The 56,118-nt window shown below is 64.0% G+C and carries 55 protein-coding genes (1 of these 55 only partly in view); 43 read left to right on the top strand and 12 right to left on the bottom strand.

Annotation, left to right across the window (positions count from 1 at the left end; genetic code table 11):
- A protein-coding gene (locus NKH16_RS25980; protein WP_352902535.1) for a flavin-containing monooxygenase crosses the window boundary here: on the top strand, window positions 1-484 show its final stretch. Its footprint begins 776 nt before the window's first position; only the last 484 of its 1,260 coding nucleotides appear in the window; the start codon falls outside the window, past its left edge; it ends in the stop codon at window positions 482-484.
- On the opposite strand, the gene NKH16_RS25975 is transcribed toward NKH16_RS25980, so the two are convergent.
- The gene (locus tag NKH16_RS25975; RefSeq protein WP_352749571.1) at window positions 481-1,491 is read right to left on the bottom strand and encodes an MBL fold metallo-hydrolase; all 1,011 of its coding nucleotides are present in this window, start codon (window positions 1,489-1,491) and stop codon (window positions 481-483) included. The genes NKH16_RS25980 and NKH16_RS25975 overlap by 4 nt on opposite strands.
- A 303-nt stretch (window positions 1,492-1,794) precedes the next feature.
- Between NKH16_RS25975 and NKH16_RS25970 the strand changes: the two genes are divergently transcribed.
- Together NKH16_RS25970 and zapE are read left to right on the top strand one after the other, a co-directional pair.
- On the top strand, window positions 1,795-2,334 hold the full coding sequence (locus NKH16_RS25970; protein WP_352749573.1) for a protease inhibitor Inh/omp19 family protein: 540 nt from the start codon (window positions 1,795-1,797) through the stop codon (window positions 2,332-2,334).
- Window positions 2,335-2,418: 84 nt separating this feature from the next.
- Window positions 2,419-3,621, top strand: a complete 1,203-nt coding sequence (gene zapE / locus NKH16_RS25965) for a cell division protein ZapE (protein WP_352749576.1) — start codon at window positions 2,419-2,421, stop codon at window positions 3,619-3,621.
- A gap of 34 nt (window positions 3,622-3,655) precedes the next feature.
- Here zapE and NKH16_RS25960 read toward each other — a convergent pair whose 3' ends face one another.
- Window positions 3,656-4,084 (bottom strand): GNAT family N-acetyltransferase, encoded by a 429-nt coding sequence (locus NKH16_RS25960; RefSeq protein ID WP_352749579.1) that lies wholly within the window; start codon window positions 4,082-4,084, stop codon window positions 3,656-3,658.
- A gap of 232 nt (window positions 4,085-4,316) precedes the next feature.
- Between NKH16_RS25960 and mdh the strand changes: the two genes are divergently transcribed.
- The 10 genes from mdh to lpdA all read left to right on the top strand — a co-directional run bounded on the left by mdh (window position 4,317) and on the right by lpdA (window position 15,738).
- A complete protein-coding gene (gene mdh / locus NKH16_RS25955; RefSeq protein WP_352749582.1) occupies window positions 4,317-5,285 on the top strand; it encodes a malate dehydrogenase in 969 nt (322 codons plus the stop codon).
- A 41-nt stretch (window positions 5,286-5,326) separates the two neighbouring features.
- Window positions 5,327-6,520: an ADP-forming succinate--CoA ligase subunit beta gene (gene sucC, locus NKH16_RS25950; RefSeq protein WP_352749585.1), complete on the top strand. Its 1,194-nt coding sequence runs from the start codon at window positions 5,327-5,329 to the stop codon at window positions 6,518-6,520.
- 261 nt (window positions 6,521-6,781) lie between these two features.
- Window positions 6,782-7,153, top strand: coding sequence for a cupin domain-containing protein (locus NKH16_RS25945; protein WP_352749588.1), 372 nt, complete (start codon window positions 6,782-6,784; stop codon window positions 7,151-7,153).
- A gap of 2 nt (window positions 7,154-7,155) precedes the next feature.
- Window positions 7,156-7,653 carry a DUF1579 family protein gene (locus NKH16_RS25940; protein WP_352822575.1) on the top strand — a complete coding sequence of 166 codons (498 nt, stop codon included), beginning with the start codon at window positions 7,156-7,158 and terminating at the stop codon, window positions 7,651-7,653.
- A gap of 12 nt (window positions 7,654-7,665) precedes the next feature.
- Window positions 7,666-8,568, top strand: coding sequence for a succinate--CoA ligase subunit alpha (gene sucD / locus NKH16_RS25935; RefSeq protein ID WP_352749594.1), 903 nt, complete (start codon window positions 7,666-7,668; stop codon window positions 8,566-8,568).
- A gap of 126 nt (window positions 8,569-8,694) precedes the next feature.
- A complete protein-coding gene (locus tag NKH16_RS25930; RefSeq protein WP_352902528.1) occupies window positions 8,695-11,682 on the top strand; it encodes a 2-oxoglutarate dehydrogenase E1 component in 2,988 nt (995 codons plus the stop codon).
- Between the two features lie 29 nt (window positions 11,683-11,711).
- Window positions 11,712-13,010 carry a 2-oxoglutarate dehydrogenase complex dihydrolipoyllysine-residue succinyltransferase gene (gene odhB, locus NKH16_RS25925; RefSeq protein WP_352450170.1) on the top strand — a complete coding sequence of 433 codons (1,299 nt, stop codon included), beginning with the start codon at window positions 11,712-11,714 and terminating at the stop codon, window positions 13,008-13,010.
- 23 nt (window positions 13,011-13,033) lie between these two features.
- Window positions 13,034-13,561: a hypothetical protein gene (locus tag NKH16_RS25920; RefSeq protein WP_352450169.1), complete on the top strand. Its 528-nt coding sequence runs from the start codon at window positions 13,034-13,036 to the stop codon at window positions 13,559-13,561.
- On the top strand, window positions 13,558-14,313 hold the full coding sequence (locus NKH16_RS25915; protein ID WP_352450168.1) for an SDR family oxidoreductase: 756 nt from the start codon (window positions 13,558-13,560) through the stop codon (window positions 14,311-14,313). The genes NKH16_RS25920 and NKH16_RS25915 overlap by 4 nt, the downstream gene beginning before the upstream one ends.
- A gap of 18 nt (window positions 14,314-14,331) precedes the next feature.
- The gene (lpdA, locus tag NKH16_RS25910; RefSeq protein WP_352748411.1) at window positions 14,332-15,738 is read left to right on the top strand and encodes a dihydrolipoyl dehydrogenase; all 1,407 of its coding nucleotides are present in this window, start codon (window positions 14,332-14,334) and stop codon (window positions 15,736-15,738) included.
- 929 nt (window positions 15,739-16,667) lie between these two features.
- Here lpdA and NKH16_RS25905 read toward each other — a convergent pair.
- Both NKH16_RS25905 and NKH16_RS25900 read right to left on the bottom strand, forming a co-directional pair.
- Entirely contained in the window at window positions 16,668-17,735 is a 1,068-nt protein-coding gene (locus NKH16_RS25905) for a TraB/GumN family protein (protein WP_352748414.1), read from the bottom strand.
- A gap of 85 nt (window positions 17,736-17,820) precedes the next feature.
- Window positions 17,821-18,759: a tyrosine recombinase XerC gene (locus NKH16_RS25900; protein ID WP_352456326.1), complete on the bottom strand. Its 939-nt coding sequence runs from the start codon at window positions 18,757-18,759 to the stop codon at window positions 17,821-17,823.
- A 115-nt stretch (window positions 18,760-18,874) separates the two neighbouring features.
- Between NKH16_RS25900 and rimM the strand changes: the two genes are divergently transcribed.
- On the top strand, window positions 18,875-19,474 hold the full coding sequence (gene rimM, locus NKH16_RS25895) for a ribosome maturation factor RimM (RefSeq protein ID WP_352748417.1): 600 nt from the start codon (window positions 18,875-18,877) through the stop codon (window positions 19,472-19,474).
- On the top strand, window positions 19,471-20,169 hold the full coding sequence (gene trmD / locus NKH16_RS25890) for a tRNA (guanosine(37)-N1)-methyltransferase TrmD (RefSeq protein ID WP_352748420.1): 699 nt from the start codon (window positions 19,471-19,473) through the stop codon (window positions 20,167-20,169). Before rimM ends, trmD begins: the two co-directional genes overlap by 4 nt.
- Here the strand turns inward: trmD and NKH16_RS25885 are convergent.
- Window positions 20,151-20,903: a sulfite exporter TauE/SafE family protein gene (locus NKH16_RS25885; RefSeq protein ID WP_352456323.1), complete on the bottom strand. Its 753-nt coding sequence runs from the start codon at window positions 20,901-20,903 to the stop codon at window positions 20,151-20,153. The two genes, trmD and NKH16_RS25885, sit on opposite strands and share 19 nt — an antisense overlap.
- A gap of 382 nt (window positions 20,904-21,285) precedes the next feature.
- Here NKH16_RS25885 and rplS point away from each other — a divergent pair, with 382 nt between their 5' ends.
- The 5 genes from rplS (at window position 21,286) to leuC (ending at window position 26,465) form a co-directional block, all read left to right on the top strand.
- Window positions 21,286-21,825 (top strand): 50S ribosomal protein L19, encoded by a 540-nt coding sequence (gene rplS / locus NKH16_RS25880; protein ID WP_023679779.1) that lies wholly within the window; start codon window positions 21,286-21,288, stop codon window positions 21,823-21,825.
- Window positions 21,826-22,081: 256 nt separating this feature from the next.
- Window positions 22,082-22,879 (top strand): transporter substrate-binding domain-containing protein, encoded by a 798-nt coding sequence (locus tag NKH16_RS25875; protein ID WP_031212709.1) that lies wholly within the window; start codon window positions 22,082-22,084, stop codon window positions 22,877-22,879.
- A 266-nt stretch (window positions 22,880-23,145) separates the two neighbouring features.
- Window positions 23,146-23,961, top strand: coding sequence for an amino acid ABC transporter permease (locus tag NKH16_RS25870; protein WP_352748423.1), 816 nt, complete (start codon window positions 23,146-23,148; stop codon window positions 23,959-23,961).
- Window positions 23,962-24,013: 52 nt separating this feature from the next.
- Entirely contained in the window at window positions 24,014-24,649 is a 636-nt protein-coding gene (locus NKH16_RS25865; RefSeq protein ID WP_352680587.1) for a class I SAM-dependent DNA methyltransferase, read from the top strand.
- A gap of 406 nt (window positions 24,650-25,055) precedes the next feature.
- Window positions 25,056-26,465: a 3-isopropylmalate dehydratase large subunit gene (gene leuC / locus NKH16_RS25860; protein WP_023679774.1), complete on the top strand. Its 1,410-nt coding sequence runs from the start codon at window positions 25,056-25,058 to the stop codon at window positions 26,463-26,465.
- A 58-nt stretch (window positions 26,466-26,523) separates the two neighbouring features.
- Here leuC and NKH16_RS25855 read toward each other — a convergent pair whose 3' ends face one another.
- Window positions 26,524-26,835: a hypothetical protein gene (locus tag NKH16_RS25855; protein WP_352748426.1), complete on the bottom strand. Its 312-nt coding sequence runs from the start codon at window positions 26,833-26,835 to the stop codon at window positions 26,524-26,526.
- A 161-nt stretch (window positions 26,836-26,996) separates the two neighbouring features.
- Here NKH16_RS25855 and NKH16_RS25850 point away from each other — a divergent pair, with 161 nt between their 5' ends.
- On the top strand, window positions 26,997-28,193 hold the full coding sequence (locus NKH16_RS25850) for a GGDEF domain-containing protein (RefSeq protein WP_352748429.1): 1,197 nt from the start codon (window positions 26,997-26,999) through the stop codon (window positions 28,191-28,193).
- A 76-nt stretch (window positions 28,194-28,269) separates the two neighbouring features.
- Window positions 28,270-29,490 carry a GGDEF domain-containing protein gene (locus tag NKH16_RS25845; RefSeq protein ID WP_352470793.1) on the top strand — a complete coding sequence of 407 codons (1,221 nt, stop codon included), beginning with the start codon at window positions 28,270-28,272 and terminating at the stop codon, window positions 29,488-29,490.
- Here the strand turns inward: NKH16_RS25845 and NKH16_RS25840 are convergent.
- Window positions 29,474-29,833, bottom strand: a complete 360-nt coding sequence (locus NKH16_RS25840; protein ID WP_352450158.1) for a hypothetical protein — start codon at window positions 29,831-29,833, stop codon at window positions 29,474-29,476. The genes NKH16_RS25845 and NKH16_RS25840 overlap by 17 nt on opposite strands.
- Before the next feature lie 255 nt (window positions 29,834-30,088).
- On the opposite strand from NKH16_RS25840, the gene NKH16_RS25835 reads away from it, so the two are divergent.
- The 7 genes from NKH16_RS25835 (at window position 30,089) to NKH16_RS25805 (ending at window position 35,473) form a co-directional block, all read left to right on the top strand.
- The gene (locus NKH16_RS25835; protein WP_352470792.1) at window positions 30,089-30,469 is read left to right on the top strand and encodes a hypothetical protein; all 381 of its coding nucleotides are present in this window, start codon (window positions 30,089-30,091) and stop codon (window positions 30,467-30,469) included.
- Between the two features lie 242 nt (window positions 30,470-30,711).
- Entirely contained in the window at window positions 30,712-31,131 is a 420-nt protein-coding gene (sdhC, locus tag NKH16_RS25830; RefSeq protein ID WP_292663224.1) for a succinate dehydrogenase, cytochrome b556 subunit, read from the top strand.
- Between the two features lies 1 nt (window position 31,132).
- Window positions 31,133-31,528: a succinate dehydrogenase, hydrophobic membrane anchor protein gene (sdhD, locus tag NKH16_RS25825; RefSeq protein ID WP_292663226.1), complete on the top strand. Its 396-nt coding sequence runs from the start codon at window positions 31,133-31,135 to the stop codon at window positions 31,526-31,528.
- Window positions 31,529-31,532: 4 nt separating this feature from the next.
- Window positions 31,533-33,371, top strand: a complete 1,839-nt coding sequence (gene sdhA, locus NKH16_RS25820) for a succinate dehydrogenase flavoprotein subunit (protein WP_352748433.1) — start codon at window positions 31,533-31,535, stop codon at window positions 33,369-33,371.
- 1 nt (window position 33,372) lies between these two features.
- A complete protein-coding gene (locus NKH16_RS25815) occupies window positions 33,373-33,813 on the top strand; it encodes a DUF3052 family protein (RefSeq protein WP_352685320.1) in 441 nt (146 codons plus the stop codon).
- Window positions 33,813-34,592, top strand: coding sequence for a succinate dehydrogenase iron-sulfur subunit (locus NKH16_RS25810; protein ID WP_292663232.1), 780 nt, complete (start codon window positions 33,813-33,815; stop codon window positions 34,590-34,592). The genes NKH16_RS25815 and NKH16_RS25810 overlap by 1 nt, the downstream gene beginning before the upstream one ends.
- A 239-nt stretch (window positions 34,593-34,831) precedes the next feature.
- Window positions 34,832-35,473, top strand: coding sequence for a YceH family protein (locus NKH16_RS25805; RefSeq protein WP_352748436.1), 642 nt, complete (start codon window positions 34,832-34,834; stop codon window positions 35,471-35,473).
- A gap of 214 nt (window positions 35,474-35,687) precedes the next feature.
- Here NKH16_RS25805 and NKH16_RS25800 read toward each other — a convergent pair whose 3' ends face one another.
- The gene (locus NKH16_RS25800) at window positions 35,688-36,113 is read right to left on the bottom strand and encodes an OsmC family protein (RefSeq protein ID WP_352748439.1); all 426 of its coding nucleotides are present in this window, start codon (window positions 36,111-36,113) and stop codon (window positions 35,688-35,690) included.
- A gap of 222 nt (window positions 36,114-36,335) precedes the next feature.
- Between NKH16_RS25800 and NKH16_RS25795 the strand changes: the two genes are divergently transcribed.
- The 3 genes from NKH16_RS25795 (at window position 36,336) to NKH16_RS25785 (ending at window position 37,606) form a co-directional block, all read left to right on the top strand.
- Window positions 36,336-36,575, top strand: a complete 240-nt coding sequence (locus NKH16_RS25795; RefSeq protein ID WP_352450153.1) for a hypothetical protein — start codon at window positions 36,336-36,338, stop codon at window positions 36,573-36,575.
- 2 nt (window positions 36,576-36,577) lie between these two features.
- Window positions 36,578-36,934: a YciI family protein gene (locus NKH16_RS25790; protein ID WP_352748442.1), complete on the top strand. Its 357-nt coding sequence runs from the start codon at window positions 36,578-36,580 to the stop codon at window positions 36,932-36,934.
- A 144-nt stretch (window positions 36,935-37,078) separates the two neighbouring features.
- Window positions 37,079-37,606 carry a hypothetical protein gene (locus NKH16_RS25785; protein ID WP_352748445.1) on the top strand — a complete coding sequence of 176 codons (528 nt, stop codon included), beginning with the start codon at window positions 37,079-37,081 and terminating at the stop codon, window positions 37,604-37,606.
- A 138-nt stretch (window positions 37,607-37,744) separates the two neighbouring features.
- Here the strand turns inward: NKH16_RS25785 and NKH16_RS25780 are convergent, their stop codons facing one another.
- Entirely contained in the window at window positions 37,745-38,989 is a 1,245-nt protein-coding gene (locus NKH16_RS25780) for a ubiquinone biosynthesis hydroxylase (RefSeq protein ID WP_352748475.1), read from the bottom strand.
- Between the two features lie 100 nt (window positions 38,990-39,089).
- On the opposite strand from NKH16_RS25780, the gene tesB reads away from it, so the two are divergent.
- From tesB to NKH16_RS25750, 6 genes are all read left to right on the top strand, one after another.
- Window positions 39,090-39,965, top strand: a complete 876-nt coding sequence (tesB, locus tag NKH16_RS25775) for an acyl-CoA thioesterase II (protein WP_031212697.1) — start codon at window positions 39,090-39,092, stop codon at window positions 39,963-39,965.
- A 219-nt stretch (window positions 39,966-40,184) separates the two neighbouring features.
- Window positions 40,185-40,523 (top strand): P-II family nitrogen regulator, encoded by a 339-nt coding sequence (locus NKH16_RS25770; protein ID WP_023679755.1) that lies wholly within the window; start codon window positions 40,185-40,187, stop codon window positions 40,521-40,523.
- Between the two features lie 49 nt (window positions 40,524-40,572).
- Complete coding sequence (locus NKH16_RS25765; protein ID WP_352540949.1) at window positions 40,573-41,895, top strand: ammonium transporter; 1,323 nt, start codon at window positions 40,573-40,575, stop codon at window positions 41,893-41,895.
- 340 nt (window positions 41,896-42,235) lie between these two features.
- Window positions 42,236-44,893: an FtsK/SpoIIIE family DNA translocase gene (locus tag NKH16_RS25760; RefSeq protein ID WP_352748448.1), complete on the top strand. Its 2,658-nt coding sequence runs from the start codon at window positions 42,236-42,238 to the stop codon at window positions 44,891-44,893.
- Between the two features lie 134 nt (window positions 44,894-45,027).
- A complete protein-coding gene (locus tag NKH16_RS25755) occupies window positions 45,028-45,711 on the top strand; it encodes an outer membrane lipoprotein carrier protein LolA (RefSeq protein ID WP_352450147.1) in 684 nt (227 codons plus the stop codon).
- Window positions 45,712-46,032: 321 nt separating this feature from the next.
- Complete coding sequence (locus tag NKH16_RS25750) at window positions 46,033-46,839, top strand: exodeoxyribonuclease III (RefSeq protein ID WP_352748451.1); 807 nt, start codon at window positions 46,033-46,035, stop codon at window positions 46,837-46,839.
- Between the two features lie 20 nt (window positions 46,840-46,859).
- Here the strand turns inward: NKH16_RS25750 and NKH16_RS25745 are convergent, their stop codons facing one another.
- Genes NKH16_RS25745 through NKH16_RS25735 form a run of 3 tightly spaced genes read right to left on the bottom strand, consistent with a single transcriptional unit; the run spans window position 46,860 to window position 50,039 of the window.
- On the bottom strand, window positions 46,860-47,711 hold the full coding sequence (locus NKH16_RS25745) for a TIGR01459 family HAD-type hydrolase (RefSeq protein ID WP_352748454.1): 852 nt from the start codon (window positions 47,709-47,711) through the stop codon (window positions 46,860-46,862).
- Window positions 47,708-48,994 (bottom strand): FGGY-family carbohydrate kinase, encoded by a 1,287-nt coding sequence (locus NKH16_RS25740; RefSeq protein WP_352748457.1) that lies wholly within the window; start codon window positions 48,992-48,994, stop codon window positions 47,708-47,710. The genes NKH16_RS25745 and NKH16_RS25740 overlap by 4 nt, the downstream gene beginning before the upstream one ends.
- Before the next feature lies 1 nt (window position 48,995).
- Window positions 48,996-50,039, bottom strand: a complete 1,044-nt coding sequence (locus NKH16_RS25735) for a class II aldolase/adducin family protein (protein WP_352748461.1) — start codon at window positions 50,037-50,039, stop codon at window positions 48,996-48,998.
- Between the two features lie 228 nt (window positions 50,040-50,267).
- On the opposite strand from NKH16_RS25735, the gene NKH16_RS25730 reads away from it, so the two are divergent.
- From NKH16_RS25730 to NKH16_RS25710, 5 genes are all read left to right on the top strand, one after another.
- Window positions 50,268-51,050: a DeoR/GlpR family DNA-binding transcription regulator gene (locus tag NKH16_RS25730; protein ID WP_352748463.1), complete on the top strand. Its 783-nt coding sequence runs from the start codon at window positions 50,268-50,270 to the stop codon at window positions 51,048-51,050.
- Window positions 51,047-52,426 carry an FGGY-family carbohydrate kinase gene (locus NKH16_RS25725; RefSeq protein ID WP_352748466.1) on the top strand — a complete coding sequence of 460 codons (1,380 nt, stop codon included), beginning with the start codon at window positions 51,047-51,049 and terminating at the stop codon, window positions 52,424-52,426. Before NKH16_RS25730 ends, NKH16_RS25725 begins: the two co-directional genes overlap by 4 nt.
- Window positions 52,423-53,967, top strand: coding sequence for a sugar ABC transporter ATP-binding protein (locus NKH16_RS25720; RefSeq protein WP_352748469.1), 1,545 nt, complete (start codon window positions 52,423-52,425; stop codon window positions 53,965-53,967). The genes NKH16_RS25725 and NKH16_RS25720 overlap by 4 nt, the downstream gene beginning before the upstream one ends.
- A gap of 20 nt (window positions 53,968-53,987) precedes the next feature.
- Window positions 53,988-54,965: an ABC transporter permease subunit gene (locus tag NKH16_RS25715; protein WP_502894527.1), complete on the top strand. Its 978-nt coding sequence runs from the start codon at window positions 53,988-53,990 to the stop codon at window positions 54,963-54,965.
- Between the two features lie 86 nt (window positions 54,966-55,051).
- Complete coding sequence (locus NKH16_RS25710) at window positions 55,052-55,990, top strand: ABC transporter substrate-binding protein (protein ID WP_352748472.1); 939 nt, start codon at window positions 55,052-55,054, stop codon at window positions 55,988-55,990.
- The last annotated feature ends 128 nt before the right edge of the window (window positions 55,991-56,118 follow it).

Here is a 56,118-nt window from a genome sequence, read left to right as displayed (position 1 = left end):
GCTGGGACGTGTGCTCGGATGCGCCGATGGAAAACTGTTGGTGGCCGCTGATGCCTTCCAGATATTAGCTGAAGCCGACAAATCCTATGACGATTTTGTTTCCGCTGCGGAGGCGTTGGTAGAGAAACGTGAAGTCTCGGACCATATCAGCGATTGCAATGAACACTCAGTAACCCCAATCCTGGCGGAAGTCGGCGGTGCCCGGTCAATGGATATCAGCAGCGAGAACGTCAGCTCGGTTATCTGGGGGACGGGATACCTCTTCGACTACAACTGGATAAATTTGCCAATTTTCGATTCGCGCGGTGCACCCGTTCAACAGCGTGGCGTGACGGCTTTTCCTGGCCTATATTTTCTTGGCCTCCATTGGATGCATACCTTTGGCTCCGGCCTTCTCTCATATGTAGGCCGCGACGCCGCCCACATAGCCAGGTGTATGGAAGCCTTGGATTCGCCTGCGCCGTCAGGCCGGTCGCCGCGCTAGACCGCCGGCACGTCCCAGACTTCGCCCGGCCGCAAGGCGCGAAAACGTTGCCGCGGCAGGCCGGCAGCATCGAGCGCTTCGCCGAGCTTTCTGGGCGGCTCGTCGATCGGCTCGTTGGTGAGCCGGAACGTGCCCCAGTGACAGCCGGCGGCATAGGCGGCGTTGCACAAAAGCATGCCTTGCACCGCCTCCTCCGGATCCTGGTGATGTGGCGCCATGAACCAGCGCGGCTCGTAGGCGCCGATCGGCAGGATGGCGAGGCGGAACCCGCCGTGCTTTTGCGCCATCAGCCGGTAATTGATGCCACCGTGGAAGCCGGTATCACCGGCGAAATAGATCTTTGCGTAGGGTGTCTCGACGACGAAACCCGCCCACAGTGCCATGCGCCGGTCGCGAGTACCGCGGGCCGACCAGTGGTGCACCGGCTCGACATAGACGGCGACGCCATCGCCGATATCGACCCGGTCGCCCCAGTCATGCGCGGAAAGCCGCATACGGGGCACGGCAGCGCCGATGATCGTGTCGTTGCCGAGCGGCGTCAGCAGCAGCGGGTCGTGTCTTGTCTTCAGGCGCTTCAGCGTGGCGAGGTCGAGGTGGTCGTAATGGTTGTGGCTGACCAGCACGAGGTCGATCGGCGGCAAATGCGAAAAGGCGATGCCCGGCGGATTGACGCGTTTCGGACCGGCGAAGGAGAGCGGCGAGACGCGTCGCGACCAGACCGGGTCGGTCAGGATGTTCAGGCCGGCTGTCTGGACGAGCAGCGAGGAATGACCGACCATGGTGAGGCGCAGCGCAGAACCATCGATGCGCTCGACCGGTCTTGCCGGTGGAAACGGGCTCGGATCCGCCGCCGGCCATTTCGAGCGCTCGCGGCTCAATTGCCATTTCAACAGATCGGCAAAGCGACCCGGCGGCCGTCCGTTGGGATTGAAGAACAAGGTGCCGTCGAAATGATCGCTGGGCGGCCCGCTGTAATAGCGGTTGGCGGCTCTCTTTCTCGCGGCCAAGAAATCGGCTCCCTGCAGTTTGCTGATCCCAAGAGATAATGCCGGAGCCGGCCCGCACAAGCATTTGAGGTGAACGCCAAGGATTTGGCGCCAGCGCGCCGTCTCGAATCAACCGGAGGTGTCGGCCAAACGGCCAAGGCGTAACGCAATTCAGGTAATGTGCATTTTGCGACAAATTTGCAACATTACCGGTGCAAACCGTATTTTAACCATATCGGGTTGAAATTTCGCCACCTTCGCCATCTTGGTGAGGGGGACATTGCGCGGACGGCACCCCCAGCCCGATCCGACGGAGGTTGAAGAATGAAATTTTCGAAAACCGGCCTGCTGGCCGTATCGCTGGCCGTGCTCGTTGCGAGCGGCTGTTCAACCTCACGGTTCACATCAATGGACGAGCAGCAGCCGGCGCCCCTGGAACCTGCGCCCGCCGGCAAGGTGACCGCAAACCAGCTGCCGCCACCGGCGACACCCGGCCCGGCCGATCCGTCGAAATTTCCTACCGCGCCGCAGAACACCCAGGTCGCCTCGCTGCCGCCGGACGGGACGGCGCCGGCCGGTGCGGCCGACCTTACCGCGTCCAGCGTCGCCGGCGTGTGGAAGGCAAGCGTGTCCGGCCAGAGCTGTCAGGTGGCGACGCCGCAGACCAAATTCGGTTCGGGCTACCGCGCCGGACCGCTGCATTGCCCGGCGCCGCTCGACGGCATCAAATCCTGGAACGTCGCCGGCAAACAGCTGACGCTCTTTGACGAGAATGGCGGCACGCTGGCACGACTCTATTCTTCGGGCGGCGAGAAATTCGACGGCCAGACTTCCAACGGCCTGCCGATCTCGCTTACAAGGTAAGTGAACGGCCCCCCATTGTTACGCAATTCCGGACAGAAAACCGCTACACACTTTTCTTGGAATTGCTCTGGAACGACGTGACCAATGCATCTGCGTGACGGCCTCCAGACCCATGCGACCGTCAAGCAGCGCTATGACCATCTGGTCGAGACGGGCGCCATCGGGCGCGATCCGGCGCAGGAGCGGATCGCCGCTGCGCTCGACCGGCTGATCGAAGAGATATCGGCAAAGCGGCTGGCGCAGAAATCAAGCGCGCTGGGGTGGTTGTTCGCCCGCAAGCGCGAGGTGCACGAGGCGGTCAAGGGCCTTTATATCCATGGCGGCGTCGGCCGCGGCAAGACCATGCTGATGGACATGTTCTTCGAGCTGCTGCCGGTGCGGCGCAAGCGCCGGGTGCATTTCAACGACTTCATGGCCGACGTGCAGGACCGCATCCAGAAGCACCGGCAGGCTCGCAAGAACGGCACGGCCAAGGAGGACGACCCGATCCCGCCGGTGGCGCGCGCGCTGGCCGAGGAAGCCTGGGTGCTATGCTTCGACGAGTTCTCCGTCACCGACATCGCCGATGCGATGATCCTGTCAAGGTTGTTTTCGGCGTTGTTTGCCAATGGCGTGGTGCTGGTTGCCACTTCCAATGTCGCGCCGCAGGATCTCTACCGCGACGGCCTGAACCGTCAGTTGTTTTTGCCGTTTGTCGCTATCCTGGAGCGCCACGCGCAGGTGCTGGCGCTTGACGCCGACAAGGATTACCGCCTCGACAAGCTCAGCCGCATGCCGGTCTACGTCACCCCGGCCGATGCCGCCGCCGACCATGCGCTCGACGACGCGTGGGCGGTGATGACGCATGGCAGGCCGACGGCCGAGACGATGCTGACGGTGAAGGGCCGGCACGTCGTAGTGCCGCGTGCTGCCGGCGAGGCGGCGCGTTTTTCCTTCGCCGATCTCTGCGAGAGGCCGCTCGGCGCCCGCGACTATCTTGCCATTGCCAGCCGTTTCTTGACCATCTTCATCGACCATGTGCCGGTGCTCGGCGAAGGCAAGCGCAACGAAGCCAAGCGCTTCATCCTGCTGGTCGATACGCTCTACGATCATCATGTACGGCTGGTGATGAGCGCCGCGGCACCGCCGGCGCAGCTCTATACGGCCAAGCGCGGCAACGAAGTCTTCGAGTTCGAGCGCACCGCATCGCGGCTGATCGAGATGCAGAGCCACGACTGGCTGGAGGACTGGGCGGAGAGGCAGGGGGCGCAGGGATCATCGACCGAGGCACGGCAGGCTCAGGCGTGAGGGATAGTACAGAAGGGGCCGCTGCCGCCGGCGCCTATAACCGATAAACATACATGACGAACCCCTCCGCCGGCCCATGCGGCTCTTTTCGCGACTCGTAAAGTGCGCGAGCAGCAACATTGTCCGGCTCGGTGCCGACCCACGCCTCCTCACAGCCATGCTCGCGACCGAGTGCGAACATGGCGCCGAGCATCCTCGTCGCAATGCCCTGGCGTTGAAAGGCCGGCGCCACGCCGACCTCGTCTATGTAGAGTTCGCTCACCTTGTCCGGGTGGCGGTGGATGACGGCTGCGCATTGGCCAACGACGATGCCGTCGGCGAGGGCCACGACCATGAAATGACAGGGCTCCGCGAGATAGGCGGAGAGCCGATCCGGCCTGACCGGCTCGTCGAAGACTTCGCCGGCAACCCGCATCACAAGGGCGTCATCGTCAGGAAACAGCCTTCTGATTTCCAGTGCCATTGTGTAGAATTCCTCTAGCCGGCTTCAGAATTTTGACGTTTACGTAATTCCCATTGTTTCTAACCGATTGAAATTACTCACTCCAAAATAATCGTTTGAATTTTTGTGCGGCCGGGGCTATTGCGTGCGGCGAATTTCGCGGTTCCGCAGCATTCCGGCCTCTTCCTCCGACGCCGTCATCAAATCGTCAAGGATTTGGGCGCCGTCATAGTCAAAGGGAAAATATCCTGACATGGCACGCAACAAGATAGCGCTCATCGGCTCGGGCATGATCGGCGGCACCCTCGCCCACATGGTCGGCCTCAAGGATCTCGGCGACGTCGTGCTGTTCGATATCGCCGAAGGCATCCCGCAAGGCAAGGGGCTGGACATCGCGCAGTCGTCGCCGGTCGATGGGTTCGACTCCAGGCTGACCGGCGTCAACGACTATGCCGGCATCGAGGGCGCCGATGTCTGCATCGTCACCGCCGGCGTGCCGCGCAAGCCCGGCATGAGCCGCGACGATCTTCTAGGCATCAATCTGAAGGTGATGGAGCAGGTCGGCGCCGGCCTCAAGAAATACGCGCCGAAAGCCTTCGTCATCTGCATCACCAATCCGCTCGACGCCATGGTCTGGGCGCTGCAGAAGTTTTCCGGCCTGCCCAAGAGCCATGTCGTCGGCATGGCCGGTGTGCTCGACAGTTCGCGCTTCCGCTATTTCCTTGCCGAGGAATTCAAGGTGTCGGTCGAGGACGTCACCGCCTTCGTGCTCGGCGGCCACGGCGATTCCATGGTGCCGATGATCCGCTATTCGACGGTTGCGGGCATTCCGCTGCCCGATCTCATCAAGATGGGCTGGACCTCGAAGGAAAAGCTCGACCAGATCGTGCAGCGTACCCGCGATGGCGGCGCCGAGATCGTCGGCCTGCTCAAGACCGGCTCGGCCTATTATGCGCCGGCCGCCTCGGCGATCTCGATGGCGGAAGCCTATCTCAAGGACAAGAAGCGGGTGCTGCCTTGTGCTGCGCATCTCTCCGGCCAGTATGGCGTGAAGAACACGTATGTCGGCGTTCCCGTGGTGATCGGCGCCGGCGGCGTCGAGCGGATCATCGAGATCGAGCTCGCGAAGAGTGAGCAGAAGATGTTCGACAGTTCGGTCGCGGCGGTGCAGGGCCTGTGCGACGCCTGCGTCAAGATCGCTCCGCATCTCGCGGCCAAGTAAGCCGGTAACCAAGCCCGCCAAGCAAGCTGGAGACATAGCGCATGAACATCCATGAGTATCAGGGCAAGGCGCTGCTGAAAGGCTTTGGCGCACCCGTGGCCGAGGGCGTGCCGGTGTTCAAGGCGAGCGAGGCGGAAGCTGCCGCCAAGGCGCTGCCCGGCCCGCTCTATGTGGTCAAGAGCCAGATCCATGCCGGCGGCCGCGGCAAGGGCAAGTTCAAGGAGTTCGGGCCCGATGCCAAGGGCGGCGTCAGGCTGGCGAAGTCGGTGGCCGAGGTCGTCGCCAACGCCAAGGAGATGCTCGGCCATACGCTGGTCACCAAGCAGACCGGCCCGGCCGGCAAGCAGGTCAACCGGCTCTATATCGAGGACGGCGCCGACATCGAGCGCGAGCTCTATCTGTCGATCCTGGTCGACCGCTCGGTCGGGCGCGTCGCCTTCGTCGTCTCGACCGAGGGCGGCATGGACATCGAGGCGGTCGCCCACGACACGCCGGAAAAGATCATCACCGTAGCCATCGACCCGGAAAAGGGCGTGACGGCCGACGATATGAAGAAGCTCAACGCCGCACTGAGACTCGACGGTGACGCCGCCAAGGATGGCGCCACGCTGTTCCCTATCCTCTACAAGGCCTTTGTCGAGAAGGACATGAGCCTGCTCGAGGTCAACCCGCTGATCGTCATGAGGAGCGGCCGGCTGCGCGTTCTCGACGCCAAAGTGTCGTTCGACAACAATGCGCTGTTTCGCCACCCCGACGTGCTCGAATTGCGCGACACCACCGAAGAGGACGAGAAGGAGATCGAGGCGTCGAAATACGACCTCGCCTATGTCGCGCTCGACGGCAATATCGGCTGCATGGTCAACGGCGCCGGCCTCGCCATGGCAACGATGGACATCATCAAGCTTTACGGCGCCGAGCCGGCCAACTTCCTCGATGTCGGCGGCGGCGCGTCGAAAGAAAAGGTGACGGCGGCGTTCAAGATCATCACCAAGGATCCGGCGGTCAAAGGCATTCTGATCAACATCTTCGGCGGCATCATGAAATGCGACATCATCGCCGAGGGCGTGATCGCCGCGGTCAAGGAGGTCGGCCTGCAAGTGCCGCTGGTTGTGCGGCTGGAAGGCACCAACGCCGAACTCGGCAAGAAGATCATCAACGACAGCGGGCTAAACGTGGTGTCGGCCGATGACCTCGATGACGCAGCCAAGAAGATTGTCGCGGCCGTGAAGGGCTGAGCATTTGGAAAACGCTCCGTTTGCCCATCCAATATGGTCAATATTTATGATTGCCATGGGTATCGGCGGACTGTGGGCCTTTCTCGAGCGGAGAAAGATGTCGGAAAAGATGCGCCGCCACACCTCGTTCAGAATTGTTCTTCCAAGATCGCTTGACCTTGGGGTGCATCTTGGCGTGAGCGTCATGCTCTTCTTGGTGGGCCTCCTATTGCTGTTTCGGATTATCCAGTGAGAACAGAGCGAGTCAGAGGTCGATAGGCGATGCCTCCGCACAAGATAAACCTCGTCGAGGCGGCGGATCAGAAGATCAACAAGGTCTTCGATCCGCATATCGCCGGCGACGTGAACGACAGCCAGGTCAAGATCGCCAAGTTCGGCGACGTCTTCGACTGGCACGCGCATGACAATGAAGACGAAGCATTCCTGGTGCTGCGCGGGCGCATCGCCATCGATTTCCGCGACGGCACGGTGGAGCTTTCCAGCGGCGAGTTCATCGTTGTGCCGCGCGCCGTCGAGCACCGTCCGCGTTCGCTGAGCGAGGAACCTGTCGTGCTCATGTTCGAGCCAGCTACGACGCTCAACACCGGCAATGCCAAGAGCGACCTCACCGTTGCCGATCTAAAGCGGCTCTGACCATGAACGCTGCGCCCTTCTCCTCACTCTCGGCCGATCACCAGCGCCTGCAGGCGCTGGTCGGAGCGTGGCGCGGCGAGGAAGAGGTGTCGGCCACGAAATGGGCCGATGGCGGAACAGCGAGTTCGGAAATACTGGCAGAGGCACAGTTCGGCGGCCTGTTCGTAGTGCAGCGCTATCGCCAGCGCCGCGACGGCACGGTTTCGTTCGGCGCGTACAGCGTGTTCGGCTTCGACCAGCAAAACAAAATCGTCACCATGCACCAGTTCGATTCGATGGGTTTCGTGCCGACGTCGCCGGCCAAGGGCAGCTGGAACGGCACGGAGCTGGTTCTGGAGCGGTCGTCGCAGCGCGGCTCCGCGCGTGTGACTTATATTTTCGACAATGCCGATGCCTTCCGCATGCGACTGCATTTCAAACCTGCCGGCGGCGATGGCTGGCAAGACATGGTGAGCGGCGTCTACCGGCGCGTCTCGCCTTCCTCGATCAACGGTTTTTAGAAAAGGGCTCCGATGTCCATTCTCGTCGACAAGAACACCAAGGTGCTGGTGCAGGGCCTGACCGGCAAGACCGGCACGTTCCACACTGAACAGGCGCTGGCCTATCACGGCACAAAGATGGTCGGCGGCATCCACCCCAAGAAGGGCGGCGAAACCTGGACCGGCGCCAAGGGCGAGGCGCTGCCGATCTTCGCCACCGTAGCCGAGGGCAAGGCCAGGACCGGCGCCAACGCTTCGGTCGTCTACGTGCCGCCGGCGGGTGCTGCGGAAGCGATCCTGGAAGCGATCGAGGCCGAGATCCCGCTGATCGTCTGCATCACCGAGGGCATACCGGTGATGGACATGATCAAGGTCAAGGCGAGGCTCGACCGCTCGACATCGCGGCTTATCGGCCCCAACTGTCCAGGCGTCCTGACCCCGGACGAATGCAAGATCGGCATCATGCCCGGCAACATCTTCCGCAAGGGCTCGGTCGGCGTTGTTTCCCGCTCGGGAACGCTTACCTATGAGGCGGTGTTCCAGACCACCAATGTCGGCCTCGGCCAGACAACCGCCGTCGGCATCGGCGGCGATCCGGTCAAAGGCACCGAGTTCATCGACGTGCTGGAGATGTTCCTCGCCGACGACGAGACCAAGTCGATCATCATGATCGGCGAGATCGGCGGCTCGGCCGAGGAAGACGCCGCGCAGTTCCTCAAGGACGAGGCAAAGAGCGGCCGCAGCAAGCCGATGGCCGGCTTCATCGCCGGGCGCACCGCGCCGGCCGGCCGCACCATGGGCCATGCGGGCGCGGTCATCTCCGGCGGCAAGGGCGGCGCGGAAGACAAGATCGCGGCGATGGAATCGGCCGGCATCAAGGTTTCGCCATCGCCGGCCCGGCTCGGCACGACGCTGGTCGAGGCGATTAAGGGTTAGGGGAGTAAGGGAGTAGGGCAGTACGGCAGTAGGGACAAGATGAGGGCATTGCCCTACTCCCGTACTGCCCTATTGCCCTACTCCCCTCCAAAACAGGAGACGGGGCAGGCGCTCCGCGGAAAAAAAATGGCAAGACAAGATCAGGCCAACGACCAGTTTTCGCTTACCTCTTTCCTCTACGGCGGCAATGCCGATTATATCGACGCGCTCTATGCCGCCTATGAGGACGATCCCGCATCGGTCGATCCCGAATGGCAGGACTTCTTCGCGGCGCTGAAGGACGACGCCGGCGACGTGCGCAGGAACGCCAAGGGCGCCTCGTGGGCCAAGCCCTCCTGGCCGATGCAGGCCAATGGCGAACTGGTCTCGGCGCTCGACGGCAATTGGGGCCTGGTCGAAAAGCACATCGAAAAGAAGGTCAAGGACAGGGCCGTCGGCAACGGCGCAGCGCTTTCCGACGCCGACGTGCATCAGGCGACGCGCGATTCCGTCCGCGCCATCATGATGATCCGCGCCTTCCGCATGCGCGGCCACCTGCACGCCAATCTCGATCCGCTTGGCATTGCCAAGCCGCTCGAGGATTATAACGAGCTGTCGCCGGAGAATTACGGCTTCACCGAAGCCGACTACGACCGGCCGATCTTCCTCGACAATGTGCTCGGGCTGGAATTCGGCACCATCCGGCAGATGCTCGACATCCTGACCCGGACCTATTGCTCGACGCTCGGTGTCGAATTCATGCATATTTCCGATCCCGAGGAGAAGGCCTGGATCCAGGCCCGCATCGAGGGCACCGACAAGGAGATCTCCTTCACCGCCGCCGGCAAGAAGGCGATCCTGCAGAAGCTTGTCGAGGCGGAAGGCTTCGAGCAATTCATCGACGTCAAGTACAAGGGCACCAAGCGCTTCGGCCTTGATGGCGGCGAGTCGCTGATCCCGGCGCTGGAGCAGATCATCAAGCGCGGCGGCCAGCTCGGCATGAAGGAGATCGTGCTCGGCATGGCGCATCGCGGCCGGCTAAACGTTCTGTCGCAGGTGATGGCCAAGCCGCACCGCGCCATTTTCCATGAGTTCAAGGGCGGCTCCGCCGCGCCCGACGAGGTCGAGGGCTCGGGCGACGTGAAGTACCATCTCGGTGCCTCGTCGGATCGCGAGTTCGACGGCAACAAGGTGCATCTGTCGCTGACCGCCAACCCGTCGCATCTGGAAATCGTCGATCCGGTCGTGATGGGCAAGGCGCGTGCCAAGCAGGATTATCTGTTCGGCCGCAGCCGCGAGGAGATCGTGCCGCTGGAAGAGCGCGCCAAGGTGCTGCCGCTGCTGTTGCATGGCGATGCCGCTTTTGCCGGCCAGGGCGTGATTGCTGAAATCCTCGGCCTGTCGGGCCTGCGCGGTCACCGCGTCGCCGGCACGCTGCATTTCATCATCAACAACCAGATCGGCTTCACCACCAACCCGCGCTTCTCGCGCTCGTCGCCTTATCCGTCGGATGTGGCCAAGATGATCGAGGCGCCGATCTTCCACGTCAACGGCGACGATCCGGAAGCGGTGGTCCATGCCACCAAGGTGGCGATCGAATTCCGCATGAAGTTCCACAAGCCGGTGGTGGTGGACATGTTCTGCTATCGCCGCTTCGGCCACAATGAGGGCGACGAGCCGGCCTTCACCCAGCCGATCATGTATCGCAAGATCCGCAACCAGAAGACGACCATGCAGATCTATGCCGACCGGCTGATCGCGGAAGGCCACATCACCCAGGCCGAGCTCGAAAAGGTGAAGGCCGATTGGCGGGCGCATCTCGAGCAGGAATTCGAGGTCGGCCAGCACTATAAGCCCAACAAGGCCGATTGGCTGGACGGCGCCTGGTCCGGCCTGCGCTCGGCCGACAACCAGGACGAACAGCGGCGCGGCAAGACTGCGGTGCCGGTCAAGACGCTGAAGGAGATCGGCAAGAAACTGACCGAGGTGCCGAAGGATTTCGAGGCGCACAGGACGATCATCCGCTTCCTCGACAACCGCCGCCAGGCGATCGAGTCGGGCGAAGGCATCGACTGGTCCACGGCCGAGGCGCTGGCCTTCGGCGCCATCCTGCTCGACGGCAATCCGATCCGGCTGTCCGGCCAGGATTCGGAGCGCGGCACCTTCTCGCAGCGCCATTCCGTACTCTACGACCAGCGCGACGAGACACGCTACATCCCGCTCAACAATCTGTCGGCGGCGCAGGCCGGTTTCGAGGTCATCAACTCGATGCTGTCGGAAGAGGCCGTGCTCGGCTTCGAATATGGCTACTCGCTGGCCGAGCCGAAGGCACTGACGCTGTGGGAAGCGCAGTTCGGCGACTTCGCCAACGGCGCCCAGGTGGTCTTCGACCAGTTCATCTCGTCGGGCGAGCGCAAATGGCTCAGAATGTCGGGCCTCGTCTGCCTGCTGCCGCATGGCTACGAAGGCCAGGGCCCCGAGCATTCGTCGGCCCGGCTCGAGCGCTTCCTTCAGCTTTGCGCCGAAGACAATATGCAGGTCGCCAACGTCACGACGCCGGCCAACTATTTCCACATACTGCGCCGGCAGTTGAAGCGGGACTTCCGCAAGCCGCTGATCCTGATGACGCCGAAGTCGCTGCTGCGCCATAAGCGGGCGGTATCGACGCTGCCGGAGATGTCGGGCGAAAGCGCCTTTCACCGGCTGTTGTGGGACGATGCCCAGCTGCTGTCGGGCCAGGCCATCAAGCTCACCAAGGATTCGAAGATCCGCCGTGTCGTGCTCTGTTCGGGCAAGGTCTATTACGACCTCTACGAGGAGCGCGAGAAGCGCGGCATCAACGACATCTATTTGCTGCGCGTCGAGCAGCTCTATCCGTTCCCGGCCAAGGCGCTGATCACCGAACTGTCGCGCTTCCGCAATGCCGAGATGGTGTGGTGCCAGGAGGAGCCCAAGAACATGGGCGCCTGGTCGTTCATCGATCCGTATCTCGAATGGGTGCTGGCGCATATCGACGCCAAGCATCAGCAGGTGCGCTATACCGCCCGGCCGGCCGCCGCCTCGCCGGCGACCGGATTGATGTCGAAGCATCTCGCCCAGCTTGCCGCCTTGCTCGACGACGCGCTTGGTGAATAGAACAGAACCGAAAGAAACGGACAGGCACAATGGCAACCGAAATCCGCGTCCCGACACTTGGTGAATCCGTCACCGAGGCAACCATCGGCAAATGGTTCAAGAAGGTCGGCGACGCGATCGCCGCCGATGAGCCGTTGGTTGAGCTCGAAACCGACAAGGTGACGGTGGAAGTGCCGGCCGCCGCCGCGGGCACGCTCGCCGAGATCGCCGTCAAGGAAGGCGAGACGGTCGGCGTCGGCGCACTGCTCGGCACGATTTCGGCAGGCGCCGGCGCGGCAGCCAATGCCGCCGCTCCGGCAACGAAGCAGGAGGCGGTGTCGCAGGCCTCGGCTCCGACTGCGGCCTCGAGCGTCAAGCAGGCCGCTGCCGAGACGGCCAAGATCGCCGGCGACGCCGGCGCAATCGAGACGCGCACCATGCCGCCGGCGCCGTCGGCGGCAAAGCTGCTGGCCGAGCACAATCTCGCAGTCGACCAGGTGTCGGGCTCGGGCAAGCGCGGCCAGGTGCTGAAAGGCGACGTGCTCGACCTGATCGCCAGGGGCGCGCCGTCGCAGCCGGCCGAAATGCCGAAGGCAGCGCCTGTACCGGCACCCGTTGCCGCGCGCGCGCCGTCCCCGGCCGACGATGCGTCGCGCGAGGAGCGCGTGCGCATGACCAAGCTGCGCCAGACCATCGCGCGCCGCCTCAAGGAAGCGCAATCGACCGCCGCCATGCTGACCACCTTCAACGAGGTCGACATGAGCGCGGTGATGGCGCTGAGGGGCAAATACAAGGACGTGTTCGAGAAGAAGCACGGCGTGAAGCTCGGCTTCATGGGCTTCTTCACCAAGGCCGTCACCCATGCGCTGAAGGAGATCCCGTCGGTCAATGCCGAGATCGATGGCACCGACATCATCTTCAAGAACTACGCTCATATCGGCGTTGCCGTCGGTACAGAGAAAGGCCTTGTCGTGCCGGTTGTGCGCAATGCCGACCAGATGTCGATCGCCGAAATCGAGAAGGACATCGGCAGGCTGGGGCTTGCGGCGCGCGACGGCAAGCTGTCGGTTGCGGATATGCAAGGCGGCACGTTTACGATTTCCAACGGTGGCGTTTACGGGTCGCTGATGTCGACGCCGATTCTCAACGCGCCGCAGTCGGGCATTTTGGGTATGCACAAGATTCAGGAGCGGCCGATGGTGGTCGGCGGCCAGATCGTCATCCGGCCGATGATGTATCTGGCGCTGTCCTACGACCACCGCATCGTCGACGGCAAGGAAGCGGTGACCTTCCTGGTCCGCGTCAAGGAAAGCCTGGAGGATCCTGAGCGGCTGGTGCTCGACCTCTAGGGGCAGCCGACGTGAGCCGGAGCATGGATCTGCGCCGCCGGATGAGTTCGTCTCGTTTCCGGTCCGGTTTGTTTGTCACAATCTGCGCACTCGGCGTGCAGACGGTCTCCGCCGCCCATGCCGCCTGCCCGCTCGAGCTCGCCGTCTATGGCGATCCTGAAAACGCCGCCGAGATCGATTTCAGGCCGACCGGCGAGTCGGCCGCCGTCACCAACAGCTTCAAGATGGTGCTCGACAAGGGCGTCGTGCTCGACGGCATCGTCATGTGGACGGAGGGCGTGGCGCGGCCGCATGGCTCGCTGATGTACAAATGCCCGGCCGGCGACGTCACCGGCGACGAACTCGCCGCCTGCACTGTGTGGGAGGGCGTCATCTACACTGCCGACGACCAGGGCAATATCGCGTTGCTGCCGGGCGAAGGAAAGGATGCGCCGAAGAAGCTGATCCTGCCCGATCTGGGAGCGTCGCTGCAGATGTCGGCGGCCTATGGCGCCAACGGCTTTTCCAAGGTGCCCTGGGACGTCTTTGCCCTGAAGGGATGTCAGGAATGAGCGCGAGCGGAAAAATCCTGCTGGTGACCGGCGGCAGCCGCGGCATCGGCGCCGCTACATGCAGGCTTGCCGCCAAGGCCGGCTATCGCATTGCGGTCAATTACGCGTCGAATGCAAAAGCCGCCGAAGCGGTGGTCGCCGACGTCGATGCCGCTGGCGGAGAAGCCTTCGCCGTCAAGGCCGATGTCGGCAGCGAGACGGACGTATTGGCCATGTTCGAGGCTGTCGATGGCCGTTTCGGTCGACTCGACGCGCTCGTCAACAATGCCGGCGTGGTCGACCAGAGCGCGCGCGTCGACGAGCTTAGCGCTGCAAGGCTGGAGCGCATGATGCGCATCAATGTGATCGCGCCGATGCTTTGCGCCCGCGAGGCGGTGAAGCGGATGTCGACCAGGCATGGCGGCAAGGGTGGCGCCATCGTCAATGTTTCTTCGATCGCGGCAAGGCTTGGCGGGCCGGGTCAATATGTCGACTACGCCGCCTCGAAGGGCGCGGTCGATTCCTTCACCATCGGGCTTGCCCGCGAAGTGGCCGGTGAAGGCATTCGTGTCAACGCGGTCAGCCCGGGCATCATCGACACCGAAATTCATGCCTCCGGCGGGCAGCCGGATCGCGTCGAGAGAATGCGCAAGGTGGTGCCCATGCAGCGCGTCGGCACCGCCGAGGAGGTCGCAGCCGCAATTCTCTGGCTGCTGTCGGACGAGGCGTCCTACACAACAGGCGCCAATCTGGAAATCGGCGGCGGCCGCTAAAGCAAAAGGGACAGTATCATGGCCTATGACGTCGTTATCATCGGATCGGGACCAGGCGGCTACGTCTGCGCCATCAAGGCGGCGCAGCTCGGTCTGAAGACGGCGGTAGTCGAAAAGAACCCGACCTTCGGCGGTACCTGCCTCAACATCGGCTGCATCCCGTCAAAGGCGCTGCTGCATGCGTCCGAGATATTTGCCGAGGCCGGCCATTCCTTCGAGGCGCTCGGCGTCGAGATCGGCGCGCCCAAGCTCAATCTTGGGAAGATGATGGCACACAAAGATGCGACGGTGACGGCCAATGTCAATGGCGTCGCCTTCCTGTTCAAGAAGAACAAGATCGACAGTTTTCGTGGCACCGGCAAGGTGGTTGCGGCCGGCAAGGTGTCGGTGACCTCCGATGACGGCAAGGTCGAGGAGATCGAGACCAAGAACATCGTCATCGCCACAGGCTCCGACGTCGCCGGCATTCCCGGCGTCGAGGTCGATTTCGATGAGAAGGTGATCGTCTCGTCGACCGGCGCGCTGTCGCTGGACAAGGTGCCGGGCCATCTGGTGGTGGTCGGCGGTGGTGTCATCGGTCTGGAGCTCGGCTCGGTCTGGGCGCGGCTCGGCGCCAAAGTCACCGTGGTCGAGTTCCTCGACACCATCCTGGGCGGCATGGATGGCGAGGTCTCCAAGCAGTTCCAGCGCCTGCTGTCGAAGCAGGGCTTTGAGTTCAGGCTGGGCGCCAAGGTGACTGGCGTCGCCAAGGCCAAGAAGGGGGCGACGGTTACCTTCGAGCCGGTCAAGGGCGGAGCAGCCGAGACGATCGAGGCGGACGCGGTGCTGATTGCGACGGGACGACGGGCCTATTCGGACGCTCTCGGGCTGAAGGAGACCGGCGTCGACGTCGATGAGCGCGGCCGGGTCAAGACCGACGGCCATCTCAGGACCAACGTGCATGGCATCTATGCCATCGGCGATGTCATCGCCGGGCCGATGCTTGCACACAAGGCTGAGGACGAGGGCGTGGCGGTGGCCGAAACCATCGCCGGCCAGGCCGGTCATGTGAACTATGACGTGATTCCGAGCGTCGTCTACACCACGCCGGAAATCGCCTCGATCGGCAAGACCGAAGAAGAATTGAAAAAGGCCGGCGTCGACTACAAGGCCGGAAAATTCCCGTTCAGCGCCAATGGCCGCGCGCGCGCCATGCTGCACACCGACGGCTTTGTGAAAATCCTGGCCGACAAGGCCAGCGACCGTGTGCTCGGCGTCCACATCGTCGGCTTCGGCGCCGGCGAGATGATCCACGAGGCGGCCGTGCTGATGGAATTTGGCGGCTCGTCGGAAGACCTAGCCCGCACCTGTCACGCCCATCCGACGATGTCGGAAGCGGTAAAGGAGGCGGCATTGGCGACGTTCTTCAAGCCGATCCATATCTGAGCGGTTGAATCGCAGGCGACGGTGGCGATTGGCGAAAGCGGGCTGGTAGCCAATCTCCCCCCAAGTGGGGGAGATGTCCGGCAGGACAGAGAGGGGCGCGAAGGATCACCACAGACGGCTTCCATTCTGAACCGCAGATGGATTCCAGGGTCTCCGCGATGTCGCTTCGCTCCTGCTCCGCGCTGGATGACGAAGATGAAGTTAGCCCATGGCTAATCGCAGCTCAGACCATCGACTGCTGCTCCCCAAAAAAACGGCCCGCCTTTCAGCGGACCGTTCATATATTAAATCAGCAGTCTGATCACTGAGCCGGGGCCGGTGCTGGTGCGGGAGCCGGAGCCGGGGCTGGCGCAGGGGCCGGAGCGGGTGCAGGTTCTGCCGGAGCGGGAGCCGGAGCGGGTGTCGCCGGAGCTGGCGCAGGAGCCGGTTCGGCTGGCTTCATCGGCTCGGCAGGTGCTGGGGCCGGAGCCGGTGTGCTGGCTGCGGGCGGTTCGGCAGGCGCAGGTGCCTCGCTACGTCTTCCAAAAACATAATAGGCGACAATTGCCAGGATAACGACGACCAGTGCAATCAGCCAGCCGCTGCCGCCGCCGCGTGGCCGTGCGGTACCCGGTGAGGTGAATGGGTCGTTCGGATTGGGTGTGTTCGCCATAAAAGTGTCCTCCGTGGATGAAAAACATCAAGTAATAGCCATCAACGTACAATCGTTGAATCGGTTTCACATTAGGCGTTGAAAACGCCGAAAACAGGGCAATTCTGATCCAGAATCGCTTGCAGGCATGCATTTCCACCGCGAAATGGGTTTCGATCGAGCCAAACCGAACCTTTTTCAGTTCCTTGGCACGAAGCGCGGCTGGTCCGCCGTCGCGCCACGAGTAAGGGCTGATCCCGCCTCGGCAATGATTCGGTGTGCAACTCCGCCGTGTCGTTCAGTTGACGGCGGTCACCGTATAGCCGGTCTTGCGGAAACCCTCGACCAAGCCTTGCGCTCCGGGAAGGTGCATGGCGCCGACCGCCATGAAGACATTGCCGTGGGCGAGGATCGGCGCTGCACGATCGACCATCACCTTGTTGCGGCTGGTAATCATGGTCTGCTCGAATTCGGCGTAACCCGATTGATCGTCGACCTGTTCGGGGATGACGGCCCGAAACAGCGGTACATACATGCCAGTGTCGCCACGCCGGTAAAGCACGATCATGGTTTCGTTGACATCGTTCACCTTGTCGCCAAGCCTCAGCGTATCGACCAGCCCCTTCAGGTGAAAGGCGATCGGCAGCGAAGCCATGGCGCGCAGCTGGTCGGCGATTGTCTCCAGCCCCTCGACCGATTTGCCCGAAGCCTCGGCGTCCTTGGCAAGCTTGACGTCGAGCACCGGCGCACCGCCAGCCTGGCGGGCGACTTCGCATACAGGTAGCGCCACCATCGCCGACAGCAACCAGGGTTTCATCTTGGCGACGGTCGCTGGCGGGATGCCACGCGCATCGAGCGCCTTGTTGACCACCGCCGCATCCTCCGGCGACAGCAGCGACGAAAGCGTCGTCTTGTCGGTGAACATCATCAGATCCGGCTCTTTCAGCAGTGCGGCCATCATCTTCTGCTTGTCGAGCACTTCGGTGGTCTCGATGATGACGGTGCCAGCCGCATCGAATGCCTTCTGCGCGGCGGGTGGCAGCGTGGTGACGCGCGGGTCGGTAACGTGCATGGTGCCGAACAGGAAGGACGGTTTTTCACCCGATTTTTCGAGCTTCCACAGCAGGCCCTTGCCGTTCGGCGTTGCTGCCGCGTCTGCCTCGATCTTGCGGTAGGCCGCCGGGTCGTCCTTTTGCAGCGCGCTCAGCATATCGCTACCGGCGCAGGCCGAAGTCTCGGCGCGTGCCTTGCCCGCGGCGAGCAGCGCGACGATGAGGAAAGAGAGGAAAAACAGGGCGTTGAGCGCGACGAGCAGCTTCAGCGACATATGGGTCGCGCGGTCGGCGATGGCGATGAGGCGTTTCATGCTGCGGTTCTAGGCGCAAAAAGCGGCAAAACGGTTAACCGGCGCATCAAAATTGTTGCGAGATGGCCACCGACACATGCATCGATCACGCACGAGGATGAGCTGCTTCGTAAATCTCGAGCAGCCTGGCGGTGTCGACGCCGGTGTATATCTGGGTTGTCGACAGGCTGGCGTGGCCGAGCAACTCCTGGATGGTGCGCAGGTCGCCGCCGCGCCCTAGCAGATGCGTGGCGAAGGAATGGCGCAGCGCATGCGGCGTCGCCGTGTCGGGCAGGTTGAGCGCCGAGCGCAGCTTGGCCATGTCGCGCTGGACGATTGCCGGGTTGAGCGGGCCGCCGCGGGCACCGCGAAACAGCAGGCCCTTGGGATCGAGATGCCAAGGGCAGAGGCGGCGGTATTCGGCAATCGCCCGCAGCGCCACCGGCAGCACCGGCACCAGCCGGGTCTTGCCACCCTTGCCGGTGACGCGCAGCACGGTATCACCAGGTGAGGAAAGATCGGCGCCCGACAGGCCGAGCGCCTCGGAGATCCGCAAGCCGGACCCATAGAGCAGGGTCAGCACGGCGGCGTTGCGCGCGGCAATCCACGGCTCCTCCGCCAGTTGGCCTTCCACCGAGACGACGTGTTTTGCATCGCTTGCGGTCAGCGGCTTGGGCAGCGATTTCGGCTGCCGCGGCGCGCGCAAGGCTGTCGCACCTGCCGCATTGGCGAGGCCGCGCCGTTCCAGGAAACGCAGCAGCGAGCGGATGCCGGCCAGCCCGCGCCCGAGCGTGCGGGCGCCGGCGCCCTCGGCACGGCGGGCAGCGAGAAAGCCGCGCAAATCGGCGGGGCGCAGATCGGCGATGTCGGAAATGCCGGGCGAGCCGCCGCAATGGCCGGTCAGGAAATGCAGGAACTGGCGCGTGTCGCGCTCATAGGCCTCGACGGTTTCGGGCGATAGCCGGCGTTCGCGCGCCAGCATCTTCAGCCAGGCCTCGCGCGCCGCCTGCAGGTCGGGTTTTGCCGGTATGAGGAATTCCTGCATTGCACTCTTCCAGTTCCCCGCCATCTTCCGGCACGCGGGTTAGGAAGCGGTGAAGAGCGGCGTCATTGAAATGACCACGGGCTGGGGTTAGAGCAAGGCAAAGGATTTTCCGCAGATGATCAAGCCGCAAAACCCCGTCCAGATGGCCGTGATCGGTGCCGCGCATGGCATCAAGGGCGAATTGCGCGTCAAGAGCTTTACCGGCGACCCGCTGGCGCTGGCCGATTACGGTCCGCTCTACGCTAGGGATGGCCGCGCCTTCCAGATCGTCGACATCAGGCCCGCCAACACCGTGGTGGTGGTGCGGTTCAAAGGCGTCAACGACCGCAATGCCGCCGAGGCGCTGGCCGGCACCGAATTGTTCGTAGATCGTTCGGTGTTGCCCGACGAGGGCGAAGAGGATGAATTCTACCATGCCGACCTCGTCGGACTGGAGGTCAAGGACGACACCGGTGCGGTCGTCGGCAAGGTCGTCGCCGTGCACAATTTCGGCGGCGGCGACATTCTCGACGTGACGCTGGCGGGGCGCAAAGGCGTGCTCATCCCGTTCACGCAGGCCGCTGTTCCGGAAGTGTCGATCGCCGGCGGCTTTGTCCGCGTTGATCCACCCGCCGCAGGGTTGGTCGAGGACGAGGACGGAGAGTCTGCCGACCGCGACAGCTTCGACCCCAAGGGCAGGCCGCGCGGGCCGAGGGACGCCGGAGGCAACCGGTGAGTTTTTCGGCTTCGGTGCTGACGCTCTATCCCGAGATGTTTCCCGGCGCGCTTGCCCTGTCGCTGGCCGGCCGCGCGCTCGAGACCGGCATTTGGTCGCTCGAAACGATCCAGATCCGCGACTTTGCCAGCGATCGTCACCGTACCGTCGATGACACGCCGGCCGGCGGCGGCGCCGGCATGGTGATGCGGGCAGACGTGCTGGCCAGCGCCATTGACCATGCCTCGCCGGCAGCCGATCCACGTCCGCGCCTGCTGATGAGCCCGCGCGGCAAGCCGCTGAACCAGGCACGCGTGCGCGAACTCGCCGCTGGGCCGGGTGCGGTGATCGTCTGCGGCCGCTTCGAAGGCGTCGACCAGCGGGTCATCGAGGCGCGCGGCCTCGAAGAAGTTTCGATCGGCGACTTCATCCTGTCCGGCGGCGAGCCGGCGGCACTCGTGCTGCTCGACGCCGTGGTGCGCCTGCTGCCCGGCGTCATGGGCAATGCGGTATCGGGCGAGGAAGAGAGCTTTGAAAACGGCCTGCTCGAACATCCGCATTATACGCGGCCGCAGGAGTTCGAGGGCCGGCCGATTCCCGAAGTGCTGATTTCGGGCAATCACAGGAAGATCGCGGCGTGGCGGCGGGCCGAAGCGGAGAGGCTGACGAAGGAGCGACGGCCGGATCTTTCAGCCGCTCAGCCCTTGTCGAAATAGTAGAAAGCCAGGAACAGGCCGACGGCGATGACGAAGCCGCGCACCGCGTTCTGCGGCACGCGCCTGGCGATCCAGACGCCGGCATAGCCGCCCAGCGCGCCACCCGGGATCATGATGATCGCCTGCAGCCAGGCAATGACGCCGCCCGAGACGAAGACGAGGATGGCAACCGCAGCGATGACCACGGCCAGCATGTTCTTCAGTGCGTTCAGCCGGTGATAGTCGCCGGACTGGGTGAGACCGAGCGTCGCCAGCATCATGACGCCCATGCCGGCGCCGAAGAAGCCGCCATAGACGGCGGTGGCGAACTGCGCCAGCGACCCGACCAGCGAACCTACCGCGGCCTCATGCTCCGGCTTGGGCGCCGGCTTCAGCCATGGCCCGGCAGCGAACAATGCGGTTGCCGCCAGCAGCAGCCACGGCACCAAGGCGCGGAACGACGGGTTGTCGAGCCCTAGAAGGATGAGCGCGCCAGACAGCGCACCGAGAGCCGAAATGAGGCTGAGCAGCAGTGCGCCGCGCCAGAAATGCTTGATGTCGTGCCAATAGGCGAGCGTCGAGGTGATGTAGCCAGGAAATTGCGTCACCGACGATGTCGCATTGGCGACGATCGGCGGCAGGCCGGCCAGGGTCATGGCGCCAAAGGTTATGAACGTGCCGCCGCCGGCAACGGCGTTGACCGCGCCTGATACAAAGCCGGCGAGAAAGAGCAGGACCGCGTCCAAGATTGGCATGAGGGGTGTCGTCGCTGGAGGAAAATGCCTGTCTTCCGGCTTAGGAAGCTTGACGCGCGGGCGCAACCCCCTGGACCACAAGCGATCACGGGATTGCCACAGCGGGCGCCAGCCCAAGAAGCAGTGCAAAAAAGAAACGGCCCAAAAAAGAAACGGCGAAGACGTGACAAAGCGCCGAAATAGCTGTATGTGCGCGCCGAACCGGAAGAAAAATCTGCCAAGAGCGATCTTCTGGCCCGTCAACAATGACGGTGTAGTCGCCCCTGCCCGATGTTCTCGAACAGACGTTCTCGAACGAAGGGCATAGCCGAGCGGTCGATGCGACTGCAAGGCGAGTGTCGGGCGCTCTGACTGTCGGAAGAACAAGAAGTGGATTTTTGAGATGGACATCCTCCGTCAGCTCGAGGCCGAGCAGGCCGCCAAGATCGAAGCCAAGCGCAAGCTCCCCGAATTCCAGCCCGGCGATACCGTGCGCGTCCAGGTCCGTGTGACCGAAGGCACCCGCACCCGCGTCCAGGCCTATGAGGGCGTCGTCATCGCCCGCGCCGGCGCCGGCTTCCAGGAAAACTTCACCGTCCGCAAGATCTCCTACGGCGAAGGCGTGGAGCGGGTGTTCCCGGTCTATTCGCCGATGGTCGAGGGCGTCGAGATCGTGCGCCGCGGCAAGGTGCGTCGCGCCAAGCTGTACTATTTGCGAGACCGTCGCGGCAAATCGGCCCGCATTTCGGAAAACACCGGCGTGCGCGCCCGCAAGCTCAACGACGAAGAGCGCGATGCGCTGAACGCCGAGAAGGCGCGCATCGAGGCCGAGAAAGTGGCCGCCGCCCAGGCGCTGGCCGCCGAGAAGGCCGCGCAGGACGCCGCCGAGAAGAAGGCCGCCGACGAGGCCGCCAAGGCCGCGGAAGCAACTGCCGCCGAATAAGGCGTCTTCAAAACTCATGGTTTTGGAAAGGCGGCTTCGGCCGCCTTTTTATTTCACGAGGTGGATTCGATTTTGCCGGTCCGCAATCGATACGGATCGTTCTGTAATTGCCGCCGTTGAAAGCATTGGAATTCATTTTCGTGCCGAGCGGCGCATCAGAGCGGCTTGCAAGGCGCCTGCGGAAAGCTAAAGTCGGCGCCGGATTTCCTGCATGCCTCGGTCGATCGAGGCGGTTCAGTTCCTGGGGAGCATAGTCATGATCAATTCGAAACTGCTGCTGGCCGGCCTGCTGGCTTGCCTTCTCGTGCCGGTCGCGGCTCTGGCGCAGGCGCTGCCCGACCTCGGCGGCAAGAAGGTGGTGGTGGTGACCGAAAACGCCTATCCGCCGCTGCAGTTCATCGATGCCAAGACCGGCAAGCAGATCGGTTGGGAATATGACGCGATGAACGAGATCGCCAAACGGCTGAATTTCAAGGTCGAGTACCAGAATACCTCTTGGGACGCGATGATCCAGGCGGTTTCCGACAATCAGTACAACATCGGCATGACCGGCATCACCATCAAGGACGACCGCAAGCAGAAGGTCGATTTCTCCGATCCGTATATGCGCTCGGAACAGTTCATGCTGGTGCGCGGCGACGAGAAGCGCTTCACCGATGCCAAGACGTTCGCCGCCTTCAAGGACGGGCTGATCGGCGCGCAGGCCGGCACGACGCCCTTCTACACCGCCGTCTACAGCGTGCTCGACGGCAACGAGCAGAACCCGCGCATCAAGCTGTTCGAGACGTTCGGCGCGACGGTGCAGGCACTGAAGGCCGGCGACGTCGACGTCGTGCTCACCGACGGCACTGCCGGCAAGGGCTATGTCGATGCGTCCAATGGCGGCCTTAAGCTGATCGGCGGCCCACTCGGCACCGAGGATTTCGGCTTCATCTTCCCCAAGGGCTCCGACCTGGTGAAGCCGGTCAACGCGGCAATCGCCGCGCTCAAGGCCGACGGTACGCTCGACGCGCTCAACAAGAAGTGGTTCCTTGATTACAAGATGGGGCAGTAGGCCCGCTTGTTGCGCGCATTTCATGACGATTGTGCGCGGGAACTCGCGCTGACTCTGCGCTCGTACACCCCCCTCTGTCCTGCCGGACATCTCCCCCTCAAGGGGGGAGATCGGATTTCGCATCGGCTTTCGCCAATTTTCAGTGTTGCAGAACGGGCCGCGAGGTCAAAGCTGCCGATCTCCCCCCTGGAGGGGGAGATCGCCGGCAGGCCAGAGGGGGGTGTGACAGAACGCTGCCTTCGTGACTCTGTTATCGGTACCGCTTGATGCCGTCGGCGCCTCCCGCCTCAGCCAAATCCGACTTCCCGTGGTGGCTTGCCGTGGCCGTGGCGATCGCCTTGGCCGCCGCCATCTTCATCGCTGCCAGCGACCTCTATGCCCAGGTCTTCGCAACCGTCGCCAAGGGCATCGGCGTCACCATCTTCGTCACGGTGGTCGCCTTCGCGCTGGCTTGCGCGATCGGCCTCGGCGTCGCGCTGATGGGCCTGTCGGGCTCACGCTGGCTCAGCCAGATCGGCCGCTTCTACGTCGAGATCATCCGCGGCGTGCCGATGCTGGTGCTGTTGTTCTGGATCGCCTTTGCCGGGGCGCCGGCCTTCGTCGCGGCATGGAACGCGCTGACGGCGCCGCTGCAAAGCGCCGGCCTCTTCGGTGAGCTGCTGGTACGCGACGTGTCGTTGCTTTGGCGCGCCGTCATGGCGCTGACCATCGGCTATTCCGCCTTCATCTCGGAGGTGTTCCGCGCCGGTATCCAGGCGGTCGAGAAGGGGCAGATCGAGGCGGCCAAGGCGCTCGGGCTGACGCGCACCCAGCGCTTCCGGCTGGTCATCTTTCCGCAGGCGATCCGCACCATCCTGCCGCCGCTCGGCAATGATTTCCTCGCCATGGTCAAGGATTCCTCGCTGGTCTCGGTGCTCGGCGTCGCCGACATCACCCAGATGGGCAAGATCTACGCCGCCGGCTCGTTCCGCTTCTTCGAAACCTATTCGATCGTCGCCTATATCTATCTCATCCTGACCGTCGGCCTGTCGTTGGCCTTGCGGGCGCTGGAGAAGCGGCTCCGCCACCAGCATGGGGAATAGAAGGCAGGCGAAAACGGCGCTACCATCGAGCGGACGCGACCGGGGAGGACCCATGATCATCGACAAGGCCAATGCGGCGCTGGAAGCGGTCTATACGGCCGACACGCCTGAGACGCTCGCCAAGGCCTATGCGCAATGGGCCGCGACCTATGACGGCGAAACCGCGGCGCTCGGCTATCTCCTGCCGTTCCTGATCACCGCCTGGGTGGCGCGCCATGTGCCGGCGGGCGAAGGGCCGCTGCTCGACGCCGGTTGCGGCACCGGCCTGTCGGGGCCGTCCCTGAAGGCACTCGGCTACCACGATATTGCCGGGCTCGACCTGTCGCAGGACATGCTGAAAATCGCCGGCAGCCGGCAGGCCTACAGCGAGCTGAAACAGGCGATGCTCGGCGGGCCATTGCCTTGGGCGGACGGGTATTTCCGCGCCTTTTTCTCGACCGGCGTGTTCACCATCAGCCACGCACCGGCGTCGGGCCTGCATGAACTGGTACGCATCACCAGGACGGGCGGCCACGCCATCTTCACGGTTCGCGACCAGGTGTTTGAAAGCGGCGGGTTTCAAGCCGTGTTTGGCGAACTGGAGCAGGCGAAAAAATGGCAGCCGGTCGAGGAGAGCCCGTGGTTCCGCTGCTACGCAATCGCCGAGCCCGACGCGCTGGTGAAGACCTTCGTGTTCGAGGTGGTTTGAGTGGCGCCTTCTTCCTTCTCCCCTTGTGGGAGAAGGTGGATCGGCGCGCAGTGCCGAGACGGATGAGGGGTGTTGGACGGAATGAGGCGTTGGCGTTCCCTGGAGCACCCCTCATCCGTCGCCTTCGGCGACACCTTCTCCCACAAGGGGAGAAGGGGAAGCCGCGCCACAACCCGCCAATTGCCGAAAAGCCAAAACATTGATATGAGCAGCGCCATGGAAGAGCTTTTTGGCGATCCGGCCTATAAAGGTTTCGTGCTGCAGGACAGGAAACGCCTGCCGTCGCGATTTTCCGCGCGCGTCTGCGGGGCGCTGACCAGCCGACTTAGCTAGGGCAGACTCGCCAGGCTGTTTCGCCGGTCCGACCGGCGTCGTTTTCCCTTTTTAAATCGACGGATTTACGCAAATGAGCGCACCGCGCACCCTCTACGACAAGATTTTCGACGACCATGTTGTCGACCGCCAGGACGACGGCACCTGCCTGCTCTATATCGACCGCCATCTGGTCCACGAAGTCACCAGCCCGCAGGCTTTCGAAGGCCTGCGCATAACCGGCCGCAAGGTTCGGCATCCGGAAAAGACGCTGGCCGTGGTCGACCACAATGTGTCGACTTCGCCGGAGCGAAAGTTCGGCATCAAGAACGAGGAAAGCCGCATCCAGGTCGAAGCGCTGGCCAAAAACGCCAAGGATTTCGGCGTCGAATATTATTCCGAGAAGGATATCCGCCAGGGCATCGTCCACATCATCGGGCCGGAGCAAGGCTTTACGCTGCCCGGCATGACCATCGTCTGCGGCGACAGCCACACCTCGACGCATGGCGCGTTCGGGGCGCTGGCGCATGGCATCGGCACCTCTGAAGTCGAGCATGTGCTGGCGACGCAGACGCTGATCCAGCGCAAGGCCAAGAACATGCTGGTGCGCGTCGACGGCGCACTGCCGGAAGGCGTCACCGCCAAGGACATCATCCTCGCCATTATCGGCGAGATCGGCACGGCCGGCGGCACCGGCTATGTCATCGAATATGCCGGCGAGGCAATCCGTGCGCTGTCGATGGAAGGCCGCATGACGATCTGCAACATGTCGATCGAAGCCGGCGCCCGCGCCGGCCTGATCGCGCCCGACGAGACCACCTTCGCCTATGTCAAGGACAAGCCGCGCGCCCCCAAGGGCGAAGCCTGGGACGCCGCGCTCGCCTACTGGAAGACGCTGCAGTCCGACGAAGGCGCGCATTTCGACAAGGTGGTCGTGCTCGACGCGGCAAAGCTGCCGCCGATCGTCTCCTGGGGCTCCTCGCCCGAGGACGTGGTCTCGGTGCAAGGCATCGTGCCGAACCCGGACGACATCACTGATGAGAACAAGCGCACCTCCAAGCAGCGCGCACTCGACTATATGGGCCTGAAGCCGGGCACCAAGATCACCGATATCGAACTCGATCGCGTCTTCATCGGCTCCTGCACCAATGGCCGCATCGAGGATCTGCGCGCCGCAGCCAAGGTGATCGAGGGCAAGAAGGTCAATCCGCGGGTCAGTGCGATGATCGTGCCGGGCTCCGGCCTCGTCAAGGAACAGGCAGAGGCCGAAGGCCTCGACAAGATCTTTGTCGCCGCCGGCTTTGACTGGCGTGAGCCGGGCTGCTCGATGTGCCTTGCCATGAACGACGACCGGCTGAAGCCGCATGAGCGCTGCGCCTCGACCTCGAATCGCAATTTCGAGGGGCGCCAAGGCTTCAAGGGCCGGACGCATCTGGTGTCGCCGGCAATGGCCGCGGCGGCGGCGATCGCCGGCCATTTCGTCGACATCCGCGAGTGGAAATAGGGCAGGCGCGCGCAGTCGGATATGAGGAGCCCGAGCCGCAATGCGGTTCGGGCATTCTTCAGTCGGGCCGCCTGACGAATTCGTGGAATCCCTCACGGCGGCCGGGTTGGTCCTTTGCGACGAGCAGCGCCAGTTGGCGCTCGTCGAAGAGTTTGAACCATTCGTCCCATTCGACCAGTTCGTAGCCGCCGGCATTGACCGGGCGTTCGGCCTCATCCTGGTCCTGGTAGGCATGCTGGCCGAAGACCAGCCTCAGCATGGGCTGCGTTCCGGCTTCGGGCGACACGTCGACGATCGCCGGAAAGCCGGCGCGTGCCGCGGCCCATGAGCGAATTGCATCGTGATCGGTCAGCATGATCGTGTCGGCCATCGGAGCGTCTCCTGGTTGCCGTCGTGAAACGCCGCTCGCCGTTCGCGGTTCCGCCCAGCGGCTTTGTCGACGCACCTGTCGTATATTCGCTTTCGCTTAACCGCTTGTTTGGGCTTCCGCTCTAAGGTCCTCCAAGGGGAAGCGAGGGGAAATTACAGCGCTTGGACACCGGCCTGCTCATAGCGCTGCTCAATCCAGGCATCGCCCTCACACTCGGCGCGGCATTTCTCGTGCTGTGGTTCTATCAGCGCCACCGTCCCTATCTGGGCGTGCTGGCGGCGGGCTACTCGGCCTCGGCCGCAGGCTTCCTGCTCCAGTATTTCACGCTGCCGGTCGGCATGGCACCGACCAAGCTCATCTCGATCCTGTGCTTCACCTTCGCCACCTGCTGTCTCGCCGGCGCGGTCATTGCGCGCTATGGGCGGCGCGTGCCTTACCCGGCGGTCGGCATTCTGGCCTGCGGCGGCCTGGCCGCGTTTTCGTGGTTTCTTTTTGCCCGGCCGGATCTCACCTGGCGCATCCTTGCCATCAATTTCAGCTTCGGCGGCATCAGCCTGGTTGTCGCCGCCGAGTTGCGCGTGGTGCGCAACAACGGCCCGACAGAAATGATCCTGTTCGTGCTGTCGCTGCTTTCCGGCCTGAACTTCCTGGCGCGGACGCTTGCCGTCGTCATCGCGCATGGGCCGTTCACCAGCTATGAAGGGCTTTACTCCTCGTCCTACTGGACGACGGCTCTGCTGTCGCATGCATTGCTGTCGCTGCTTATTGCGCTTTGCCTGTTCGGCGCCGCCGCGCTCGATGTGATGAAGGCCCTGAAGACCGAAACTCTGACAGACCCGCTGTCGGGCCTGCTCAACCGCCGCGGCTTCGAGGAGCGCGCCATGCTTGTCCTGCAGCACTGTGCCACGGCGCAATTGCCGGTTGCGCTGGTGCTTGCCGATCTCGATCATTTCAAGGCGCTCAACGATCAGCATGGCCACGCGGCCGGCGATCGCGTTATCGCCGACTTCGCTGCCAAGCTTCTGTCGGCTGCAGGTACGCGCGGCGTTGCCGGCCGTATCGGCGGCGAAGAGTTCGCCGTGCTGTTGCCGCTCAGCGACCTTGGCGCGGCAAGACTGTTTGCCGAAGCCATTCGCACGGTCTATTCGGCGGACAGAATCGACGGACTTCCGTCCGACACAAGAGTGACCGCGAGCTTCGGCGTGGCCGCCCGCACCAGCGACGAAGGGCTGGACCCGCTGATGCGCCGCGCCGACGAAGCGCTCTACAAAGCCAAAAGGAGTGGCCGCGACAGCGTATGCCTGTCCTATCAGCGGCCTGAAACGGTCGTCCTTCCCAATCGGACCAGTGCTGGCTGAGCGTCAGCGGCGGCTTCGAATTAACGTCTTTTTCGCGCGTTGGTGATTTGCTGTTCGGGGGGAGTGCCAAAACGCCATGGGCAGCGCTAATTTCATCCTGCTGATCAACCTGTTCGTTGCCGGGCTGCTGGCGGCGGCCTTCATGACGATCGCGGTCTATGACGCCGGCCGGGTGTCGGCACGCTGGCTGGCGTTCGGCTATGTGCTCGGCACGGCTTATTTCGCGATCGAGTTCAGCATTCCTGCCTTCGACAATGCGCGCCCCGTGGTTGTCGCCGCCTTTGCCGCCTTCCTTGGCGCTACCGTCGCCTTCAATGGCGGGCTTGCCCATAAATACCGCGTTTCGCCGCCTTGGCCGCCGATGCTGTTCTTCCTGGTCTTCGCCACCCTCGCGGTCTACTTCGTGCAGGACCTGCCACGCCAATCGTTCGTGCGAATGGCGGCCTACCAGCTTCCCTATGCGGCCATGCAGTTCACCGGGCTGGCGATCGTCTTGTCGTCCAGGCAAAGACGCGAGCGGCTCGACTATATGCTGATGGCTGTCCTTGCGGCCAGCACCTTGCAGTTCGCCAGCAAACCCTTCATCGCCCATGCGCTTGGTGGCTGGGGCGCCAACCCGCAATCTTATGCGCAGACCAGCTATGCGTTGGTGTCGCAGTCGGTCGGCACCGTGTTCGGCCTGGCGCTTGCGCTGGTGACATTGGCTATCCTGGTCCGCGACGTGCTCGCCGAGGCGACGTCGAAATCGGAAACCGACACGCTTTCGCGGCTGCTCAACCGTGGGGGCTTCGAGCGCCATGCCGAGATCGCACTGCGTGACGCCATGCGGCGCGCCGTTCCAGCGGCACTGGTCATTGCCGATCTCGACCATTTCAAGCGCATCAACGATACTTACGGCCACGCGTCGGGCGATCGGGTCATCGAGACCTTTGCCGGTTTTCTCCGCGATGCCGCGGCCGACCATCATGTCGCCGGCCGCATCGGCGGCGAGGAATTCGCGATTTTCCTGCCGGGGACCAATCTAGCCGCCGCCCGGCTCTTTGCCGAGGGCACGCGGAGCGCCTTCGGTGCCACGCCGATCGACTGCCTGCCCGCGGATCACCGCTGCAGCGCCAGCTTCGGCGTTGCCGAGCTTGGTCCGGGCGAAAGCTTTTCCGACCTGTTGCGGCGCGCCGACAAAGCGCTCTATCAGGCGAAGGGCAGCGGTCGCGATTGCGTGCGTGTCTCGGTGGGGCCGGCTGTTGCCCTGCCGGCGCCGTCAACCAAGGGCGGCGTGGCCGTCAGCGGCAGGGGCTGAGCTCCGGCATTTCGCCGTCGGAGAGGCCGTACATATAGCTGCGGCCCTTGACGAAAACCGGCGGCCTATAGCAGTCGCCGCCGCGGACATCGTCCGATTCGTTTTCGTAGATCACGTCGGGCTGGCCGGCGCTGGTGTAGTCGGACAATTCCTTGGCCAGCTTGCCCTCGCCAACGAGGATACGCTTGTAGCCGGCGGCGCTGTCGATGACGAGATTGCCGAAGGAATCGGCATAGACGCGGTCATGATGGCGCGTCCCGGCGAATGCCGGTGCGACGACGCCGACGGCGAGCGCCGCCAATAGGAACCAGGGAAGGCGCGATCCTGCTGAATTCGAATGCATGGCGTGCTACTCCATTGCTGAGAGGCAAGCCTCCTCGAATCAGAAATTAACCTTTTATTAACCTTTGTTAAGAGGGCAACCGCAGCAGGGGCGAGGTCTCGGAAAATATGGTTAATACCCGATCGCCCACCGGCCATCATTCGGCCATGCCTTGTTTCCACCATCCCCAGCATCGGGCGCGACTCAAAAAGCATGAAATCCGGTGCCTTGCCGGAGCATCGCGGCGGGCTCGATACGCGGTGGGGAAAGCAGCAAATGAGATTACGCCGCACGTTTCGGATGGCGCTAGCCATTCCGCCGCTACTGGCTGCAGCCGCCTGCGCGCCGCAGACCAGCGCGCCCAAGCTCGGCAACACGGCCGCCGCTTCCGTGTCGCTTGCTCCCGCCGCTAGTGAACCGACGGCACCGCAGCCGCGCACAGCTACTTACAACTGCGCCGACGGTAGCGTGATGACCATCGAGAATCTCGGCACGTCGGTGCGCGTCCTCGGCCAGAACGGCGCCAGCGCCGAGCTGCCGGCCTCACCGGCCAATCAGACCAGCCGTTACGGCGAGGCGCATGACGCAATCGTGATCGATGGGCGTGAGGCGCTGGTGATGAAGGGCGGTGCACCACCGCTGGCCTGCAAGCGCTGATCCGCCCCTTGCGCCAGCCATATTTTGCAGTGCGGCGACATTGTGCCGGCGCAAGGCGACAGCCCTAATCGATTGAAGCTGAAAGCCTGGCTTTCATCAGACTAAATTACGTTTTCGAAACGGTTTTCCGGCTTTGACGCGGTGCAAAAAGAGCATTAGAAACCGGCTGTCCGAAGTCGCAACCGGAAGCGGTAATGCCGCATTCCCACCTGAGGCTCCAGAGACGCCGAACTGGGGGAGCCATGAGCAAATCACCAGCCACCCGCGAATTTGCCAGGCGTGAACGGCCGCTTTCGCCGCATCTGACCGTCTATCGGCCGCCGATCACCATGACGATGTCGATCGTCCACCGCATCACCGGCGGGGCGCTCTATTTCGGCACGCTGCTGGTCGCGCTGTGGCTGATGGCGGCGGCGAGCTCGGAGGCGACCTTCAACGCCGTAAACTGGGCCTTCGGCTCGTGGCTGGGACGGCTGGTGCTGTTCGGCTACAGCTGGGCGCTGATGCACCACATGCTGGGCGGTGTGCGCCATCTTATCTGGGACACTGGGGCAGGGCTGGAAAAGCATACGGCATCGAGGATCGCCTGGGCGACGCTTGCCGGCTCGGTCACGCTGACGCTGCTGATCTGGATCGCCGGCTACATGGCGCGGGGAGCCTGACATGAACGGCAAGAACACCGACATGCGCACGCCGCTGGCCAAGGTCCGCGGCCTCGGTTCCGCCCGCGAGGGCACCGGCCATTTCTGGCGCCAGCGGCTGACGGCGATCTCCAACATCCCGCTGGTCCTGTTCTTCGTCGGCTTCCTGATCGCACTCAACGGCGCCAGCTATCTCGAGGTGCGCGCCGCACTTGCCAATCCGTTCGTTGCACTGGTGCTGGCGCTGGTGCTGTTGTCAGTGCTCTACCACATGCGGCTCGGCATGCAGGCGATCATCGAAGACTATGTGCATGGCGAAGGCACCAGGCTGGCGCTGCTCGCCCTCAACACATTCTTTCCCGTAGTCGTCGGCGTCGCTTCGGTCTTCGCCCTGCTTAAACTGGCATTTGGAGGCTGATTTTTTGGCCAAGGACGCGAAGAACGCCAACACGGCTTCCGCCTATAGCTATGTCGATCACAAATTCGACGTCGTGGTCGTCGGCGCCGGCGGCGCCGGCCTGCGCGCCGCGCTCGGCATGGCCGAACAGGGCCTGCGCACCGCCTGCATCACCAAAGTGTTCCCGACGCGCTCGCATACGGTTGCGGCGCAGGGCGGCATCGCCGCCTCGCTCGCCAATATGGGTCCCGACAACTGGCAGTGGCATCTCTTCGACACCGTCAAAGGCTCAGATTGGCTGGGCGACACCGACGCTCAAGAATACATGGTGCGCGAAGCGCCGGCGGCGGTCTACGAGCTCGAGCACTACGGCGTTCCCTTCAGCCGCACCGAGGACGGGAAAATCTACCAGCGGCCGTTCGGCGGCATGATGATGAATTTCGGCGAGGGGCCGCCGGTGCAGCGCACCTGTGCGGCCGCCGACCGCACCGGCCACGCCATGCTGCACACGCTCTACGGCCAGTCGCTGAAGCACAATGCGCAGTTCTTCATCGAGTATTTCGCGCTCGACCTGATCATGGAGCCGGACGGCACCTGCACCGGCGTCGTCGCCTGGAACCTCGACGACGGCACCATCCACCGCTTTTCGGCCAAGATGGTGGTTTTGGCGACCGGCGGCTATGGCCGCGCCTATTTCTCGGCCACCTCGGCGCATACCTGCACCGGCGATGGCGGCGGCATGGCCGCACGCGCAGGCCTGCCGCTGCAGGATATGGAGTTCGTGCAGTTCCACCCGACCGGCATATACGGCGCCGGCTGCCTGATCACCGAGGGCGCGCGCGGCGAGGGCGGCTATCTCGTCAATTCCGAGGGCGAGCGCTTCATGGAGCGCTACGCGCCGTCAGCCAAGGATCTGGCTTCGCGCGACGTGGTCTCGCGCTGCATGACGCTGGAAATCCGCGAGGGCCGCGGCGTCGGCCCGAAGAAGGATCACATTTTCCTGCATCTCGACCATCTCGACCCGGCCGTTCTGCACGAGAGACTTCCGGGTATTTCGGAATCGGCAAAGATCTTTGCCGGCGTCGACCTGACCAAGGAGCCGATCCCGGTGCTGCCGACGGTCCACTACAATATGGGCGGCGTGCCGACCAATTACTGGGGCGAGGTGCTGAACCCGACGGCGTCGAATCCGGACCAGGTGTCGCCCGGGCTGATGGCGGTCGGCGAAGCCGGCTGCGCCTCGGTGCACGGTGCTAACCGGCTGGGCTCCAACTCGCTGATCGACCTGGTGGTGTTCGGCCGTGCGGCGGCAATCCGGGCCGGCCAGGTGATCGACCGCATATCGGCGATCCCTTCGCCCAACGAGGCCGCCGTCGAAAAGATCATGGACCGCTTCGACCGGCTGCGTCACGCCAACGGCTCGACGCCGACAGCGGTTTTGCGCGAAAAGATGCAGAAGGCGATGCAGGAGGACGCGGCGGTGTTCCGCACCCAGGAATCGCTGGAAAGCGGCTGCAGGCGCATTTCGCAGATCTGGGGTGAACTCGGCGACGTCAAGGTGTTTGACCGCTCGATGATCTGGAACTCCGACCTGGTCGAGACGCTGGAGCTGGAAAACCTGATGGCCAACGCCATCACCACCGTCTACGGCGCCGAGGCGCGCAAGGAAAGCCGCGGCGCGCACGCGCGGGAGGACTTTTCGGCCCGCGACGACGCCAACTGGCGCAAGCATACGCTGGCTCGGCTCAACGAGGCCGGCGAGGTGGCGCTCAGCTACCGGCCGGTGCACACCGAAACGCTGCTCAAGGAGGCAGACGGCGGCATCAACCCGGCCAAGATCGCGCCAAAGGCCAGGGTGTATTGAGATGAGGCTGCTGGCGGTTGCGGGATATTCCGGCACGCCCCTTCCGGCCAAGCTCGGCCTGAAGGACGGGATGATTGCCGCTTTCGTCGCCTTGCCGGCCGAACTCGAGGATTTGACCGAAGCCGTGGATTTTGCCGAGCTCGACCGGCTGGCCAACTGGTCGGCGATTTCGGGCGTTCATGAGAAATACGATGCCGTACATGCTTTCACCCGGCAGCGTATCGAGATCGAGGACCGTCTAGGCGACGTCGAAGCGGCGATCAAGCGGGACGGCATGGTCTGGGTGTCATGGCCGAAGAAGGCATCGAAAGTGCCGACCGACGTCACCGAGGACGTTATCCGCACAGAGGCGCTGAAGCTCGACCTCGTCGACGTCAAGGTCGCCGCCGTGAACGAGATCTGGTCCGGGCTGAAGCTCGTCATCCGAAAGGACCTGAGGTAATGGTCGAACTCACGCTTCCGAAAAACTCGAAGATCATGGCCGGGAAAACCTGGCCGAAGCCGGAGGGCGCGACCAACCTGCGCGAATACCGCATTTACCGCTGGTCGCCGGACGATGACGAGAACCCGCGCATGGATACGTATTTCGTCGACATGGACGATTGCGGGCCGATGGTGCTCGACGCGCTGCTCTGGATCAAGAACAAGATCGATCCGACGCTGACGCTGCGCCGCTCCTGCCGCGAAGGCATTTGCGGCTCGTGCGCCATGAACATCGACGGGTCGAACACGCTGGCCTGCACCAAGGGCTGCGACGACATTTCCGGCGCGATCAAGGTCTATCCGCTGCCGCACATGGCTGTGGTCAAGGACCTGGTGCCCGACCTCACCAATTTCTACGCCCAGCACGCCTCGATCGAGCCGTGGCTGAAGACGGTGTCGCCCGAGCCGGCCAAGGAATGGCTGCAGAGCCATGAGGACCGCGAAAAGCTCGACGGGCTCTACGAGTGCATATTATGCGCCTGCTGCTCGACCTCCTGCCCGAGCTACTGGTGGAACGGCGAGCGCTATCTCGGCCCGGCGACGCTGCTGCAGGCCTATCGCTGGCTGATCGATTCCAGGGACGAGGCGACGGGCGAGCGGCTCGACAATCTCGAAGACCCGTTCCGGCTCTATCGCTGCCACACCATCATGAACTGCGCCCAGACTTGCCCCAAAGGGCTCAACCCGGCCAAGGCGATCGCCGAGATCAAGAAGATGATGGTGGAGCGACGGGTTTAGGCGGCGGGCGGGTTGCAGCCGAGATCGTCTCGTCCGCAGCGATCCTTCGCGCCCCCCTCTGTCCTGCCGGACATCTCCCCCTCAAGGGGGGAGATTAGCAGCTTGGAGGACAGCGCCCTTTCTGCAGCCTTGAAAAGTGGCGAAGCGGTGATGACAGCCAATCTCCCCACTAGAGGGGGAGATGTCCGGCAGGACAGAGGGGGGCGCTGTCCCGCCGAGTTCGAAAGGATAGCAAACTTATGACCGATATCGACCTTCCCATCCTCTCTCCCATCGAAGCCCGCGTGCTCGGCTGCCTTATCGAGAAGAAGGAGCTGACGCCGGACGTCTATCCGCTGACGCTCAATGCGGCACATGCGGCGGCCAACCAGAAGACGGCGCGCGAGCCGGTGATGTCGGTCGAGCTTGCCGAGGTCAGACGAGCGCTTGGCCAGCTCGAGCAGAAGGGCCTAGTCAGGCAGGTGTTCGCGTCGCGCGTCGAGCGCTACGAGCATGTGGTGGCGCAGCGCTTTTCCCTGACCTCGGCGCAGATCGCGCTGCTCGGCCTGTTGCTGCTGCGCGGCCCGCAGACGGCCTATGAATTGCTGGCGCGAAGCGAGCGCATGGCGCGGCTGCCGTCGATCGACGAGCTTCGCGGCAATCTCGATCTGCTGATCGGCCGCCGGCCACCGCTGGTCCAGCAGATCGATCGCGGCCCAGGCCAGCGCGAGGATCGCTATGTCCATCTGCTCAGCGGGCCGCCGCAGCTGTCGGCTGCCGCAGCGCCCCTGCAGTCGTCCTCGCCGGCGTCGGATCTGGAGACGCGCGTGCAGGCCCTCGAGGAAGAGGTCGCGGCATTGCGCGCCCGTCTCGACGCGCTCGTTGACGAAAAAAGCCAATAATCATTCGAGAGGTTGGCGGGACAGCGCCCCCCCTCTGCCCTGCCGGACATCTCCCCCACGAGGGGGGAGATTGGCAGCTTCGCCGTCCCGCCTCTCATTCAGCGTTGGAGATTGGCGAAAGGCAGGATGACGGCCAATCTCCCCACTCGTGGGGGAGATGCCCGGCAGGGCAGAGGGGGGCGCGAAGGATCGCCCGCTTTCCGCAGACCAGCTCTCACCCGAGCCTGGCGTCGAGCGATACCTTGATGGCGCCGAGCGCCTTCGAGACCGGGCATTCGGCCTTGGCCTTTTCGGCCAATTCCTTGAACTTGGCGGCATCGATGCCCGGCACCTTGCCGACCAGCGTGATCGCGCTGCCGGTGATGCCGGTGCCGGGGACCAGCGTTACCACGGCCTTGGCGTCGAGCTCGGCAGCCGGGGTGCCGTTCTCGGCGAGGAAATGCGAAAGCTGCATGGCGTAGCAGCTGGCATGGGCGGCGGCGATCAGCTCTTCCGGGTTGGTGCCGGATTTGCCGCTCTCGTCCTCGAAACGCATCTTGGCGGAATAGGGCGTGCCCTTCAGCGTCCCGCTCTGTGTATCGAGCGTGCCTTTGCCTTCCTTGAAACTGCCTTTCCAAACGGCGTTGGCGGTGCGGTCCATCAATTCCTCCTTGATTGTCGTGATTGAGCCCGTGATCGGCATCCAGTCGACTATAGCGCGCGCGGGAGCGAAGGCCACCCACGCTTTCGTATCGGCGGCGGCGTGACACATCATGTCGAGCGAAAAAAATTCGAAAAAAATCTGCGTGCAAAAATGTCGACTTCCATCTGTCCCGGCCGTCCTGCGGGCGGCCATGGACTTGGTGGCCGGATGGAGGACCACATGAACAATCTGTTTTCTGCTCACTGGACAAGCACCGGCCACAGGGCCGGTGAACAACAAGCCGACTGGTCGCGCCTGCAGCCTTCCGGCTTCGGCCGACTGCTTGCGGCGATTGCCATCATTGGGATTGCGGTATCTCTTCTCGACTATGCTGCGGCCGGTCTCGATTCTGCGGCAGGCAAGGGCTCCGCGGAGATTTCCGTAGCCTCGTCTTCGGCTTCAAGCCAGGAATGGAGATAAAAATGAAGTATGTTTGCCTGGTCTATGGTGAAGAAAAAGATCTCCACGCAATGACCCCCGAGAGGCTGGCCAAGCTCGACGCCGATTCGATGGCCCATGACCGGTCATTGGACCAACGCGGGATGCTGATCATCGCGCAGGCGCTGCAATCGGTGAAAACGTCGAAAACCGTTCGCAGGCGCAAGGGCAAGCGGCTGGTCACCGACGGCCCCTTCGCCGAAACCAAGGAGCAGTTGCTCGGTTTCGTCATGATCGAGGCCGAGAGCCTCGACGAGGCGCTGGAGATCGCGGGCGAGATTCCGCTGGCCGAAATCGGCACGATCGAGGTGCGGGCGATCTACAAGGTGCCCGGGTCATAGAGATCTCTCGATAAGTTTCCTCCGCGGAGCGGTGGCGACCAACGACTGGCGCGGGCTTTCGTTTTCCTCATCGGACGCAACTTTTGCGTGTTGAAGCGAAGCAATACTTCTCCTATGGTCGCCGAGATCGGGGGATTTCGGGGCATGCATATATTGATTGCAGCAATCGGCCTGCTCGGGGCAGCGGCGTTCTGGTGGTACCGGCTGAAGACCATGAACGACGCGGCGCGTGAGGTTGCCGACGTCGTTGGCCGCGTGCAGGGCAACGTCCGCCGCAAGAAACTGCGCAAGCAGGCGGCGCTCTCGCCGCTGACGGCGATCGACGATCCGGTCGTCGCCGCCGCGACGCTGATCACCGCCATCGTTTCCGAACATGGTCCTGTGCTGCCGCAACGCGAAGCTGCCATTCGATCGGTGATCTCGGAGATTGCCGACAAAAAACAGACCGATGAAGCGGTGATCTACGCCAAATGGGCGGCATCGCAAATCGACGACGCCACGGTCGTCATCGACAAGCTGGCACCGTTCCTGCGCGAACGGCTCGACGCGGCCGAAAGGAGCGATCTGCTGCGGATGGTCGGCCGTGCGGCGGAAGCCGGCGGACAAAACCTGCAGATTCCCGACCAGCGCATGCTGCGGCTGCGCCAGAAGCTGGGCTTCGAGGTCAACTAAGTTCCCTGACACGGAAATTTGGCAGACCGCATGGCGATTAAGCCGAGACGCCTGATCGCTTCGTCATCCTGGGGTCTTCTCTCCGCTTCGCGTCGCTACGCCCAAGGATGACGAAGTTGGGGAAGCTTCAGGGCCTGTTTAGATCGCCTCGCCCTTCAACAGTTTCGGCGTGTCGCCGGACAGACCCGACGCCTGGCGGATGAAAAACCCCTTCAGCCGGGGCATGCGCTCGACGAGGCCGAGGCCGATGTCCCGCAAAGTGCGCAGCGGGCCGAAATCGTTGGAAAACATCCGGTTCAGCACATCGGTGGTGATGCCCATCTGCACCGTATCGAAACGCCGCCATTGCTGGTAGCGCTCGAGCACGTCGAGCGCGCCGATGTCCTGGCCGAGCCGGTCGGCCTCGACCACCACTTCGGCCAGCGCCGCCACGTCCTTGAAGCCGAGATTGAGACCCTGGCCGGCGATCGGGTGGATGCCGTGGGCGGCGTCGCCGGCCAAGGCGATGCGCGGCGCGACGAAGGCGCGCGCAATGATCAGCCCGAGCGGCCAGGCACGCGGCTTGTCGGCGATATGGATTTCTCCGAGTTTCAGGCCAAAGCGCTGCTCGAGCTCATATTCCAGGACCAGCGTGTCGCCACTGACCAGTTTCTCGGCATCCTGCGACCGTTCGACCCAGACGATCGACGAGCGGTTGGTGCCGTCCTTGCCCGGCTTGAGCGGCAGCGTGGCAAACGGGCCCGCGGGAAGGAAATGCTCTTCGGCGCGGCCGTTGTGCGGCCGCTCGTGCGCCACCGTGCAGACGATGCCGGACTGGCCATACTCCCATTTCACCGTCTTGATGCCGGCCATGTCGCGCAGCTTCGAATTGACGCCGTCGGCGGCAACCAGCAGCCGCGCCTTCAGCGTCGCGCCATCGGCAAGATGCACGGTTATGCCGGCGCCGTTGATGTCGAAGGCGCTGACGGCGACTCCTTCGATGATGCCGATGCCGAGTTGTTCGGCGCGCCGGCGCAAGGCGCCGTTCAAATCCTTGTTGGCGACCATATGCGCAAAGGGTTCGCCGGGCGCGACCTCGCCGTCGAAGGTGAGGAACACCGGGCGGACCGGATCGGATGTGCGCGAATCGGTGACAATCATTTCGGTGATTGCCTGCGCCTCCGGCGCGATCTCGTTCCAGACGCCGAGCTGGTCGAGCATGCGGCACGCGGCGGCGGCAATCGCCGAGGCGCGGCCGTCCTTCTGCCAGGCGCCGGCAGGTGCTGCGTCGACGACGGCGATGGCGAGGCTCGGCCGCGCCTGCTTCAGCGACACGGCGGCGGCTAGGCCGATATAACCGGCGCCGGCGACCAGAACGTCGAGCGAATTCTTGCTGTCGACCATGGCAATTCCTTTCGCAGCCTGACTGTCGCCGGGCATTCCGCCCTTGACTGCCCGCTGTTCCTGTCGGAAACCGCCATGGCAATTTTTCGGCGAGGTCAAGATGACGGCAGCCATGGACGAGCTTCTCGGCATTCTCGACCTCGAGCAGCTGGAACACAACCTGTATCGTGGTCGCAGCCCCAAGCTCGATTGGCAGCGCATCTTCGGCGGCCAGACCATCGCCCAGGCGCTGGTCGCCGCGCAGCGAACGGTCGAGCCCGAGCGCCACGTGCATTCGCTGCATGGCTATTTCATGCGGCCGGGCGACACCAAGGTGCCTATCATCTACGAGGTCGACCGCATCCGTGACGGCGGCTCCTTCACCACGCGCCGCGTCGTGGCGATCCAGCACGGCCAGGCGATCTTTTCGCTGGAAGCCTCGTTCCAGCAGGATGAGGTCGGCCTGGAACATCAGGTGCCGATGCCGCAGGACGTGCCGGCGCCCGACACGTTGCTGTCGCAGCGCGAATTGCTGGGCAAGTTCGGCGAAGCCGTGCCCGACGGCATCAAGCGCTATTGGGAGCGCGACCGGCCGATCGAGATGAAGCCGGTGATGCTGAAGCATTATACCAGCCGGGAAAAGCTCGAGCCGAAGCAGAACATCTGGATCCGCACCACCGGCCCGGTGCCGGCCGACCGCGCCACGCAGGCGGCCGTGCTCGCTTACCTCTCGGATATGACGCTGCTCGACACCTCGACCTTTGCCCATGGCCGCGCCATTTTCGATCGTGATATCCAGGCAGCCAGCCTCGACCACGCAATGTGGTTCCACCGCAGCCATCCGCTCGACGACTGGATGCTGTACACGCAAGACAGCCCGTCGACGCAAGGATCGCGTGGCTTTACCCGCGGCTCGCTGTTTGCCCGCGACGGCACCTTGATCGCCTCGGTTGCCCAAGAAGGACTCATCCGGCTGAAGCGGCCGCCTGCGGAGTAGGCATTTTTCGAAATTTGCCTATTTTTTAAGCATATGCACTGCCCCGCCTGTGAACAGGCAGTCGACAAACCTTCCCGATTTCCTTGTTTAACAACAGCTTAACACCCTGCTTCGGCAATTGGCACGGAGCTTGAATCCTAGCGGGCACTCTCCGGCTCTCATGGGGATCGGCGAAGTCGTGCAAACGCGGGGACCCGCAACAGCAAAGGGTGAAACCTTATGAAGATCGTGATGGCAATCATAAAGCCGTTCAAGCTCGACGAGGTGCGCGAGGCGCTCACCGCAGTCGGCATCCAGGGCCTGACCGTCACCGAAGTAAAAGGCTACGGACGTCAGAAGGGGCACACGGAAATCTATCGCGGGGCGGAATACGCGGTCAGCTTCCTGCCGAAGATCAAGATCGAAGTCGCGGTCGCTGTCGACATGGTCGACAAGGCCGTCGAAGCCATCACCGCGGCGGCCAAGACCGGCCAGATCGGCGACGGCAAGATCTTCGTTTTCGGCATCGACCAGGCGGTGCGCATTCGCACCGGCGAAACAGACACCGACGCGCTTTGAGCTGCGGATACGTATTCCAATGGAGAGTTCAATGAATATTCCTTCCACCTTGAAGATAACGGGACGCGCGGCCGTTTTAGGTTCGCTCGCTCTCGCTGCACTGGGCACGGTTGCTGCGTTCGCGCAGGAAGCGGCACCGGCGGCGCCGGCTGCCCCTGCGCCCGCGCTCGACACCGGCAACACAGCCTGGATGCTGACCTCGACGGCGCTGGTGCTGATGATGACCGTACCGGGCCTGGCGCTGTTTTATGGCGGCATGGTGCGCAAAAAGAACGTGCTCGCCACCATCATGCAGAGCTTTGCCATCACCTGCCTGGTGACGGTGCTGTGGTTCATGTTCGGCTACTCGCTGGCCTTCTCGGATGGCGGCGGCATGAATGCCTATCTCGGCGGCTTCTCGAAGTTCTTCCACAACGGCATCACCACCTCCTCGCTGTGGCTGCCGGGCGTGGCGAACATTCCTGAGTTCGTCTTCTCGATGTTCCAGATGACCTTCGCCATCATCACGCCGGCGCTGATTGCCGGCGCCTTCGCCGAACGCATGAAGTTCTCGGCGCTGCTCATCTTCATGGGCGCGTGGCTGCTGGTGGTCTACGCCCCGATCGCGCACTGGGTGTGGGGCGGCGGCTTCCTCGGCACAGCCGGCGTTCTCGATTTCGCCGGCGGCACGGTCGTTCACATCAACGCCGGCGTTGCCGGCCTGGTCTGCGCGCTGGTTCTCGGCAAACGTGAAGGCTACGGCACCACCAACATGGCGCCGCACAACCTCGTCTACTCCGTCATCGGCGCTTCGCTGCTGTGGGTCGGCTGGTTCGGCTTCAACGCCGGCTCGGAACTGGCCGCCGACGGCCTTGCCGGTGCCGCGATGCTGAACACCCAGGTTGCCGCTGCCGCTGCGGCGCTCGCCTGGATGTTCGCCGAATGGATCGTCGCCAAGAAGCCGAGCGTGCTTGGCATCATCTCGGGCGCTGTCGCCGGCCTGGTCGCGGTGACGCCGGCTTCCGGTTTCGTCAATCCGACCGGCGCCTTCATCGTCGGCATCGTCGCCGGCGTGCTCTGCTACGTCTCGGCCGTCAAGCTCAAGCACGCCTTCGGCTATGACGACTCGCTCGATGCATTCGGCGTGCACGGCATCGGCGGCATCATCGGTGCATTGCTGACCGGCGTGCTCGCCGATCCGGCGATCAACAGCCTTGGCTCGGGTGCCTCTGTCGGCAAGCAGCTCTACGGTATCGTCTTCACCATCCTGTGGACGGCGATCGCGAGCTTCGTGATCCTCTATATCGTCAAGGCGCTGGTCGGCCTGCGTCCTTCGACCCAGGAAGAGGTCGAAGGCCTCGACATCAGCCAGCACGGCGAAGTGGTGCCGTGAGGTTTATTGGCTGGCACCGGCGTTTGCCGGTGCCGGGAAGATCCCGTCGTGATGCTCCCGAAAGGGCTCACGCCTTGAGGCCCGGAAACCTTCCGGGCCTCTTTTTTGTGCGTAGGCGGCCGTTATGGCTCGATCACGATCGCTTGACCAAGGTGCTCGATCCGCCGGCGGCGTGCAACAGCGGCCGCAGCGGCTCCGAACTGTGGTGGCGGTCGCCCGTTCCGGTGACGCAGAATGCCCATGGTTAATGCGCCCTTAACCTTCCCGCCGCTAGTCTGACAGCCGAATCTGCCGTGTTGCGCGTCCGCGCCCGGCCGGGCAACGACAGACGAGGAAGAGCATGCGTTTAGGGGCTTCAGCACCGCTTGCGCTGGCCGATACGGAGCACGGCATCCGGTCGTTCGCGAGGCGCCAGGTCGGGCGGCTGGTCGGTGCCGGGCTGTTTGCTCTGGTTGGTTTCGGCGTCGCCGCCCTTGCCACCTGGAACGTCGCCGATCCGAGCTTTTCGCACGCCACCGACAATATCGTCACCAATGCAATGGGTTATGCCGGCGCCGTCTTTTCCGACATTGCCATGCAGTTCTTCGGACTTGCCGCCGTTGCGGCGCTGGTGCCGGCGGTGATCTGGGGATTTCTGCTGTTTACCGCGCGCGGCGTCGACCGGCTGCCGAAACGGGCGCTGGCCTGGTTCGGGTTTTCGCTGCTTGGCGCGGCAATTGCCGGCTGCGTCGTGCCGCCCAAGACCTGGCCGCTGCCGACCGGCCTCGGCGGCGTCTTCGGCGACATGGTGCTCAATATCCCGGGCCTGGTCATCGGCGGCTATCCGACCGGCCTCGTCGCCAGCGTGCTCGCCGTGCTCCTGGCAGCGCCGGCGCTGTGGGTATTCTTGTATGGCTCGGCGCTGATTTCGCGCAAGAACGGTTTTGCCGTCCTCGAACAGCCTGCAGTGCCCGATCCGCAGGACGACCTGCTTTTCGACAATGAAGAGGACGAGGGCGACGAAGGTATATTGGCGCTTGGCGCCATCACCCACTGGTGGCTGTCGCTGCGGGCCTATCTGCGCCGCCGCGCCGCGCGCCGGCGCGAGCGCGACGATTTCGAGCCGGAGATGGAACCGCGCCCCAGCGCCTGGCGGCGGGCGGCCGAACGGGTCGAATCGGCCGAGTTCGCCGAGGCGCGGATGAGCCCGGGCGGGCGCGCCCGCGTCGAGCCGGAATTCTTCGCCGCCATGGTCAACGACCGCAGTGCCTCGATCGACCCTGACGATGCCGACGTCTTCGATAACGACGACAATGACGACGACATGGATTTCGCGCCCGAGCCGGCCGGCCAGCGCCGCGCCGCGCCAACGGTCAAGGTGCAGAACTTCCGTTCCGACGCGGCGACACGCGTCGAGGCGCCGGCGCCGCGGCCGGCCCCCGGCGCCCGCGTCCAGCGCGAGGCGCAGACTTCGCTGATCGGCTCGGAAAAATTCGAGATGCCGTCGCTGCACTTCCTGTCGGAACCAAAGAACGTGGTGCGCGACGCCAGCCTGTCCAAGGACGCGCTGGAGCAGAACGCCCGCCTGCTCGAGGGCGTGCTGGAGGATTTCGGCGTCAAGGGCGAAATCATCCATGTCCGTCCGGGTCCGGTCGTCACGCTTTACGAGCTGGAACCGGCGCCCGGCATCAAATCGTCGCGGGTCATCGGCCTGTCCGACGACATCGCCCGCTCGATGAGCGCCATCGCCTGCCGTGTCGCCGTGGTGCCCGGCCGCAACGCGATCGGCATCGAATTGCCGAACGCCAGGCGCGAGACGGTCTATTTGCGCGAGATCATGGCCAGCCGCGATTTCGAAACCACCAAGGCCAAGCTGGCGCTGGCGCTGGGCAAGACCATCAATGGCGAGGCGGTGATCGTCGACATCGCCAAAATGCCGCACGTGCTGGTCGCCGGCACCACCGGCTCGGGCAAGTCCGTCGCCATCAACACCATGATCCTGTCGCTGCTCTACCGGCTGACGCCGCAGGACTGCCGGCTGATCATGATCGATCCAAAGATGCTGGAGCTCTCGGTCTATGACGGCATTCCGCATCTTCTGACGCCGGTCGTCACCGATCCGAAGAAGGCGGTGGTGGCGCTGAAATGGACCGTGCGGGAGATGGAGGACCGCTACCGCAAGATGTCCAAGGTCGGCGTCCGCAACATCGACGGCTTCAACGCGCGCGTGCAGCAGGCCGAGAAAAAGGGCGAAAGGATCTCGCGCACCGTGCAGACCGGCTTCGACCGCCAAACCGGCGAGGCGATCTACGAGACGGAGAACCTCGACCTCGAGCCGATGCCCTACATCGTCGTCATCATCGACGAGATGGCCGATTTGATGATGGTCGCCGGCAAGGACATCGAAGGCGCGGTGCAGCGCCTGGCGCAGATGGCGCGCGCCGCCGGCATCCATGTCATCATGGCGACGCAGCGGCCGTCGGTCGACGTCATCACCGGCACCATCAAGGCGAATTTCCCGACCCGCATCTCCTTCCAGGTGACATCGAAGATCGACAGCCGCACCATCCTGGGCGAACAGGGCGCCGAACAGCTGCTCGGCATGGGCGACATGCTCTACATGGCCGGCGGCGGCCGCATCCAGCGCGTGCACGGTCCCTTCGTCTCCGACGACGAGGTGGAGAAGATCGTCGCGCATCTGAAATTGCAGGGCGTGCCGGAATATCTCGACGCCATCACCGAGGACGACGACAAGGATGACGATGAGCCGTCGGGCAAAGGCAGTGGCGGCGGCGACGGCGGCAATTTCGAGGATTCCGACGATCCCTACGACCAGGCGGTTGCGGTGGTGCTGCGGGACGGCAAGGCCTCGACCAGCTACATCCAGCGCCGGCTCGGCATCGGCTACAACCGCGCCGCCTCGATCATCGAGAAGATGGAGAAGGAAGGCATTGTCGGCCCGGCCAATCATGCCGGAAAACGCGAAATCCTGGTGCCGACGGAGGACGACAAGTTCTAGAGCGCATCCGCACCGGCAACTTTGAACCTTTTGGCGCGTTGCAACGGACGGGCGCCGTGCGGTCCGCCAAACTTAAGCCCAACTGGGGGGCCAGACCAATATAACGAGCAAGCAATCAGATGATGGTGACCGGCATGAAAAACGCAACTCTCGCCCAAAGCAGGGATTTCGCCCCAACCCGCCGGCAGGTGCTCGGCCTCGGCCTGGTCCTGGCCGGTGCGGCGGCCGCCAATGTCGTGCCCGGCTTCCAGCTGCTGGCGTCGGCGCAAGCAGCGGTTCCGGCGACGGCGCAGAAGATCGCCGATCATTTCTCCTCGGTCAAATCGATGAGCGGCGAGTTTGTGCAGTTCGGGCCCAAGGGCGAGCAGACCGGCGGCAAGTTCTTTCTGGAACGACCGGGCAAGATACGCTTCAATTATGACGGCGCCTCGAATTTCAGGGTGATTTCCGACGGCAAGTCGGTGGTCATCCTCAACAAGAAGCTGCGGACCTCCGACCTCTATCCGCTGTCGAAGACGCCGCTGAAGCTGCTGCTCGACGACAAGATCGATCTGTCGGGTGGACGCGTCAGAAGCGTCAAGGAAGAGGACGATCTCACCACCATCCAGCTTGCCGACAAATCGGTGTTCGGCAATTCGAAGATCACCATGATGTTCGATCCGAAATCCTATGAATTGCGGCAGTGGACCATCACCGATGCGCAAGGCAAGGATACGACGGTGATGATCTTCAACACCAAGGAGGGCGTCAGCTTCGCCCCCGACACCTTCGCCATCGACTATACGGCGAACCGCGAGCTGAACACCAAGACGCGGTAAATTCTCTTCGGGCGTCAGCGCCGCCCCTCACCTGCCTGCCGGCATCCTCTCCCCGTATAGTGACGGGGAGAGGGGCGCTCTCATCGTCGGTTTCGCCAATTTTTCGCATTGCAAAAAGAGCACCAAGCGTGCGGCCAGCCCCTTCTCCCCGTCACTATACGGGGAGAAGGTGTCGGCAGACGGATGAGGGGCAGCACCGGACTCGACCATGACAGGCTCGGCCAAGCGCCGGCTTGTCTTTGCGGTGCGCGGCTGGCAGTAGTTTCCGCGATTGACTTCCGCCGGACCCATCCGGCGGATCTCGCGTTGTCCGGAACCCACATGCCGTTTTCAGTCGCTACCTGGAACATCAACTCCGTCCGGCTGCGTATGCCGATCGTCGAACGCCTGCTGGTCGAGCAGGCGCCGGACGTGCTCTGCCTGCAGGAAACCAAGGTTCCGGACGAATTGTTTCCGGAGAAGGCGTTCCGCAAGCTCGGCTACGAGCACATCGCCTTCCATGGCCAGAAGGGCTATCACGGCGTTGCCACCATAGCGCGGCGGCCGATCGAGGTGGTCGAAAAGCGCCGCTTCTGCGAGATCGACGACAGCCGGCATCTGTCGGTCACCGTCAACGCCGGCGGCAAAACGATCCTGCTGCACAATTTCTACGTTCCGGCCGGCGGCGACGAGCCCGACCCGGCCGTCAACCGCAAGTTCAAGCACAAGCTCGATTTCGTTGCCGAGATGAACGCCGTCCGCGCCGAGCATGACGAGCACTCCGGCTCGATCCTGGTCGGCGACCTCAACATCGCGCCGCTCGAGCACGATGTCTGGTCGCACAAGCAGCTCCTCAATGTCGTCAGCCATACGCCGGTCGAGACGGAAAACTTCGAGGCAATGCGGCTCGCCGGCGACTGGATCGACCTGATGCGGCTCAATGTGCCCTACGAGGAGAAACTCTACACCTGGTGGAGCTATCGCGCCCAGGATTGGCAGGCCTCAAATCGCGGCCGCCGCCTCGACCATGTCTGGTCGTCGCCAAACCTGGTGCCGCATTTTGCCGGCTCTGAAATCCTGCGGCCGGCGCGCGGCTGGGAGCGGCCCTCGGACCATGTGCCGGTGATCGGGCGTTTCAACCTGGATTAGCTTTGTCTCGCCCTAACAACTCAGCGAAACCTGAAGCTATCCGCGATGTAGTCGGGACGGGCGTTCAGCGTGGCGAAAACGTCCTCCAGGTCAGGCGCCCCCGCCAATATGCCCGACAGGACCAGCGTCGTCGCGACGCCGACGCCGTTGCCGCCGGCGATGTCGTGCTCGACGCTGTCGCCGACGCAGATCACGCTGTCGCGCTCCGGGTGGCCCGCCAGTGCCAGCGCTGCCTCGAATATCTGCGGATTGGGCTTGCCAATGCGCACCACGCTGCCGCCGAGGCTCTCATAGAGATCGGCGAGCCGGCCGGCGCCGAAGCGAGGGCCGACGGCAGTCAGCATGATCTTGTCGGGATTGGTGCAGAAGCATGGCACCCGCCGCGCCGCCGCCGGACCAAGAAGCCGGCGATAATGGTCGAGGTCGTAGCGATCGCCCTCGCTGGCGGAAATCAGCACCAGTTCGGCATCGTCGCCGTCCTTGGCCAGGACGAAGGGCAGGCCGTCGACAGCCGAACGGTCATTGTCGCGGCGGATCAGCAGGCATTTTGTCTGCGGGCGCAGGGCTCCGGATGCTGCCATTTGGTGGAAGGAGCGCCACGCCACCTCGCCGGAGGAGACAAAGTGATCCCAGCTTCCCGGTTCGAAGCCGAGCTTCAGCAGGCGGCGCTCATTGGGTTGCGCCCGCTTGCCGGAATTCGAGATCAGTACGATGGTCTTGCCGGCGCGCTTGAGTGCCGACAACGCTTCGACAGCACCTGGATAGGCGCTGGTGCCGTCGTGCAGCACACCAAATTGGTCGAGCAGGAACACCTGATAGCGGTCGGTCAGCGCGGCGATGCCGTCGAGGTGTTGAATTGCCTTGGCCGTCATAAAAGCCCCGCTGCGCTTGCGCCCATCAGCGCCAGCCGCGCCGTGCCGGCAGCGGCCTCCTCCGAAAGAGCCGGCACGAGAGCGACGCCAAGCTTGCGCTGCCGGATCGCTGTCCAGGCCGGATTGGCCGCACCGCCGCCGACGCTCCTGACCGATGTCAGCCGGGGGGCGCCGAGTTCGGCAAGCCGGCGATAGCCGAGCGCTTCGATCGCCGCAATACCCTCGAACATCGCTTTCAGATAGTCGGCGTCGTCGGCGGGCCGCGGCTCGAGGCGCGGCGGCAGCGCCGGATCGGCTATGGGGAAGCGTTCGCCCGGCGCCGGCAGCGGGTAATAATCGAGGCCGGTCTTCGTCGCCGGGTCGATTTTTTTGCTGAGTTCGACAATGCGGGCGACGGGGAAATGCTGGGCCAGCACCTTGCCGCCGGAGTTCGAGGCGCCGCCCGCCAGGTAGGTGTCACCCAGCCGATGGCTGTAGATGCCGAATTGCGGCGCCGAGATCGGCCGGTCGGAGAGGATCTTGATGGTCAGCGACGAGCCGAGCGCGGTAACGCCGTCGCCCGCGGCACTCGCACCGGTCGCCAGGAATGAGGCGCAGCCATCCGTCGTGCCGGCAACGATAACCACGTCGCGCGGCAGGCCGAACATTTTCGCAGCGCTGGCGGTGAGCGTGTCCGTGACATCGCCCGGCCGCACGACGCGGGGCAGGAATTCCATGCGCACGCCGGTCGCCGCGATCCAGTCCGGCCAGCGCCGGGCCTCGACGTCGTAGCCGGTCTTCAGGGCGTTGTTCTCGTCGCTGACATCGAAGCGGCCGGAAAACTGTCCGGCGATCCAGTCTGCCTGGTGCAGCACAGTGGCGACGCCGGGCAGGTGCTGGAAAGACAGCGCCTTGGCGAGACCGGAGGTCGCCCCAAGTGCAGCGCTCGTTGCCGGTGCCGCGCCGGCTATTGCTGTCAGAATAGTGTCGTCAGCGACCTTGTCGTTGTACATCAGCGGTTCGGCCAGCGGCCGCCCGGCGCCGTCGACCGGCAGCAGCGTGCCCGACGTACCGTCGACGGCGATCGAGCGCACTGCCGCGCGATCGATACATTTGAGCAGTTCCGCCAACGTCGCGCCGACCGCCTCCCACCATATGGCGGGGTCGCGGCCGTTCGGCCCAAATCGCTCGAGGGCAATAGCGGAATGCGCGGCAATGGAAAAGTCCGGACGCATGGCGACGGCGCGCGCGCCGGATGTGCCGATGTCGATGCCGATGGCAAGCGGACCAGACGAACGCGGCATGTCAGCTGCCTCCGGCATTGAGTTTCTGGCGATATTTTTCGGCGTCCCAGTTGATCAGCTCGTCATTCTCCGCCGCTGTCAGATAATTCAGCTTCGCCGCGACATCGATCCGCGCTGTCACGTCGGAAAGGCAGCGCTGCATGGCGTCGGCACCGGCGCCGGCGTCGCCGCGCATCAACACGCCGAGTCCAGGAAACAGGATCGCCACGGGTGCGGCGCCGCAGCGCTCGATGACGCGCTTCACACCCTCGTCCGGTCTCGCCACGACCGAGCCTTCGCCGAGAAAGATGACGTGGTCGGGGTAGAGGCTGCCACCCGAAGCCATGCGGCAGCTTTCGGGGTCGATCGCCACCGCATGCGCCTCAACGTCCGCCGGCAATCTGTAGTCGCTGTCGCCGGCGCGCGCCGTCAATGCCGCGATGTCCGGTTCCGCCACCCGGCGCGGCGGCCGCGCCAACAGTCGTGTCACGCGCCGCAGCAGCATGTCGGCCGCGGCGACGGTCTCGGCTGCAACGACCAGGCCGTGATTGCCGAGGATCAGGATATCCACGCCTGGCCGAAGGCGCTCGGCGATACCCTGCGCGAGCGGCAGTCCCGGCCGGCGATAGGGAACATACGCCCATTGATGGCCGTCGAGCCGCCTGGCGGCCTCGGCCTCGCAGTCGGCCTGCACGGCCAGCGAAATGGTCTCGACGCAGTGAACATGCAGAACGATGCGCTGCGGCATCAGCGCATGCACGGTGGTCTCGATCGACGGGCGCAAGCCGCGCGCGTTGAGGGCGCCGACAGTGAAGGCCTGCGGCTGTTCGGCGGCCGGGTCGCGCCGTTCGATGGCGTCGAGCAATGGCGGGATGCCGACCGGCACCATGATGTCCGCGATGAGCGCGTCCTTCAGCCAGGTGCCGGAGGCCTTGATCCAGAGCGTGTCGCCGGCTTTCAGCGAGGTGTTGCCGCCGGCGGCCTGGGTCAGATGCGGGTCGCTGCCGATGGCGGCCGAAAGCGACCGCAGCGCTGCCAGTTCCTGCGCATCCGCACTGATCGTCATCGAAATTCCTCCACAAACCGGCCGCGTGGCCACGGCTTTGGACGTCCCGGTGCCGGGACGAAGACCGACGCTGGTATCGCAGATGCGAGTAAGTTACGTCAACAGTGATGTTATCGCGTCAGATCAGGCTTGCAATCCGAGGCGTGTTGAGTAAGTTGCACCAATTGCCGTGCAAAATGGCAATGCCGTGCAAAATGCTTGGGAGGCAAGCGCATTGGGAGGTAAGGGTTGAGCGACTCCGGCCGCCAGCGCCAGATTGTCGAGCTTTTGCGGGACCGGCCTTTCGCATCGGTGCGCGAGCTGCAGGAGCGGCTTGGCGTGTCGGCGGCGACAGTGCGGCGCGACATCGACAAGATCGACGAGGCCGGCGAAGCGCGCAAGGTCTATGGCGGCATCTCGGCGCTCGATGGCGCTTCGCAAGCCGGCGTCGCCTATGCCAGGCCCTATGACGAGAACCGCGACCTCGCCGTCGAGGCCAAGCGGCAGATCGCCGCTCTCGCCGTCACCATGGTGCGCGACGGCGACGCGGTCATCGTGCATGGCGGTTCGACCTGCTTCCATCTCGGCGTCAAGCTCGCCGACCGCAACATCCGGCTCTACACCAACTCGATGCCGCTCGCGGCCTATCTCAGCGACCACGGCCATTGCGGCCTCACCGTCGCCGGCGGCGAACTGCACCGCGAGCCGGGCATCATCCATTCGCTGACGCAGACGGTGCCGTTCTACGCCTCGAAGTTCTTTCTCGGCGCGCAAGGCATCGGCCAGGAAGGCCTTCTGGAATCGCACCCGCTGCTGGTCCGCTCGATCGTCGAGCTCAGCCTCTGCGCCGACCAGATCGTCGTGCTGGCCGACAGCCGAAAACTGTCGATCCACGCGCGCAATGTGGCACTGCCGCTGTCGCGGATCGGCACGCTGGTCACCGATGACGGCCTGTCCGAGACAGATGCCCGCATGCTCGAAGATGCCGGCGTCATGGTGCGGATCGCGGCTTCCTCGGGAGGCGCCCAGTGAACATCGCCGTCCTCGATTTCGGCAAGACCAATTCGAAGCTGTTCGTCTTCGGCCAGGACGGACAGATCCTCGACGAGCGCCGCAGCCAGCCGAGCTGGATCCACAAAGGCGGCTTCAGCGTGCTCAACGAGCCAGCGCTGCACGACTGGGCGGCTCGCGCCATCGATGCTGCAGTCGACACGCATGGCGTGGAAGGGCTGATGGTATCCGGCCATGGCTGCACCTTCGCGTTGGTCGACGAAGCCGCGCTGACGCATCCGATCCTCGATTACGAGCAGGAACCGCCAGCTGAAATCGCCGCGCAGATCGACCGCCGCATTCCGGATTTTGCCGAGACCTTTTCGCCGCGCCTGCCGCTTGGCTTCAACTACGGCCGCCACATGTTGTGGCTGAACGAGGTGGAGCCCGGTGCCTTCGCCGCAGCGAGATCGATCCTCGGCTACCCCCAATATTGGAGCTGGCGGTTTGGCGGCCGGCCGGTATCGGAAGTGTCGTATCTTGGCTGCCACTCGCATTTATGGGCGCCGCGCAAACGCGATTTCAGCTCGCTGGTCGATGCCGAGGGCTGGCGCGGCCAGATGCCCGCCTTCGAGCGCGCCGGCGCGGTGATCGGCGAGCAGCGCTTCGGCCAGGCCGCGAAGCCAGTCGCCATCCATAATGGCGTCCACGACAGCAATGCCGCGCTCCATGCCTACCGCCGGCAGCAGCTCGGGCCGGTGACCGTGGTCTCGACCGGCACCTGGGTGGTCGTGCTCAATCCCGACTGCCCGCTCGACGCACTCGACGGCGAGCGCGACATGCTGGTCAATGTCGATGTCGATGGCGGCCCGGTGCCAACCGTCCGCTTCATGGGCGGGCGCGAATTCGCCACGATCAGCGCCGGCTGGCAGGGCGCAATCGCGCCGTCATCGATACAACGGGTGATCGACGCCGGCATTATGGCGCTGCCGAGCTTCGCGCCCGGCGGCCCGATGCCGCACCGCCGCGGCGAACTGGTCGGGCGTACGCCCAATGCCGAGGAACGCGCGGCCATGGCGCTGCTCTATGTCGCGCTGATGGTCGATCTGTGCCTCGAGTTGATCCATTCGGACAACACAGTGATCGTCGACGGCGGCCTGAACAATGGCGGGCTGCTTGCCGCGTTGCTGGCGCAGTTGCGGCCCGGGCAGGCTTTCCTGCAGGGCGCAACGCTGGAGGGCAGCGCCACCGGTGCTGCCGCACTTGCCTTCGAAAGCGTCGGACGCGAGTTTGCCACCGAAGCGCCGGAGGCGGTGCATGCGGCAAGTTTCAGCGGCCTTGCCGGCTATCGCAACGACTGGCGCGGCCTTGCCGCCGACCGGGCTGTGGCCAGCGCAGCTGCAGGAGGTGCGCGATGAGCGCCGCCGCCCGGATCGAGACGGTGCGCCAGCCGGTGCTGGAGATGCGCCACATCTCCAAGACGTTCGCTGCGATCCGCGCCTTGCACGATGTGTCGCTGACCGTTCACGCCGGCGAGCTGCACGCGCTGATGGGCGAAAACGGTGCCGGCAAGTCGACGCTGATGAAGGTGCTGTCCGGCGCCTACCGGCCGGACCCCGGCGGCGAAATCCTGATCGACGGCGTGCCGGCCGCGACGGGCGACCCGATCAAGGCGCGCGCCGCCGGCATTGCGGTCATATATCAGGAGCTGTCGCTGGCGCCTAATCTGTCGGTAGCGCAGAACATTTTTCTCGGCAACGAGCCGCGACGGTTCGGCGTTGTCGACCGCGAGCAGTGCAATCGGCGCGCCAGCGAGATCATCGCGCGGCTCGGCGTGACCTTCTCGGCGCGCACTCCGGTCGCAAGCCTGTCGCTCGGCGAGCGACAGCTGGTGGAAATCGCCCGCGCGCTGTCGACCAATGCGCGCATCATCGTCATGGACGAGCCGACCACGTCGCTGACCTCGCGTGAGACCGACCGGCTGTTCGACGTGATCGCGACGCTGAAGTCGCAAGGCATCGCCATCATCTACATCAGCCACCGCATGGAAGAGGTCTACCAGCTCGCCGACCGCGTCAGCGTGCTACGCGACAGCGGCTATGTCGGCACGCTCGACCGCGCCGACCTGAACGCCTCGCGCCTGGTATCGATGATGGTCGGGCGCGATCTGTCGACGTTCTACAAGAAGGATCACCGTCCGCCGGACAGCAAGCGCGCCATCGCGCTGTCGGTGCGCGGCATGTCGGACGGCAATCTCATAAAGAATTGTTCCTTCGACCTCCACAAGGGCGAGGTGCTGGCACTGGCCGGCCTGGTCGGCTCGGGCCGCACCGAACTGGCACGGCTGATCTTCGGCGCCGACAGGCACACATCAGGCATGCTGGAGCTCGGCGGCAAACCGATATCCATCGGTTCGCCGAGCGAGGCGCTCGATGCCGGCATCGCCTACCTGACCGAGGACCGCAAGCAACTTGGCCTGTTTCTCGACATGTCGATCTCCGACAATATCAGCATGGGCGTGCTGGCAAAGGACGCGAAGGCCGGCGGTTTGCGCGACTTCACGGCTGCCGAAAAGCGCGCCGCCAAGGCGGTGTCAGACCTCTCCATCCGCACCAGCTCGGTGCAGGCCAATGCCGGCTCGCTGTCGGGCGGCAACCAGCAGAAGGTGCTGCTCGCCCGCCTGCTGGAAACCGAGCCGCAGGTCGTCATCCTCGATGAGCCGACCCGCGGCGTCGATGTCGGGGCGAAGTCGGAAATCTATCGGCTGATCGACAATCTGGCCAAGAAAGGCATCGCCATCCTGATGATCTCCAGCGAACTGCCGGAGGTGATCGGCATCGCCGACCGCGTGCTGGTGATGCGCGACGGCACCATTGCCGGCGAGGTGACGGCGTCGGAGGGCGAGCCGCTGCGGCAGGAAGCGATCATGGAACTTGCAACGGGAGCGGCTCAGCGATGACCGACAAGGTGGCCGACACGATGAAAGCGGACGACCGGGCGGTCGGCAGGAGCACGAGATGGCGTACCGCCATCGCCGCACTCGGCATGCTGCCGATCCTGATCCTGCTGGCGGTCGGCTTCCAGTTCATCAATCCGCGCTTTTTCACCCAGACCAATCTGCTGATCGTCATGCAGCAATCGTCGATCAACATCGTGCTGGCCGCCGGCATGACCTTCGTCATCCTGACCGGCGGCATCGACCTGTCCGTCGGCTCGATCCTTGCCGCCTCGGCGATGGTGGCGGTGATGGTGTCGCTGGTGCCCGATTGGGGACTGCTGGGCGTGCCTGCGGCCATTCTCGTCGGGCTCGGTTTCGGCGTCATCAACGGGCTGCTGATCGCCTATATCAAGCTGCCGCCCTTCATCGTCACGCTGGGATCGCTGACCGCCGTGCGCGGCGTCGCCCGCCTGCTCGGCCAGGACACGACGGTGTTCAACGCGGACCTGCCGTTCGACTTCATCGGCAACGGTTCGCTGTTCGGCATTCCGTGGCTGGTAATCATCGCGCTGGCGGTCGTCGTCCTGTCCTGGCTGGTGCTCAAGCGCACCGTGCTCGGCACCTGGATCTACGCCGTCGGCGGCAACGCCGAGGCCGCCAGGCTGACCGGCATCAAGGTGCCGCTGGTGCTGCTCTTCGTCTACGGCGTTTCCGGCCTTCTGGCCGGCCTTGGCGGCGCCATGTCGGCGGCCCGGCTCTATGCCGCCAACGGGCTTCAGCTCGGCCAGTCCTACGAACTCGACGCCATTGCCGCAGTCATCCTCGGCGGCACCAGTTTCGTCGGCGGTGTCGGCTCGATCTGGGGCACGCTGATCGGCGGCCTGATCATCGCCGTGCTGTCCAACGGGCTCATCCTCGCCGGTGTTTCGGACATCTGGCAGTACATCATCAAGGGATTGGTCATCATCGTGGCGGTCGCCCTCGACCGTTACCGGCTCCAGGCAGGAGCAAGAACGTGATGGCCCTTAGTCGCCGGCATCCAACGAGCCGGTTTCATGTGTAACGCACCGTGAGAGGCGCGGGGCATCAGGAGGAAAATAAAACAATGAAGACCATCGCTAAACTGCTCTGCGGCGTCGCCCTTGCGGCCGCCGTCATCGCGCCGGCATCGGCAAAGGATCTGAACAAAGTCGGCATCTCGGTCGGACTGCTCGGCAACCCGTTCTTCGTCGCCACCATCAAGGGCATCGAGGACGCGGCCAAGAAGATCAACCCGAATGTGCAGGTGACCTCGGTATCGGCCGACTACGATCTCAACAAGCAGGTATCGCAGGTCGATTCCTTCATCGCTGCCGGTGTCGACGTCATCATGCTCAACGCAGTCGATGCCAAGGCGATCGCGCCGGCGGTGAAGAAGGCGCAGGCGGCCGGCATCGTCGTTGCCGCTTTCGACGTTTCGGCGCCGGGCGCCGACGTCACCGTGATGACCAACAACGTCAAGGCCGGCGAAGAGGCGTGCCAGTATCTGGTCGATCATACCGGCGGCAAGGGCGACTATGTCATCCTCAATGGCCCGGCCTCGTCGTCGATCCTGGAGCGGGTCAAGGGCTGCAAGGACGTGCTGGCAAAGCACCCCGACATCAGGATCCTTTCCGACGACCAGAACGCCGAAGGCTCGCGTGACGGCGGCCTGAAAGTGTTCCAGTCGCTGCTGACGCGTTTCGACAAGGTCGACGCGGTCTTCGCCATCAACGATCCGACGGCGATCGGCGCCCAGCTTGCGGCCAAGCAGCTCAACCGCTCGGAGTTCATCTTCACCGCGGTCGACGGTGCACCCGATATCGAGAAGGAACTCGCCTCCGGCACGTCGATGATCAAGGCCTCGGCTTCGCAGGATCCCTATGTGATGGCCGGCCAGTCGCTGACGATGGCGGCTGACCTGCTTGCCGGCAAGAAGCCGGCCGAGCCGACGGTGCTGCTCGACCCGAAGCTGATCACGGCCGACAATTTGAAGGATTACAAGGGCTGGACCGCGGCTCGCTAAGCCTCCCAAGCCTGGTGGGGGCGGGGGGGCCGGGCGCCCCGGTTTTTGGGGGCCGAGGGGGGGGCCAACCCCGGGTGGCGGGGGGGGGCGGGGGATAAACGGGGACGCGGAGGTTGGTGTAGTTTTAA

It is taken from the genome of Mesorhizobium sp. M1307 (assembly GCF_040318155.1).
GTDB lineage: Bacteria > Pseudomonadota > Alphaproteobacteria > Rhizobiales > Rhizobiaceae > Mesorhizobium.
Note: the sequence above shows the minus strand (reverse complement) of the source record. Positions and strands in the feature narration are given on the sequence as shown.

Coding starts and splice junctions, on each gene's coding strand:
- NKH16_RS25970 (WP_352749573.1), top strand. CDS start 1,795: ATGAAATTTTCGAAAACCGGCCTGCTGGCCGTATCGCTGGCCGTGCTC.
- zapE (WP_352749576.1), top strand. CDS start 2,419: ATGCATCTGCGTGACGGCCTCCAGACCCATGCGACCGTCAAGCAGCGC.
- NKH16_RS25960 (WP_352749579.1), bottom strand. CDS start 4,084: ATGGCACTGGAAATCAGAAGGCTGTTTCCTGACGATGACGCCCTTGTG.
- mdh (WP_352749582.1), top strand. CDS start 4,317: ATGGCACGCAACAAGATAGCGCTCATCGGCTCGGGCATGATCGGCGGC.
- sucC (WP_352749585.1), top strand. CDS start 5,327: ATGAACATCCATGAGTATCAGGGCAAGGCGCTGCTGAAAGGCTTTGGC.
- NKH16_RS25945 (WP_352749588.1), top strand. CDS start 6,782: ATGCCTCCGCACAAGATAAACCTCGTCGAGGCGGCGGATCAGAAGATC.
- NKH16_RS25940 (WP_352822575.1), top strand. CDS start 7,156: ATGAACGCTGCGCCCTTCTCCTCACTCTCGGCCGATCACCAGCGCCTG.
- sucD (WP_352749594.1), top strand. CDS start 7,666: ATGTCCATTCTCGTCGACAAGAACACCAAGGTGCTGGTGCAGGGCCTG.
- NKH16_RS25930 (WP_352902528.1), top strand. CDS start 8,695: ATGGCAAGACAAGATCAGGCCAACGACCAGTTTTCGCTTACCTCTTTC.
- odhB (WP_352450170.1), top strand. CDS start 11,712: ATGGCAACCGAAATCCGCGTCCCGACACTTGGTGAATCCGTCACCGAG.
- NKH16_RS25920 (WP_352450169.1), top strand. CDS start 13,034: ATGGATCTGCGCCGCCGGATGAGTTCGTCTCGTTTCCGGTCCGGTTTG.
- NKH16_RS25915 (WP_352450168.1), top strand. CDS start 13,558: ATGAGCGCGAGCGGAAAAATCCTGCTGGTGACCGGCGGCAGCCGCGGC.
- lpdA (WP_352748411.1), top strand. CDS start 14,332: ATGGCCTATGACGTCGTTATCATCGGATCGGGACCAGGCGGCTACGTC.
- NKH16_RS25905 (WP_352748414.1), bottom strand. CDS start 17,735: ATGAAACGCCTCATCGCCATCGCCGACCGCGCGACCCATATGTCGCTG.
- NKH16_RS25900 (WP_352456326.1), bottom strand. CDS start 18,759: ATGCAGGAATTCCTCATACCGGCAAAACCCGACCTGCAGGCGGCGCGC.
- rimM (WP_352748417.1), top strand. CDS start 18,875: ATGATCAAGCCGCAAAACCCCGTCCAGATGGCCGTGATCGGTGCCGCG.
- NKH16_RS25885 (WP_352456323.1), bottom strand. CDS start 20,903: ATGCCAATCTTGGACGCGGTCCTGCTCTTTCTCGCCGGCTTTGTATCA.
- rplS (WP_023679779.1), top strand. CDS start 21,286: ATGGACATCCTCCGTCAGCTCGAGGCCGAGCAGGCCGCCAAGATCGAA.
- NKH16_RS25875 (WP_031212709.1), top strand. CDS start 22,082: ATGATCAATTCGAAACTGCTGCTGGCCGGCCTGCTGGCTTGCCTTCTC.
- NKH16_RS25870 (WP_352748423.1), top strand. CDS start 23,146: ATGCCGTCGGCGCCTCCCGCCTCAGCCAAATCCGACTTCCCGTGGTGG.
- NKH16_RS25865 (WP_352680587.1), top strand. CDS start 24,014: ATGATCATCGACAAGGCCAATGCGGCGCTGGAAGCGGTCTATACGGCC.
- leuC (WP_023679774.1), top strand. CDS start 25,056: ATGAGCGCACCGCGCACCCTCTACGACAAGATTTTCGACGACCATGTT.
- NKH16_RS25855 (WP_352748426.1), bottom strand. CDS start 26,835: ATGGCCGACACGATCATGCTGACCGATCACGATGCAATTCGCTCATGG.
- NKH16_RS25845 (WP_352470793.1), top strand. CDS start 28,270: ATGGGCAGCGCTAATTTCATCCTGCTGATCAACCTGTTCGTTGCCGGG.
- NKH16_RS25840 (WP_352450158.1), bottom strand. CDS start 29,833: ATGCATTCGAATTCAGCAGGATCGCGCCTTCCCTGGTTCCTATTGGCG.
- NKH16_RS25835 (WP_352470792.1), top strand. CDS start 30,089: ATGAGATTACGCCGCACGTTTCGGATGGCGCTAGCCATTCCGCCGCTA.
- sdhC (WP_292663224.1), top strand. CDS start 30,712: ATGAGCAAATCACCAGCCACCCGCGAATTTGCCAGGCGTGAACGGCCG.
- sdhD (WP_292663226.1), top strand. CDS start 31,133: ATGAACGGCAAGAACACCGACATGCGCACGCCGCTGGCCAAGGTCCGC.
- NKH16_RS25815 (WP_352685320.1), top strand. CDS start 33,373: ATGAGGCTGCTGGCGGTTGCGGGATATTCCGGCACGCCCCTTCCGGCC.
- NKH16_RS25810 (WP_292663232.1), top strand. CDS start 33,813: ATGGTCGAACTCACGCTTCCGAAAAACTCGAAGATCATGGCCGGGAAA.
- NKH16_RS25805 (WP_352748436.1), top strand. CDS start 34,832: ATGACCGATATCGACCTTCCCATCCTCTCTCCCATCGAAGCCCGCGTG.
- NKH16_RS25800 (WP_352748439.1), bottom strand. CDS start 36,113: ATGGACCGCACCGCCAACGCCGTTTGGAAAGGCAGTTTCAAGGAAGGC.
- NKH16_RS25795 (WP_352450153.1), top strand. CDS start 36,336: ATGAACAATCTGTTTTCTGCTCACTGGACAAGCACCGGCCACAGGGCC.
- NKH16_RS25790 (WP_352748442.1), top strand. CDS start 36,578: ATGAAGTATGTTTGCCTGGTCTATGGTGAAGAAAAAGATCTCCACGCA.
- NKH16_RS25785 (WP_352748445.1), top strand. CDS start 37,079: ATGCATATATTGATTGCAGCAATCGGCCTGCTCGGGGCAGCGGCGTTC.
- NKH16_RS25780 (WP_352748475.1), bottom strand. CDS start 38,989: ATGGTCGACAGCAAGAATTCGCTCGACGTTCTGGTCGCCGGCGCCGGT.
- tesB (WP_031212697.1), top strand. CDS start 39,090: ATGACGGCAGCCATGGACGAGCTTCTCGGCATTCTCGACCTCGAGCAG.
- NKH16_RS25770 (WP_023679755.1), top strand. CDS start 40,185: ATGAAGATCGTGATGGCAATCATAAAGCCGTTCAAGCTCGACGAGGTG.
- NKH16_RS25760 (WP_352748448.1), top strand. CDS start 42,236: ATGCGTTTAGGGGCTTCAGCACCGCTTGCGCTGGCCGATACGGAGCAC.
- NKH16_RS25755 (WP_352450147.1), top strand. CDS start 45,028: ATGAAAAACGCAACTCTCGCCCAAAGCAGGGATTTCGCCCCAACCCGC.
- NKH16_RS25750 (WP_352748451.1), top strand. CDS start 46,033: ATGCCGTTTTCAGTCGCTACCTGGAACATCAACTCCGTCCGGCTGCGT.
- NKH16_RS25745 (WP_352748454.1), bottom strand. CDS start 47,711: ATGACGGCCAAGGCAATTCAACACCTCGACGGCATCGCCGCGCTGACC.
- NKH16_RS25740 (WP_352748457.1), bottom strand. CDS start 48,994: ATGCCGCGTTCGTCTGGTCCGCTTGCCATCGGCATCGACATCGGCACA.
- NKH16_RS25735 (WP_352748461.1), bottom strand. CDS start 50,039: ATGACGATCAGTGCGGATGCGCAGGAACTGGCAGCGCTGCGGTCGCTT.
- NKH16_RS25720 (WP_352748469.1), top strand. CDS start 52,423: ATGAGCGCCGCCGCCCGGATCGAGACGGTGCGCCAGCCGGTGCTGGAG.
- NKH16_RS25715 (WP_502894527.1), top strand. CDS start 53,988: ATGAAAGCGGACGACCGGGCGGTCGGCAGGAGCACGAGATGGCGTACC.
- NKH16_RS25710 (WP_352748472.1), top strand. CDS start 55,052: ATGAAGACCATCGCTAAACTGCTCTGCGGCGTCGCCCTTGCGGCCGCC.